Annotated in this window: 50 protein-coding genes and 5 tRNA genes (2 of these 55 cut by a window edge); 46 read left to right on the forward strand and 9 right to left on the reverse strand. The window is 40.8% G+C overall.

The window, feature by feature from the left end:
• Positions 1-401 carry the 5' portion of an LON peptidase substrate-binding domain-containing protein gene (locus tag A923_RS0108375; protein ID WP_017221221.1) on the reverse strand. Its footprint begins 208 nt before the window's first position, so only the first 401 of its 609 coding nucleotides appear in the window; its start codon is at positions 399-401; its stop codon lies off the left edge, out of view.
• Between the two features lie 263 nt (positions 402-664).
• On the opposite strand from A923_RS0108375, the gene A923_RS0108380 reads away from it, so the two are divergent.
• The 7 genes from A923_RS0108380 to A923_RS0108410 all read left to right on the forward strand — a co-directional run bounded on the left by A923_RS0108380 (position 665) and on the right by A923_RS0108410 (position 2,411).
• The gene (locus A923_RS0108380; RefSeq protein ID WP_017221222.1) at positions 665-1,198 is read left to right on the forward strand and encodes a hypothetical protein; all 534 of its coding nucleotides are present in this window, start codon (positions 665-667) and stop codon (positions 1,196-1,198) included.
• A gap of 218 nt (positions 1,199-1,416) precedes the next feature.
• Positions 1,417-1,493 (forward strand) — tRNA-Pro (locus A923_RS0108385).
• Between the two features lies 1 nt (position 1,494).
• A tRNA-Arg gene (locus tag A923_RS0108390) sits at positions 1,495-1,571 on the forward strand.
• A 64-nt stretch (positions 1,572-1,635) separates the two neighbouring features.
• Positions 1,636-1,711 (forward strand) — tRNA-His (locus A923_RS0108395).
• Between the two features lie 71 nt (positions 1,712-1,782).
• Positions 1,783-1,867: transfer RNA gene (locus A923_RS0108400), tRNA-Leu, on the forward strand.
• Between the two features lie 4 nt (positions 1,868-1,871).
• Positions 1,872-1,948, forward strand: a tRNA-Pro gene (locus tag A923_RS0108405).
• Positions 1,949-2,075: 127 nt separating this feature from the next.
• Positions 2,076-2,411: a hypothetical protein gene (locus tag A923_RS0108410; RefSeq protein WP_017221223.1), complete on the forward strand. Its 336-nt coding sequence runs from the start codon at positions 2,076-2,078 to the stop codon at positions 2,409-2,411.
• A 159-nt stretch (positions 2,412-2,570) separates the two neighbouring features.
• Here A923_RS0108410 and A923_RS0108415 read toward each other — a convergent pair whose 3' ends face one another.
• Complete coding sequence (locus A923_RS0108415) at positions 2,571-3,932, reverse strand: ABC1 kinase family protein (protein ID WP_051039731.1); 1,362 nt, start codon at positions 3,930-3,932, stop codon at positions 2,571-2,573.
• A gap of 117 nt (positions 3,933-4,049) precedes the next feature.
• Positions 4,050-4,526: a hypothetical protein gene (locus A923_RS0108420; RefSeq protein ID WP_017221225.1), complete on the reverse strand. Its 477-nt coding sequence runs from the start codon at positions 4,524-4,526 to the stop codon at positions 4,050-4,052.
• Between the two features lie 182 nt (positions 4,527-4,708).
• Here A923_RS0108420 and A923_RS22120 point away from each other — a divergent pair, with 182 nt between their 5' ends.
• From A923_RS22120 to A923_RS0108435, 3 genes are all read left to right on the forward strand, one after another.
• Entirely contained in the window at positions 4,709-7,435 is a 2,727-nt protein-coding gene (locus A923_RS22120; RefSeq protein ID WP_026006150.1) for a sensor domain-containing protein, read from the forward strand.
• A 266-nt stretch (positions 7,436-7,701) separates the two neighbouring features.
• Complete coding sequence (gene fdhD, locus A923_RS0108430; RefSeq protein ID WP_017221227.1) at positions 7,702-8,742, forward strand: formate dehydrogenase accessory sulfurtransferase FdhD; 1,041 nt, start codon at positions 7,702-7,704, stop codon at positions 8,740-8,742.
• A 78-nt stretch (positions 8,743-8,820) separates the two neighbouring features.
• The gene (locus tag A923_RS0108435; protein WP_017221228.1) at positions 8,821-11,136 is read left to right on the forward strand and encodes an FdhF/YdeP family oxidoreductase; all 2,316 of its coding nucleotides are present in this window, start codon (positions 8,821-8,823) and stop codon (positions 11,134-11,136) included.
• Positions 11,137-11,270: 134 nt separating this feature from the next.
• On the opposite strand, the gene A923_RS0108440 is transcribed toward A923_RS0108435, so the two are convergent.
• The 3 genes from A923_RS0108440 to hutX all read right to left on the reverse strand — a co-directional run bounded on the left by A923_RS0108440 (position 11,271) and on the right by hutX (position 14,720).
• A complete protein-coding gene (locus A923_RS0108440) occupies positions 11,271-13,481 on the reverse strand; it encodes a TonB-dependent hemoglobin/transferrin/lactoferrin family receptor (RefSeq protein ID WP_017221229.1) in 2,211 nt (736 codons plus the stop codon).
• A 76-nt stretch (positions 13,482-13,557) separates the two neighbouring features.
• Positions 13,558-14,082: a heme utilization protein HutZ gene (gene hutZ / locus A923_RS0108445; protein WP_017221230.1), complete on the reverse strand. Its 525-nt coding sequence runs from the start codon at positions 14,080-14,082 to the stop codon at positions 13,558-13,560.
• A complete protein-coding gene (gene hutX / locus A923_RS0108450) occupies positions 14,079-14,720 on the reverse strand; it encodes a heme utilization cystosolic carrier protein HutX (RefSeq protein ID WP_237716191.1) in 642 nt (213 codons plus the stop codon). The genes hutZ and hutX overlap by 4 nt, the downstream gene beginning before the upstream one ends.
• Positions 14,721-14,749: 29 nt before the next feature.
• Between hutX and A923_RS22125 the strand changes: the two genes are divergently transcribed.
• The 26 genes from A923_RS22125 (at position 14,750) to A923_RS0108580 (ending at position 45,761) form a co-directional block, all read left to right on the forward strand.
• Positions 14,750-15,532, forward strand: a complete 783-nt coding sequence (locus A923_RS22125; protein WP_157532793.1) for an energy transducer TonB — start codon at positions 14,750-14,752, stop codon at positions 15,530-15,532.
• A 3-nt stretch (positions 15,533-15,535) separates the two neighbouring features.
• On the forward strand, positions 15,536-16,255 hold the full coding sequence (locus A923_RS0108460) for a MotA/TolQ/ExbB proton channel family protein (protein ID WP_017221233.1): 720 nt from the start codon (positions 15,536-15,538) through the stop codon (positions 16,253-16,255).
• Positions 16,252-16,671 carry an ExbD/TolR family protein gene (locus tag A923_RS0108465; protein ID WP_017221234.1) on the forward strand — a complete coding sequence of 140 codons (420 nt, stop codon included), beginning with the start codon at positions 16,252-16,254 and terminating at the stop codon, positions 16,669-16,671. Before A923_RS0108460 ends, A923_RS0108465 begins: the two co-directional genes overlap by 4 nt.
• A 1-nt stretch (position 16,672) precedes the next feature.
• Positions 16,673-17,602 carry a heme/hemin ABC transporter substrate-binding protein gene (locus tag A923_RS22130; RefSeq protein WP_033197577.1) on the forward strand — a complete coding sequence of 310 codons (930 nt, stop codon included), beginning with the start codon at positions 16,673-16,675 and terminating at the stop codon, positions 17,600-17,602.
• Positions 17,603-17,609: 7 nt separating this feature from the next.
• Positions 17,610-18,665, forward strand: a complete 1,056-nt coding sequence (locus tag A923_RS0108475) for a FecCD family ABC transporter permease (protein ID WP_017221236.1) — start codon at positions 17,610-17,612, stop codon at positions 18,663-18,665.
• On the forward strand, positions 18,665-19,459 hold the full coding sequence (locus A923_RS0108480) for a heme ABC transporter ATP-binding protein (RefSeq protein WP_017221237.1): 795 nt from the start codon (positions 18,665-18,667) through the stop codon (positions 19,457-19,459). The genes A923_RS0108475 and A923_RS0108480 overlap by 1 nt, the downstream gene beginning before the upstream one ends.
• 651 nt (positions 19,460-20,110) lie before the next feature.
• Positions 20,111-21,133, forward strand: coding sequence for a DUF481 domain-containing protein (locus A923_RS0108485; RefSeq protein ID WP_420192179.1), 1,023 nt, complete (start codon positions 20,111-20,113; stop codon positions 21,131-21,133).
• Positions 21,134-21,245: 112 nt separating this feature from the next.
• Positions 21,246-21,596, forward strand: a complete 351-nt coding sequence (locus tag A923_RS0108490) for a hypothetical protein (RefSeq protein ID WP_017221239.1) — start codon at positions 21,246-21,248, stop codon at positions 21,594-21,596.
• 183 nt (positions 21,597-21,779) lie between these two features.
• Complete coding sequence (locus A923_RS0108495; RefSeq protein WP_017221240.1) at positions 21,780-23,345, forward strand: PepSY-associated TM helix domain-containing protein; 1,566 nt, start codon at positions 21,780-21,782, stop codon at positions 23,343-23,345.
• Between the two features lie 108 nt (positions 23,346-23,453).
• Entirely contained in the window at positions 23,454-25,712 is a 2,259-nt protein-coding gene (locus tag A923_RS0108500; RefSeq protein WP_017221241.1) for a HEAT repeat domain-containing protein, read from the forward strand.
• A gap of 250 nt (positions 25,713-25,962) precedes the next feature.
• Positions 25,963-26,697 (forward strand): sporulation protein, encoded by a 735-nt coding sequence (locus A923_RS0108505; protein ID WP_017221242.1) that lies wholly within the window; start codon positions 25,963-25,965, stop codon positions 26,695-26,697.
• A 527-nt stretch (positions 26,698-27,224) separates the two neighbouring features.
• Positions 27,225-27,830 carry a transcriptional regulator BetI gene (gene betI, locus A923_RS0108510; RefSeq protein WP_017221243.1) on the forward strand — a complete coding sequence of 202 codons (606 nt, stop codon included), beginning with the start codon at positions 27,225-27,227 and terminating at the stop codon, positions 27,828-27,830.
• Complete coding sequence (gene betB / locus A923_RS0108515; protein WP_017221244.1) at positions 27,821-29,284, forward strand: betaine-aldehyde dehydrogenase; 1,464 nt, start codon at positions 27,821-27,823, stop codon at positions 29,282-29,284. The genes betI and betB overlap by 10 nt, the downstream gene beginning before the upstream one ends.
• Before the next feature lie 63 nt (positions 29,285-29,347).
• The gene (gene betA, locus A923_RS0108520; RefSeq protein ID WP_017221245.1) at positions 29,348-31,039 is read left to right on the forward strand and encodes a choline dehydrogenase; all 1,692 of its coding nucleotides are present in this window, start codon (positions 29,348-29,350) and stop codon (positions 31,037-31,039) included.
• A gap of 234 nt (positions 31,040-31,273) precedes the next feature.
• Complete coding sequence (locus A923_RS0108525) at positions 31,274-32,491, forward strand: choline transporter (protein ID WP_017221246.1); 1,218 nt, start codon at positions 31,274-31,276, stop codon at positions 32,489-32,491.
• A gap of 170 nt (positions 32,492-32,661) precedes the next feature.
• Positions 32,662-33,138, forward strand: coding sequence for a MarR family winged helix-turn-helix transcriptional regulator (locus A923_RS0108530; protein ID WP_017221247.1), 477 nt, complete (start codon positions 32,662-32,664; stop codon positions 33,136-33,138).
• 175 nt (positions 33,139-33,313) lie between these two features.
• Positions 33,314-34,318, forward strand: a complete 1,005-nt coding sequence (locus A923_RS0108535) for an ABC transporter substrate-binding protein (protein WP_017221248.1) — start codon at positions 33,314-33,316, stop codon at positions 34,316-34,318.
• A gap of 117 nt (positions 34,319-34,435) precedes the next feature.
• Positions 34,436-35,326 (forward strand): ABC transporter permease, encoded by an 891-nt coding sequence (locus A923_RS0108540; RefSeq protein WP_017221249.1) that lies wholly within the window; start codon positions 34,436-34,438, stop codon positions 35,324-35,326.
• Between the two features lies 1 nt (position 35,327).
• Entirely contained in the window at positions 35,328-36,614 is a 1,287-nt protein-coding gene (locus A923_RS0108545) for a quaternary amine ABC transporter ATP-binding protein (protein ID WP_017221250.1), read from the forward strand.
• Positions 36,615-36,903: 289 nt separating this feature from the next.
• Positions 36,904-39,090 carry a transcriptional regulator NosR gene (nosR, locus tag A923_RS0108550; protein WP_017221251.1) on the forward strand — a complete coding sequence of 729 codons (2,187 nt, stop codon included), beginning with the start codon at positions 36,904-36,906 and terminating at the stop codon, positions 39,088-39,090.
• Between the two features lie 114 nt (positions 39,091-39,204).
• On the forward strand, positions 39,205-41,109 hold the full coding sequence (gene nosZ, locus A923_RS0108555; protein WP_017221252.1) for a TAT-dependent nitrous-oxide reductase: 1,905 nt from the start codon (positions 39,205-39,207) through the stop codon (positions 41,107-41,109).
• A gap of 116 nt (positions 41,110-41,225) precedes the next feature.
• A complete protein-coding gene (locus A923_RS0108560; protein ID WP_017221253.1) occupies positions 41,226-42,638 on the forward strand; it encodes a nitrous oxide reductase family maturation protein NosD in 1,413 nt (470 codons plus the stop codon).
• Positions 42,635-43,627, forward strand: coding sequence for an ABC transporter ATP-binding protein (locus A923_RS0108565; RefSeq protein WP_017221254.1), 993 nt, complete (start codon positions 42,635-42,637; stop codon positions 43,625-43,627). The genes A923_RS0108560 and A923_RS0108565 overlap by 4 nt, the downstream gene beginning before the upstream one ends.
• Positions 43,624-44,442 (forward strand): ABC transporter permease, encoded by an 819-nt coding sequence (locus A923_RS0108570; RefSeq protein WP_017221255.1) that lies wholly within the window; start codon positions 43,624-43,626, stop codon positions 44,440-44,442. Before A923_RS0108565 ends, A923_RS0108570 begins: the two co-directional genes overlap by 4 nt.
• A gap of 54 nt (positions 44,443-44,496) precedes the next feature.
• On the forward strand, positions 44,497-44,991 hold the full coding sequence (locus tag A923_RS0108575; RefSeq protein ID WP_017221256.1) for a nitrous oxide reductase accessory protein NosL: 495 nt from the start codon (positions 44,497-44,499) through the stop codon (positions 44,989-44,991).
• 128 nt (positions 44,992-45,119) lie between these two features.
• Positions 45,120-45,761 carry a hypothetical protein gene (locus A923_RS0108580; RefSeq protein WP_026006156.1) on the forward strand — a complete coding sequence of 214 codons (642 nt, stop codon included), beginning with the start codon at positions 45,120-45,122 and terminating at the stop codon, positions 45,759-45,761.
• Positions 45,762-45,931: 170 nt separating this feature from the next.
• Here A923_RS0108580 and A923_RS0108585 read toward each other — a convergent pair whose 3' ends face one another.
• Positions 45,932-46,198, reverse strand: coding sequence for a hypothetical protein (locus tag A923_RS0108585; RefSeq protein ID WP_006030621.1), 267 nt, complete (start codon positions 46,196-46,198; stop codon positions 45,932-45,934).
• 320 nt (positions 46,199-46,518) lie between these two features.
• On the opposite strand from A923_RS0108585, the gene A923_RS0108590 reads away from it, so the two are divergent.
• Both A923_RS0108590 and A923_RS0108595 read left to right on the forward strand, forming a co-directional pair.
• Complete coding sequence (locus A923_RS0108590; protein WP_017221258.1) at positions 46,519-47,538, forward strand: AraC family transcriptional regulator; 1,020 nt, start codon at positions 46,519-46,521, stop codon at positions 47,536-47,538.
• A 157-nt stretch (positions 47,539-47,695) separates the two neighbouring features.
• Entirely contained in the window at positions 47,696-49,747 is a 2,052-nt protein-coding gene (locus A923_RS0108595) for an alkyl/aryl-sulfatase (protein WP_017221259.1), read from the forward strand.
• 467 nt (positions 49,748-50,214) lie between these two features.
• On the opposite strand, the gene A923_RS0108600 is transcribed toward A923_RS0108595, so the two are convergent.
• Together A923_RS0108600 and A923_RS0108605 are read right to left on the reverse strand one after the other, a co-directional pair.
• Positions 50,215-50,571, reverse strand: coding sequence for a VOC family protein (locus A923_RS0108600; protein ID WP_017221260.1), 357 nt, complete (start codon positions 50,569-50,571; stop codon positions 50,215-50,217).
• Between the two features lie 66 nt (positions 50,572-50,637).
• On the reverse strand, positions 50,638-51,384 hold the full coding sequence (locus A923_RS0108605; RefSeq protein ID WP_017221261.1) for an NAD(P)-dependent oxidoreductase: 747 nt from the start codon (positions 51,382-51,384) through the stop codon (positions 50,638-50,640).
• A 95-nt stretch (positions 51,385-51,479) separates the two neighbouring features.
• On the opposite strand from A923_RS0108605, the gene A923_RS0108610 reads away from it, so the two are divergent.
• The 8 genes from A923_RS0108610 to A923_RS0108645 all read left to right on the forward strand — a co-directional run.
• A complete protein-coding gene (locus A923_RS0108610) occupies positions 51,480-52,379 on the forward strand; it encodes a LysR family transcriptional regulator (RefSeq protein WP_017221262.1) in 900 nt (299 codons plus the stop codon).
• Positions 52,380-53,031: 652 nt separating this feature from the next.
• Complete coding sequence (locus A923_RS0108615; RefSeq protein ID WP_017221263.1) at positions 53,032-54,102, forward strand: class I SAM-dependent methyltransferase; 1,071 nt, start codon at positions 53,032-53,034, stop codon at positions 54,100-54,102.
• 249 nt (positions 54,103-54,351) lie between these two features.
• A complete protein-coding gene (locus A923_RS0108620) occupies positions 54,352-55,203 on the forward strand; it encodes a beta-ketoacyl synthase chain length factor (protein ID WP_017221264.1) in 852 nt (283 codons plus the stop codon).
• On the forward strand, positions 55,196-56,011 hold the full coding sequence (locus tag A923_RS0108625) for a lysophospholipid acyltransferase family protein (RefSeq protein WP_017221265.1): 816 nt from the start codon (positions 55,196-55,198) through the stop codon (positions 56,009-56,011). Before A923_RS0108620 ends, A923_RS0108625 begins: the two co-directional genes overlap by 8 nt.
• Positions 56,004-56,267: a phosphopantetheine-binding protein gene (locus A923_RS0108630; protein WP_017221266.1), complete on the forward strand. Its 264-nt coding sequence runs from the start codon at positions 56,004-56,006 to the stop codon at positions 56,265-56,267. Before A923_RS0108625 ends, A923_RS0108630 begins: the two co-directional genes overlap by 8 nt.
• A gap of 13 nt (positions 56,268-56,280) precedes the next feature.
• Positions 56,281-56,532: an acyl carrier protein gene (locus tag A923_RS0108635; RefSeq protein WP_017221267.1), complete on the forward strand. Its 252-nt coding sequence runs from the start codon at positions 56,281-56,283 to the stop codon at positions 56,530-56,532.
• A 72-nt stretch (positions 56,533-56,604) separates the two neighbouring features.
• Positions 56,605-57,201 carry a COG4648 family protein gene (locus tag A923_RS0108640; protein WP_017221268.1) on the forward strand — a complete coding sequence of 199 codons (597 nt, stop codon included), beginning with the start codon at positions 56,605-56,607 and terminating at the stop codon, positions 57,199-57,201.
• Positions 57,201-57,671: the 5' portion of an AMP-binding protein gene (locus A923_RS0108645; protein WP_017221269.1), read on the forward strand. The gene runs 984 nt beyond the window's last position; the window shows 471 of its 1,455 coding nt (coding positions 1-471); its start codon is at positions 57,201-57,203; the stop codon falls past the right edge of the window. Before A923_RS0108640 ends, A923_RS0108645 begins: the two co-directional genes overlap by 1 nt.

Consider the following 57,671-nt stretch of genomic DNA (forward strand, 5'->3'; position numbering starts at 1 on the left):
AATACTGAGGTTAACTTTCTATTTTGGCTATTATTTTGGTCAATGTTACTGACTTCATTACTGTCAGGCCAATGCTGCAGCTCGTGATAACGTCCTTTGAGCAAACCATCGACATCAGATTCGACGGCCGTTATTTCAATTAATCGCTTGGCCTTGATATCGATGCTCAGCAAGCCGTCGTCAGATGTATTAAAATCAATGATTTCGACCCAAGCTGCGATGCTGTGATCCGCGGTTGCTAAAGTGCTATCCGTTTTTGATTGGTTATAGGGTAATAAAGCAAAGCCGCCATTTCGATAAGACTCTGTTACTAGACGCATGTATTTGGGTTCAAATATACTCAAGCGTGTTACCCCGCCGGGGAGTAATACGATAGGTAAGGGAAAGATTGCTAACATCATAAGTAGTGCCTCGAATTAATCTGACACTCTACAATACGTGCGGATGCCTGGAATCGATCATTTATATTGGGTGCACTTGTTTTATAAGGAATGCATAAGGAGTGCATAAGGAGTGCATAAGGAGTGAATAGTGAGAGAGTAATTAACGATTAATAAGTGAATAAATAACATTCACAGTGATCGAAGTGATAAATACCGGCGTATTGACCAGGCATACAATGACTTAGAACCTCATTCTCAACTCTAACTATAAGCAGGTGAACATGGATAAATTAAAATGGATCTTTATCGCATTAACGGTATTACTGGTTGGCTGTTCGTCGAGTTACAGCAATCAATCGTTAGTGGGGCAGGTATTGCCGACTTTTTCTGGGCAGACGCTGGAAAAACAAGATGTGTCGATGCCCGATTTATTTGGCAATAAACCGACGTTATTGCTGGTGGGTTATAAACAAGATACCCAGTTTGATATTGACCGTTGGTTAATCGGATTAGACATGACGAGTACACTTGTCGACATTTACGAATTACCTGCTATCCAAGGTATGTTTCCAAAAATGTTCAGTTCTATGATTAATAACGGTATGCGACGCGGAATACCGAAGGAATTATGGGGTGGGGTGATCACTTTATATAACGACGGCGAAAAAATGCAGGCGTACACGGGTAATGAAAATCCGAATAACGCGCGTATCATCTTGTTAAATAGCAATAATGAGATTGTTTACTTTTATGATCGCGGTTTTTCTGTGGGCGCTTTGAATAACCTACGAACCGCATTGGCTGGGCTAGAGTGATATTGACTAAACAGTTCACCAGTGAGTTAAAAGAGCTCAATATTTGAGTGAAAACAGCGAACAAGCGTTATTTTGCAGTTAAATTCTACATATTGCGGTGTTTATTACATTTGTCGTATAACTAATGAGCAGAATGAATAGAGGCATTAAAAAAGTTTGACGAGTTCAGTCCAACTCTGTAATATCCACCTCGTTGACAAGGCATTGCCTCCAACGTTCGGTGATTAGCGCAGCTTGGTAGCGCACCTGGTTTGGGACCAGGGGGTCAGAGGTTCGAATCCTCTATCACCGACCACGACTCCTTAGCTCAGTTGGATAGAGCAACGGCCTTCTAAGCCGTAGGCCATAGGTTCGAATCCTATAGGGGTCACCATATTATCTATGTAAAAGTAGAGAGTTGATTCGTTTACCAAAACGGGTTGATGTAAAAGTTTGTGGCGGTTGTAGCTCAGTTGGTAGAGCCCCGGATTGTGATTCCGGTTGTCGAGGGTTCAATCCCCTTCAGTCGCCCCATATTTGATAACACGCTAAGGTGATGTTATCGACCCTTGTCAGTATTACCTGCTGATAAGTTGATAGTTAGTGCGGGAGTGGCGGAATTGGTAGACGCGCTAGATTTAGGTTCTAGTATCTTAGGGTGTGAGAGTTCAAGTCTCTCCTTCCGCACCATGTTCGGTGATTAGCGCAGCTTGGTAGCGCACCTGGTTTGGGACCAGGGGGTCAGAGGTTCGAATCCTCTATCACCGACCACTTATTTATTCCAAGTAATTGGAATTCGAAAAAGCCTGCTCATTGAGCAGGCTTTTTTCGTTACAACGTTTTTCAAATTATTGCTGCTTATTGGTTTAAGTAAGCATTTAAAAACAAGGGCCTACATATGACTGATAATACACAATTTTTAGAAAAGCTAAACAACGACATCGACGTTAAATTACAATTTGTTGATTACGCTGAGTTAAAAGTAAATAAGCATTTAGCGAAAGCAGACCAACCAAAAACACAACACTTTGCAATTAGTTCTGCATTGTTAGCGTTAGAAGAAGAGCAAAACACAGCGACTTACTCGGCGTTATTGAAGTTGTTAGTTGTACAGCTTGAAACTTACCTTACGCTACCTGTTAAAACTGTTGCTGATGATTTCCGTGCTGAAATGACAGACAATATCGCGCAAATAAACGCGCTTGTAGCGGACGTTGAAGCTGCTGCACTTTAGACCGTTACAACATCGTCTGTTACAAGATAGACAGTTTTAACTTGAATGTGGTGTTATGTTTGAGTTAATGGTGTTAGTGCCAGTTAAAAGTATATAGAAAGATGAAAGCCTGCTTAGATAGCAGGCTTTTTTGGTTTTAGAAGATCTGTACTACTAACTTCAACTATGCGTTTCAATCATATGTTCTTGCTCACTGCTTATATCCATTTTATCCACATAAGGTTCGAATAATGCAGACACATTGACTTTGGCATTTAGTCTCGCTGCCAATAAATATAATCCAGCCAACTTACGATGGATAAAGATCGCATCGACAGGTGGTGTATGCCATTGGTCTTGTCTGTTATTTATCGCCATGCCAGCTTGTTTAATGCGATAAGCTAAATCGGTACTGGCAAAATCATACTCTTCCTGGCACTGCAAAGGCTCGGTTGCGATTATAAACGTGCTTAAAACCTGTTGCAGGTAGTCGTTATCGATATCTTGACCAAAAAATCCTATGTGCTCTGCCGCTTGTTGCATCGCAGGGCGGTCGCCTCGGCTAGCGGCATGAATTAAAGCGAGGTAGCCTTGGCTAATTGCAGGTGGGATATCTCGGGTGGCACCAAAATCAAGTAACACTATTTTTTGTTGTTCGGCTTGGTATAAGTAGTTGGCGAAATTAGGGTCGGTTTGCATTAGTTTAAAGTCGAATAACTCGGCAAAAAACAATCGAATAAGTTGGGTTGCTATGTTGTCCCTTTGTTGCTGAGATTGATTAACAGCTTGCTCTATGGTTCTACCATCGACATAAGTCATTAAGAGAATATTGTCAGTACATTGGTCTAATAACACTTCTGGAATGATAAAATGCGGGTCTTGCCCAAGTAATAAACCATAACGACGATTGAAGGCCGCTTCTTGCTGGTAATCCGCTTCTACTTTAAGTTGTTTTTTAGCTTCATCAAGTAAAGAATCTAGCGAAATTTGTTCTGGCAATAACCCCGATAATTTTAAAAGGATGGCAACATTATCGACATCTGCATCGATTGATTGACGCACGCCTGGGTATTGCACTTTTACAGCTAACTTTTCGCCATGGTCGCCATAGGCTAAATGTACTTGGCCTATTGAAGCTGAAGCGAAAGGTTTTAATTCAAACTGGCTAAATTGATCAAGCCAGTCTTGCCCCCAATTATCTGTTAATACTCTTCGAAGTTGTTTATACGGCATTGGGTGGGCATCAGAGCGTAGCTTACTGAGTAAAGTGCTAAGTTCTTTTGGTAGTAAATCACCCGCATCCATCGATAACAACTGTCCGACTTTCATCGCGGCGCCCCGTAACTGGGCGAGTTTATCGGCTAGATTTTCAATATTTCGAGGTGTTAATAGTAACTTAGACAATGTCGGTGTTTTCCCTTGAGAAAACTGCTTAACCCCCTCCAAGGCGACGTTGCCTACCACTTGCACAACTAAACCGCCCAATTTAGACATTCGTGAAAGCTTAGAGGTCGGCACTCTTTTTCCTATATATTTTGGCATTGTTAACTCGCTACCTAAGATGGATACACACGTATAATTCATACGTAATAAATGCCTATAAAGATCACTGCAATAGCGTGAGCATTTAAACTTAAGTATCAAATATGATTGGCTTTTCTAAAATGAAAAACCAATCATAAATTCGCCAGTCGCGTCTTCGTTAGAAAATATCGCTCTGTCTGATGTGTATTTTTCTTGGCGAAGACCGGCACTAAAGAACATAGGCGAGTTAATATAAGCGATGCCAACACGATAACCATACGCATCTATATCACTGTTATCTTCGACAAAGTAACGGCTGTATAGCAAACCCACATAGGGTTTAAATTGTGCTGATGCGGGAATGTAATAGGTGGACTCTACAGTTGCTTTTGAAACTGTAGGCTTACCTGAAAACCAGTATTCATAAGCAGCACCAACAGCAAGGTTATCTAAGGCAAAATAGTTAATTGAAGCGCCCGCAATGGTGTAGTTCTCGGAACCAATTGAAGCACCGCCTAGTTTTATTCCCACAGACTTACTGCCCGCTGTTAACGAGGCTGAATGGGTAAGGTTACTGAGTAAAAGAAAAGTAGTGAAAAGTATAATTTTCATGATTATCCCTTCAAAAATAGCGTTTGTGTAAATTTCATACTAATTAATAGGATAGATCATTGCGCGCATATTGTGCCAGATCATAGATTAGTATGTTAACGGCTGTAACTTATTGCGTTCATTTGCATTGTTATAATTAACAATTCAATATGATAGTTTATGATTCACAGTGGTATTATCTTTTGTTCCTGCCAGTAAAAAATAGCTTTCGGATCTACGTTGCTATTGCGATTTATGTCATATGGGTATTCATTTTTTCGGAATTAAATTACTTTAAAGAAAAGAAACATCTGTATTCCTTTTTGGATCAAGATCTTAAAAATGCAGCATTACTTATCCCCGCTATCTTACCCAAAGGCTTTCACCATCAGGAAATGAGCAAAACCGATCTGTCTAAACAACAAGATCTTGCTATTACCTTAACTTTATCTGAATATACTCAGCGCACTGATATTGTGTATCTTTATACATTGATATTGCGAGATAATGCCATTTTCTATACCAGCTCAAGTGCTTCTGACGCTGAGCTGAATACTAATACGTTTGCGTTTAACTATTTTGAGCATTACGACGACGCAGCAACTGATATTGCGGCCATCTTTAAGAATAACCAAAGCCAAATTCATCAAAGTAGCGATAAGTGGGGCGATTTTCGTAGTATCCTTATTCCAATGAAGGCAGATGATGGTAGCGTATATATTGTTGGTGCCGATCTTTCAATTGACTATATTGATTCGTTATTAAATGAAAACTTATACCTCACTTTAATTATCTCTGCGTTATTTTTATTGTTTGCCACCCCGTTATTTATTGTGCTTAGTTCTGAACCTCGCCGGCAGATGAAAATTTTGGCCCAAAAAGTAGCAAAACAAACATCTGAGTTGGTTGAAAGTGAAGCGAAGCTCACATCCATTTTTGACCATTCTCCCGTTGGTATATTCCACTATGATAATAATGGTGTGATCAAAAAAACCAATCGACGTTTTGAGGAAATTCTCCGAGCAGATCGGGATACGCTTATTGGCTTTAACATGCTGGAAAAGCTTCAAAACATTGAAATGCTCAACATGGTGAAGCAGTCGCTACAAGGTAAAGTGAGTAGATATGAAGGCCCTTATACATCGGTATCTGGCCAACGCTTTATGCATATACATGCCAATTTCGTCCCGCTTTATTCCAGTGCTGGAGAGTTAGACGGTGGTATCGGTGTTTATAATGACATAACTGAAATACAGCAAAATACAGCAAATTTCAAAAAACTATCTACGGTTGTTGAATACAGCCCTGAGAGTATCTTTATAACGGATACTAGCGGTCTCATTGAGTATGTAAATCCAAAGTTTACAGTCACCACTGGTTATACTGGAACCGAAGTTATTGGTAAAAAAGCCAATGTTTTTCGTTCAAAAGATACCCCTGACCGTGTTTATAAAGATCTATGGGCAACGATATTAGCAGGTGATGAATGGCGTGGTGAATTAAAAAACTGTAAGAAAAGTGGTGAATTATTCTGGGCTCAAGTCTGTATTGTCCCGGTCAAAAATGAGGGCGTTATAACCCATTTTATTGGTATACAAGTCGATGTAACCAAAGCCCGAATGTCGTCACAAAAAATATCCTATCAAGCGACGCACGACATGTTGACAGGGTTAATTAATCGTTATGAGTTTGAGGAGCTACTTGGGAAGAATATCTCGTCAGCCCAACAAGATAATACTACTCATGCATTATGCTTCTTAGACTTAGATCAGTTTAAAATTATCAATGATACTTGCGGTCATATGGCTGGAGATGAACTGTTACGCCAATTAGGTATGTTGTTAAGTAGACATATTGAACCACAAGATATATTAGCTCGGTTAGGCGGTGATGAATTTGCCATTTTAATGACGCAATGTAATCTTGTGCAAGCCGAGACAAAGGCGCAGGGTATATTGGCATTAATTGCGAACTTTCAGTTTATGTGGGAAAAAAACATATTCAGTATCGGTGCGAGTATCGGCTTGGCTGAAATAAACCGTCAAACTAAAAATATTACCGAAATATTAATCGGTGTTGATTCTGCTTGTTATGCCGCTAAAGATTTAGGGCGTAACCGTATTCATATTTATCATTCTGAGGATGCATTGTTAGTTAAACGTGATGGTGAATTCCGTTGGGTTAATGAATTAAAATACGCATTATATGAGAATAGATTTGAACTCTATGCACAACCGATTGTATCGCTTTCAGACTCGTCTAAAAAGCCTATCTATGAAGTGTTGCTGCGTCTGCGTACTCGAAAGGGTGTCATTGTGCCGCCTGGTGCATTTTTACCCGCGGCAGAACGTTATAATTTATCCGACGCTATAGACAGGTGGGTCGTCGATCACACCTTTGCTTGGATGGAACTACATTTACAGCATTTAGACCATGTTGATCATCTCGCCATCAACCTGTCCGGTACATCATTGGGGAATCAGACGCTACTTCGTCATATCATGCAGCAGATCACATTACATAATTTACCACCAAGCATGATCAAGTTTGAAATAACAGAAACAGCCGCGATCAGTAATTTGCGAGACGCGACTTCATTTATCAAAACATTACGTGATTTTGGTTGTCAGTTTGCACTGGATGATTTTGGCAGTGGTTTGTCTTCATTTGCCTACTTGAAGAATTTACCTGTGTGTACATTGAAGATCGACGGCATGTTTGTTAAAGATATTTTGGACGATCCGATAGATGAAGCTATGGTTAAATCAATCAATGATATTGGTCATGTCATGGGCATGAAAACGATTGCCGAGTTTGTTGAAAGTGATGCTATCAGGCAGCGATTACAAGAAATGGGCGTCGATTATGCGCAAGGTTATGGGATTGGCAAACCCGCGCCGATTAACGAGATACTAAAATCGAGAGGTTAACCGCCATCACAGAATAGCAGCATGCCTAAATTTGATATTCCTCGTGCGTGCTGCACTTATTGCTTGAATCCAGCAACCCTTTGTTTACCTTACGCTGCGCGAGCTGATAGCTTTTACTTATCAAATGAAAGAAATTTCCAGTTATGTTTATTGTTATACAAAAGGTAGTGTGAAGATCTTATTTTGCGTATGTTAAAGATCACCGTAAAAAAGCCTTGTGGCGCCTAGTGGTTTTTAACATCAATCGATTAGAGTGAAGCATCACTATGGCTGAACAAAAAAAACATCCCGAAAACCACGCCTCAGTTGTTAAATACGCCGCCTTTAATGTGGATAGCCAGCTCGGTACGCCTAACAATCATCAATTCAGTACATCTGTAAACACACACTCCTCATATCAGGCTGGTGTTGCGACATGTTCTCTTCAACATATTAATGGCGTAAACGTCAGCCTTGCAATCGATGCTGTGATCATAGAAGAACCTTTAGAGATACGCCTTATTTATAGTGACAGTGTGGGCAAAGAGCAAGAACGCGTTTACTTAGTGACGATGCGTACACCGGGTGAGGATCTTAATCTGGTTACCGGTTTATTATTGGCCGAAGGCATTATTAACAGTGCTAGCGATATTATTGGCATTAATGAGCAAGTTGATTTAGATGACACTCTCGAAAATGAAATAGGCCAAAACGACATTTACCACAATGACATTCGCCAAAACGAAATTGATGTACAGCTATCGCCTGATGTTGTTGTCGATTGGGCGTTAATCAATCGTGATACTACCTCTTTTTCCAGTTGTGGCGTGTGTGGTAAGTCATCAATCAAGTCTTTAGAACTACGTAATATGCCCGACTTAGATCCGACGGCTGCTTGGTTGTCAGGTCATGTTATTCCTCATTTTAGTGAGCAACTTCGTCAATACCAATCGATGTTTAATCAAACCGGTGGGGTGCATGGCTGCGCCTTATTCGATGCACAAGGTGAGTTGCTACTAAGCTGTGAAGATGTTGGTCGTCACAATGCCTTAGACAAATTGATGGGAAAACTAGCAAGAAGTGCAACGCTTGATCCGCAAGGTAAAGTGGTATTTCTAAGCGGTCGAATTAGTTTTGAGTTGGTGCAAAAAGTACTGGTTTCAGGTATTTCAGTACTGATCGCTGTGGGCGCACCTTCTAATCTGGCGATTAACATGGCTAAACGCTTCAACTTAACGCTGATTGGCTTTTGCCGTGACGGTGGGTTCAACATCTACCATGGTGCTTTTCGCTTAAATCTAAAGACCGATATAGCACCGCTGCTATAGACCTTTTTATAAAGACCTTCTTATACTGGCTATTTGATATAGGCCTTCTTATATAGACTATTCGATATAGAGATCAACATGACAATTAAAAAATACGAAGGCTCAGCGGGTGGCTGGGGTGCCTTATTAAGCACGACTAAACATCTGGTGAAAAGTGAAAATGTGTCGCGCAACATTCGCAACTTACTGAAAACAAATCAAGACAAAGGCTTTGATTGCCCAGGCTGTGCATGGGGCGAATCGAAAGAGCAAACGCGGTTTAAATTTTGTGAAAATGGCGCTAAAGCCGTGAACTGGGAAGCAACCAGTCGACGTGTAACGCCCGCCTTTTTCGCACAACATCCCGTCAGTTGGTTAACACAACAAAGTGATTACTTCTTAGAGTCGCAAGGGCGGTTGAGTCATCCCGTTAAGTACAACAGTGCAACAGATTGCTATGAAGCGGTGAGTTGGCAGCAGGCGTACACCTTAATCGCCGAACATCTGAATGCCCTTGAACACCCTAATCAAGCCGAGTTTTATACATCCGGTCGAGCAAGCAATGAAGCGGCCTTTTTATATCAACTTTTTGTGCGTAAGTTTGGCACGAATAACTTTCCAGATTGTTCCAATATGTGTCACGAAGCCAGTGGAGTAGGTTTAAAGCAAGCCATTGGTATCGGTAAAGGGACTGTGACGCTAGAAGACTTTGAACATGCCGATGCTATTTTTGTGTTTGGTCAAAACCCAGGTACAAACCATCCGCGCATGCTCGATACACTTCGACAGGCATCGCGTCGGGGCGCGGCTGTGGTGACTTTTAACACCCTAAAAGAACGCGGTCTAGAGCGTTTTACTAATCCACAATCAGTGACCGAAATGCTCACCGATGGTTCGACCCAAATTAGTCAGTGTTATTTCACGCCGAAACTCGGTGGCGACATGGCCGTTGTACGCGGTATGGTCAAAGCACTTTATGTACTTGATAAAGCCGAGTTAGACGCCGGACTACCCTCTATATTCGACCATGCATTTATTGCTGAACATACTCAAGGACTTGATGAATACCTCACCGCCGTTAAAGCGACGCCATGGGATGAAATAACCGAGCAGGCAGGATTATTACAATCGGAAATAGAACAAGCTGCTACTATTTATCGTCAATCTAAACGCGTTATTATTACCTGGGCGATGGGTATTACGCAGCATAAACATTCAGTAAAAACCATTCAAGAAATCGCTAACTTACAACTCTTGTTTGGCCAATTGGGACAACCAGGCGCGGGATTGTGTCCAGTGCGTGGGCACAGTAATGTGCAAGGCGATCGCACCATGGGTATTGATGAAAAACCAACGGCGGCATTTATCAGTAGCCTCTCTAGCGCATTTGATTTTCAAGCGCCCACAGCACCCGGACATAATACCGTTGCGGCGATCAAAGCGATGCTGGCTGGGGAGAGTAAAGTATTTATTGGTTTAGGCGGTAATTTTGCGGCAGCAACGCCAGACACAGCATTAACACAGCAAGCACTCTCAAATTGTAATTTGACGGTTAATATAGCCACCAAACTCAACCGTACGCATTTGGTATATGGTAAAGACGCACTGATATTACCTTGCCTAGGGCGCACCGATGTTGATATGCAAGCATCGGGGCCACAAAGTATCACTGTTGAAGACTCGTTTAGTATGGTGCATGCCTCTGCGGGTGTCGTGGAAGGTGATACCGGTGAAATGCGTTCTGAGCCGGCGATTATTGCCGGTATTGCAGCTGCAACGTTAGGCAAGCAGCCAATTGATTGGGATTGGGTTATTGAAGATTATGCGCGGATCCGCGATTTAATTGAAAAAAGTATTCCTGGCTTCAGTGACTTTAATCGTAAAATAGCACAGCCGGGCGGTTTCTATTTGGGTAACAGTGTGGCTGAAAGAGTATGGCGAACTGTCTCTAAAAAAGCCCAATTTATGCGTCATGATCTGCCTGTTCATTTACTGCCAGCAAACTTACGAGAGCTTAGTCAGGATCCGGTATTGGTATTACAAACCATGCGCTCACACGACCAATACAATACCACTATTTATGGTTTTGATGATCGCTACCGTGGTATTTCTGGCGAACGTAAAGTGCTTTTTATTAACGAAAATGACATCAGCGCATTAGGCATGGAGAATAACCAATTAGTCGATATTGAATCGCTTTGGCCCGATGGCATTGAACGTAAAGTGTTTGGTTTTAAGCTGGTGGCTTATGACATTCCAGAGGGTAATATTGCCGCTTATTTTCCTGAAACGAATCCCTTGGTCTCTATCGATGGCAAAGGAGACCTGAGTGATACACCCATTTCGAAAGCTATTCCCGTTGTGTTATCCAAGACTATATTGAAGAAAAATCACATTGAATTGGTTAACGTTTAGTTCATTTACTCTTTGGGATTTTCATATGTTAAACGAGGCGAGATTAAGTTAGATTTATCGAGATAAATAATTGTAATAAAAAGCCTGCTGGAATAGCAGGCTTTTTCATTTAGGCTTCTAAAATTATGAATAAATTAGAAAATGTATTCTGCGTTTATCCCCCAATTACGTCCAGGTTCAGTGCGGCGTTCTAAGCCTTGGTCACTGGCTTTTTTATCTTTAAGGTTACTGTATAACCAGTACTTTTCATCAGTAACGTTAAATATACCCGCGCGTAACGTCAGGTCTGTCGTCGGACGAACGTATACGGTAATGTCGGTGACGATAGCGCTAGGTGCATCGACGTTGTTGCTATCTTTCCAGTCTGAGCCTGATTTTTCAGCCATCCATTGTGTTGATAATTCGCCGCCAAATGTGTTGTCTTGAGCATCGTAACCCAAAGCTACATTGGTTGTTAACGGGGCAATAGAGTCAATACTTTTACCCGTTGCTTTATCTTCACCTTGTGAATACGCGACATTAAATGAACCATAAAAACCCGGTGTGCTTGTCAATAATGAATCAAAGCTCAGTTGCGATTTTAACTCGGCACCATAAATACGTGCTTGAGCAATATTCTCATTGGTGTAGACAATGCCATTTGCATCTGGTGCCAGTTCAGTCTGCTCAATAAAGTTTTTGTAATCATTGTAGTAGGCAGCTAACTCGATACGACCGTGATCATTGGCAAAGCGAGAACCAATTTCATAACCCAAGCTTTCTTCAGGTTTTAAATCAGGGTTTGATATAATGCTATAACCATGACCTGTATTCAGACGGCTGTAATACAACTGATCAAGTGACGGCGATTTAAAGCCCTGACTGATATTAGCGAATGTACTTAGCTGATCGGTGAAATGGTAAACACCGCCAAGTCGACCTGTTAAAGCATCATTGGTATTTTTCTCAAATGAAGTCGTTGCTGAAGCGTCTGGATCCGTTGTATAAGAGTCGTAACGCAGCCCCATATTGATGACTAATTTTTCGTCAAAGTAGAAACCTTGATCCTGTATAAATAGACCCCAAGTATCAGACGATGCAGATGGTACTTCTGGATTAGCAGGGGTAACACTTGCATTTTTGAACAGGTAATCAGTGTAATCTAACTTAAAGCTGTTATTGAGATAAGATAAGCCGTAAATGACTTCATGATAGCTATTAGCTAATTCAAAGGCTTTATCAAATTGAGCATTAAACTGGGTTGATTGCTCATCACCGTTACGTTGTCTGTTGCGGTAACCTTTAGCCGTTGTATGATCAAAGTTGTCATGCTCTGACGCACTTTGCTGATAAGAAAGATTCCAGTCAAGCGTGTCGAAGGCAGCATTGTTTGCCGTCCACTTATGTTCAATACTGATGCGCTGTCTTTCATCAGCATCACTGGCCGTGTTTTGGGTATAAGTGTAACCAGGCGCTAAGTTTTTCCCTTCTTTTGACAGAATATCGCCATCGCTTGTACTGTTATAATTTTCTAAAGTAAGGCCTATTTTATGGGCATCGTTTACTTGATAAAATACTTTACCTAAAAAGTTATCAGATTTAATATCAAAAGGATCAGCTTGACCTCGGTCTGGGCCTTGAATGTCAGCACCACTGCTGTGAGTTTGGGTCTCATGGCCTGTTTTATAGGTATACATGAATAACGATTCCCATTTACCAGAACGACCAGCCATGGTTGCAGTCGATTTAAAGCTGTCATCGACACTTGCATAACCCGTTTTAACACTGCTAAACGATGTCTCTTCAGCGTCATCTAACAGATCGCTAGGGTTTTTGGTACGCATAATAACCGCGCCACCTAAGGCATCACTACCATATAAACTAGAAGAGGGGCCTTTGTTTACTTCAACTGTTTGTAAGGTATCTATTTCAATGGTGTTTTGACCTTTACGCATGACATCATCGTCACCCATACCGGTATTATAAATTGAGGTTTGTTGAATACCATCGATAATGACTTTGACATGATTTCCATCCTGCCCACGAATATTAAAACTACTGAGACCAAATCTACCTTGACCTTCCATCGAAACGCCGGGCTCTGTGTTTAAAACGTCTTTCAAGTCAGTCGCCATTTGCGCATCAATTTTTTGTGCGTTACTGGTGCTAACCGACGATGACACATCCTTTAATTTTTGCTCTGAACGTGTCGCCGACACAACAACTTCATCAAAGGTAAAGGTAGTATCATCTGCAGCGTAAGTCATAATAGGGGCGTAGCAAATAGCCGCGATAATATAGGCTAATGGTTTTAACGTTGTTATATGAGGTCGTGTGTTACTCACTTTTAAATTCGCCTGATTCATGATTCTAGACTCTTCCATGTTTAACTTTAATTTAATGGCTTTTATTATTAAGTTTGCAGATCTGATCTGACTTACCTTACTGATCTTGATTAGCTTTCACATGACCTTCATTTAAATGCACAATATCAATCATATCGTCGCCAGAAATATCAAATGCTTTACCAAAACCTTTCACAAAACGGCCTTTTTCAGGTGTTAATTGATAAAGGTTAAAGTCTTTAAGACCAGCTAAATTATCAATGATGTCACCAAAACGTTGGCTTAAATCTAAGATTGCTTGCTGACCAATAGTCGAGTTTTTTGCTATTAATTTTGCTGTAGTATCAAACGTTAAGCGGCGGCGAGTATACAACTGCTTAGAATTACTTTCATCTTCGATAAGCATGATTGATACATTTTGTGAGTGTTTTAAATTCTGTCCGTGTTGAGCAACATCACTAACCAAAATATAAAAACCGGCTTTATTGTAAGTGAACGGTGCATAACTCACATGTGGCATGCCTGAAGATAGCGTTGCCATTTGCAGGGTTTTACATTGCTGCTTAAATTCTTGAATTTCAGGGCTGATGCGATTTTCGATGCGTTGTTGTTTAGTGATCATTGTTGTAACTCCGTTTGGATACTTAATTTTTGCTTTAAAGTGGTAAATGCTGATACTTGCTCTGGAAATAGTTGTCTGGTTTTGTCTCGGCCTAAGTAAACTTTGAAAACGCACTGGCCTTGTTGGGTATAGAAGCCAATGTAATGACTTTCCATGCCTCTAAATGGTTTGCTGACAAAGGCTATATTGGCGACCTGATCAATTTTCAAATGTCCGTGTAGACCTTCTTTTCCCATTATATTGTAATAACCATGTCCGACTTTGCCATTTGGAAAGGGGTTTTTGAATTCGAATATTGACCCACAAGAATGCACTATTGTTGTGACCTTTCCCCAGCTTGGTAACACACTCAATACTTGTTCACAATATTGACCTGCGACCTGCATTACTTGTGTTTTAGGCAGTGCAAATGTGACTTCACCTTCAGTTAAATCGAGCTGCTGAGCCATGGATGAAACCGGAATTCCGTCATCTTCTGCCATTAATGCTGTGATAGAAGCGATTACCTGCTGTTGTGTAGTGTGCTGATACATAGTGATTAAGTTATCAATTATAAAATGATGTGGACATAATACGGAATGAAAAGGTAAATGCAAATGATAATGGATCTTATTTGCATTTGGGTGTTTTTGTGGCATCATAGCCGCAATTAACAACGCGCTTTATCTTGTTTAAATCATTAAGGATCAAAATGAATCTCAAAAGATATGTCGTATTTACTTCGCTTTCTCTTTTAATTCATGGCGTTGCATTTTCATCCATGCCAAATCAAGAACAAATGATCACCATATCATTGGATGATAAATCGCAACAAACCAATAATAGCGTGCAATTTATTGCAGTGAGTAAACCTAAGGTAGCTGAAAAGGCTAAGCCCAAAAAAAAGCCCAAAATTAAAGCAAAAACTGAAGTTGAAATTGAAAAATTAGTAAAGGTGAAACCTAAGCCTAAACCTAAACCCAAACCCAAAGTAAAGCCAAAAGTTGATAAATTAGTCGCAGTTAAAGTAAAGCCAAAGCAACTGCCAGAAACCAAACCAGTCATTCAAGACAAGCAATCAGCCGTGGTAGAAAAAGAGGCGAAGGTCGTACCTGAATTAACCGCTGAAATAACACCGACAGTGAGCAATAGAAGCGAGATTATTAGCAGTCAATCGAGTAAAGCAATGCCCAAGTTAATCGCTAAACCTAAATTTAAAGTCAAACCAACGGCCATTAAATATCCAAGATTAGCCAAACGAAAGAACTTAGAAGGAGAAGCGTTAATCGAAGTGTGGCTGGATAAAAATGGCAAGCAAATTAAGCAACGGCTGCTGGATTCTACTGGTTATAGTTTGCTTGATGACGCCGCGCTAAAAACAATTGCGGCTTGGCAGTTTGCTGAACAAAAAACAGCAGGACAGGCATACGCGTACCGTTTGCAAATACCCATTAGATTTAAATTGGATTAGATAATGAATTTTTTTAATAACTTATACGCGCAATTAGGTCTGATGACTTGGCCATTAACGCTCATGTCATGTGTGGTATTGCTGATTATTTTAGAGCGTCTTCTTTACTTATCAATGAATTCACGTTCAAACAGTCAGCGATTAATTAAGGCTTTATATCAGCAACAGAATATCGACGGTAACTATTTTGAAAGCACCGCTCGGCAATTACTGAAAAGTAATAATACCTTTGAAAAAGGGGCTGGAATACTGCTTATGCACCACGATCATGCTAAGAATTTAAGAGAAGAAACAGTATCGCTGTGGTTGCATAAACAACGTCGTAATTACGGTTCGGGTTTAAAGATATTATCAATCATTGGCATGATAGCACCGCTTATTGGCTTGCTTGGTACTGTACTTGGTTTAATAAAAATGTTTAAAGACTTAGCATTAACACAGGGCACTATTGAACCCGCTTTACTCGCTGATGGTCTCGGTTTAGCAATGGCGACCACTGCCGCGGGTTTATTAATTGCATTGCCTGCAATCCTCGGCTCGCAGTTACTGCATTTATGGGCGGACAATATCATGGCCAAAGTAGAGCATGCATTGAACCATTGTAATCTGTTTTTAGAAGGCGTTTATGTTGATCAGCATAGGGTTGAACAATATAAGGTCGACCATATTAAAGGTGATTTGCATAAAATTAAAACAACCAGCAATGGCGGTAATAAACGATGATCAGTGCTGGCGACAATAGCAACTTCACTGACTATAAACCGGATCTAACGCCACTGTTAGATATCATCTTTATTGTCATGGTTTTCTTGTTGCTCACTGCAAATATCAGCATTAAAAGCTTAGCGGTGGACGTGCCCGTTACTGACGAAACGGCGGTGTTAAATCAGACGGATACCAAGGTGATTGCTATCAGTATTTTGGCACAAGCCGACGAGTGGGGCATTGATGACAACAAGATCTCAGATTGGGATTCGTTTAAACAACAATTGTTAATCCGCCATAAGGACGCGCCAGAACACACCATTTTGATTACCGCTGATAAATCGGCGCCAATAGACAAGATGATGAAAATATTAGCATTTTTAAAAAATAACGATGTAACTAAAATTAACGTAATGATGGAAGAAGATAGCTAATATGAAAAAATCAATAATAGGTATAAGCGTGGTGATGAGTTTAAGCATGCTGTTAAGTTTTACCGCCGCTGCGGAGTCAAGAATGATCAGTGCTGGTTCGAGTGTTACCGAGCTATTTTTTGCACTTAACGCACAAGACAATTTAGTCGCGGTGGATGTCACCAGCAAGCATTTTAATAAACAGGGAAAATTTGCTCAACTTGGCTATCATCGACAGTTATCTGCTGAAGGTCTGATGGCTCTTGCTCCCACATATTTGATTGGTTCTGATGAGATGGGGCCAAATTCGACATTAGATTTATTAACAGCCAGTAATGTAAAGGTCATCACTGTACCGAGTGGTAATACTTTGGCAGATTTAGATAAACGGATAGATGTGATTGCAGAGCTGACTCATAGCCAAGTACAAGCGAAGCAAGTTAAACGGCAAGCTAAACAAGCCATTCTAGCATTGAAAAAAAGTACCCCACTAACAGACAAACCCAGTGTATTGTTCTTAATGATCAGTAAAGACAGAGCGGTAACAGCGGCAGGTAAAAATACCTCGATAGATGAAATTATTACACTGTCAGGTGCGGTTAATCCAGCAAATAGCGTCATCGAATCTTACAAACCTTTGTCTTATGAAGCGATCATTCAACTGCAGCCTGATTATATCTTAGTGAGCGATCGTGATTTCTTACCTTATGGCAGTGCCGATAAACTGTCACAAGACTTCCCATTATTAAAAGCCACGCCTGCCGGTGCGAAAGGACAAATCGTTGCAGTGCAAGGCAGCGCATTAATTGGTGGCTTTGGTCTTGAAAGCATCGCTCTGGCTAAAACGCTACAGCTTCATTACTCTCAACTTCAATCTCAACTTCAATCTCAACTTCAATCTCAGCCTCAATCTCAGCCTCAATCACAATCACAAACCCACGTTCAAGACTGAGGAAAGCATGTTAACGTCTACTTTTTTTCAAGCAAACAACACCAAGATCTTAATATTTAGCGGCATTGTACTTTTGTATATTGCGATAGTGGCTTCAATTGCCCTTGGGCCAATGGATATTACCTTGGCACAAAGCATGAGCGCCTTATTACCATCACAATATCGCATTGATTTACCTGCGCATATCGAGTTAGTTATCCAACAAATACGCTTACCACGGACATTGTTGGCATTGAGTGTGGGGGCCATTCTGGCAATTTGTGGCACCGTAATGCAGGGGTTATTTCGTAATTCGTTAGCAGATCCGGGCATTATCGGTGTGTCTGCGGGTGCATCTCTGGGCGCGGCAATTGCAATCGTCATGTTTGGTTCGCTTGCTGAATTATATCCGACATTGTTATTATTAGGCGCAGTGCCGCTGTTCTCATTTATGGGCGGGGCAATCACGACTATTATCGTTTATCACCTAGGTACAAGCAGCAATGGCACCTCTGTGACCATGATGTTACTTGCCGGTGTAGCGATTAGTGCACTGGCTGGCGCGGGACTTGGATTGATGAATTATTATGCCGATGACCAAGCGCTAAGAGACCTGTCATTATGGACTATGGGTTCACTGGCTGGTGCAAATTGGTTGGGTATCGCACTGTCATTTGTCACCCTTATTGTGTTGTTCATTGTGTTTTATAAAGACGCCAATAAGATGGATGCCTTATTGCTCGGTGAGTCAGAAGCAAAACACCTTGGTATTCGGGTTCAACGTTTAAAAAAGAAGTTAATTTTACTCACTGCAGTGGGGGTCGGGGTGACTGTTTCACTGTCTGGTATGATCGGTTTTATTGGCTTAATTGTGCCGCACTTAGGCCGCATGTTAATAGGGCCAAGGCATAAGCTGTTATTACCTGTGTCTATGGTGATTGGTGCGTTGCTGCTGTTGGTGTCGGACATGATTGCAAGAACCGTTGTTGCACCACTCGACATGCCCGTCGGTATTGTTACTGCGTTAATTGGCGCACCATTTTTTATGTATTTATTGGTTAAACAAAAAGGGACGCTAGCGTGATGAAAAACGTAATATCGATGCACAATGTCACCTTAAGGTTTGGCAATAAAACAGTATTAGACAAGGTCAACTTAAGCTTTAATGCAGGGCAACTCACCGCAATACTCGGTCCTAATGGCACAGGGAAAAGCTCTTGCTTGAAGGTTATTACGCAAGAATTACCATTGAAAAAATCAAAGGATTATGAATTAAGTTACGATAATTTAACTTTATTTGGCGAGTCTGCGAGTCATTGGCAACCCAATGAATTGGCAAAATCGCTTGGTGTATTACCGCAATCAAGTAACTTAACGTTTAACTTTAGCGTGCAAGAAGTGATTGAGTTAGGTGCTATTCCGCTCGCGGTCTCAACTTTACAACGTGATGAAATAGTCAACGCTATGATGAAAAAAGTCGGTGTTAGTCACTTAGCTGACGTCCGATATCCGTTATTATCAGGCGGTGAAAAGCAGCGTGTGCACTTGGCAAGGGTATTAACGCAGTTATCTGTAGGTGGTGACAAAAAGATTTTATTACTTGATGAGCCAACGGCCGCATTGGATATAGAGTACCAACATAAAGTCTTAATTTTAGCAAAGCAGTTAGCGCAATCGGGCGCGGCAGTCATCATTGTCATTCATGATTTAAATTTAGCATCACAATACGCGGATAGATTAGTTATCTTGAATAAAGGCCATATCGTTGCTGATGGGTCGCCTGCTGAGGTTATTACCAAGCAGAATATCAGCAAGGTATACCAACATAATATAACCATTATGGCGCATCCTGAAAAAGGTTACCCACTGGTGTTGTAGCCGCTTAATGCTTCCAATCAATCAAGTGAATAATATTATGCCGGAGGTTATAAATTACCTCCGGCATTAGTCTCCGCTATCGTATTTTCTATTCCGATGATTGCCCTATCCCCTTGAATATTTTATTGAACTATAAATCCTCAATTTAACAATCTATATCGTGCTCTGGAGTTTTCAATATGAGCATTTTTAATCATGGCCTTACTTCATCATGTTGTGAGCCAGTACTGGCGACCCCTTCACTGTTTTCATCGTATGAATAGACTATAATTGAGTGTTAACACAACGCGATGGTATTACATGTTTGGTGGTGAATCTAACATCTATACATAGCTTGTATTGAGTGATTAAGGTATACAATTAAAGTGTTCTATATCAGCCGGTTGGTTGTTAATTAGCATTAATAAGCCTCATTCATTAAATTCTGGGTGTGCAGAGTGGTATTTTACTGCTCAGCTTGATCTGGATATGCTAAGTTTCGATATGTAAATGGACTTTATTATAAGTCAAAATCTGTATCTGTGTTCTCATTGCTATTATTTGGTGTTTCAAATTATTATGAATTATGCTTATCCCATTGCTTCTTTTATTACAGCTCTGAGTATGACGAGCCCGAGCTTTGCTCAACTTTCCACTCTGTCATCCAATGATGTGCCTTTGCCTATTACTATCAAAGCGACAGATGATTGGGTTCAACTGATTTCAGGCGAAACGCTCAAAGGCGAACTAATCGGTACGATTGAGAAAAGTCAAAACTCTTTCGATCAAACGATTGAGTTTGATAGTGATGACCTTGGTGATCAGGAAATTGATTTAGAAGATATCAAAACCTTGAAAACCGCACGTTCATTCAAGGTATTACTGAACTCTGGTGAAGTGCATACAGGCTCTCTTTTAATCACAGGAGATACCTTAATCATCAGTAATAAAATTCAAACTCGGGTGCCGGTCAACCAAGTCGTTTCTATTTATCGAGGCGTCGATACCGAGCGAGAGAATTGGGACGTTGATTTTTTTATCGGTGCGAATTTTAGTAAAGGTAATACTGATGAATTGTCCATCGCGACGAGTATTGATGCTGAACGTAAAACAGTCAAATCAAGAGTGCTATTACGATACGCCAGTAATATAGCGGAAAGCGCTGGTGAAAATACCGCTAAAAACCACATCGTCGATGGGTCGTATGACATAAACTTAAGCCCTCGTCTCTTTCTCAGACCTATAAAAATGACGCTTGATAGCGATAAATTTCAAAATATTGCCTATCGTATTAATGGCTCTATGCAGGTTGGTTATTTTCTATTCACGCAATCAAATTTTGAATGGGACGTGTCGCTCGGACCAGGTATTCAATATACGCACTTTGACACAGTGCAAGAGGGCGACTCTGATGATGAAATGAGCCCTACCGTATTATTTAGTTCTAAAATAGACTATGAATTATTTGAAAACGTAGACCTTAGCCATACTTACGATTTTAACTGGTCCACACACTCAGCTGGTGGGATGAGACACACTAATAACTTAGGCTTAGATATTGAAATGATAGAAGACTTGGATTTTAGTATTAAACTTGTATGGGATCATCTTTCTAATCCAAAAGCTAATTCAAGTGATATAACCCCACAGAAAGACGACTGTAAACTGAATTTCGGGCTATCGTTTGCTTTTTAATTACGTCTCACTTAGCTGTCACAGTCCAACGCCCAAACGTTAACCACATGTTACATTCTTTGCGATATGTTATAGATTTATGTACACTCCATACAAATCTATAGAGTATCGTATGAAACACAGTTCTTATTTTAAAAAATCAATGTTGCTTGCTAGCCTACTCAGTTGGGTTTTAGTGACGCTAATGCCTGTGCTTAACGCCAATAATAGCGTGGGTGTATGGGCAACGTTGTGTACCGTCAATGGACTGGAACTGGTTCAGATCGAAGAAGGTAAACCTCAAACTCACGAGGGTAAACCCTGCCCATTCAGCCATTTTTCTTCTTTTCATGACTTCGCATTATTAACCGCGCCAACATTGGTCGGCGTTAGCTTTTCAATCCAAGAACATTATTCGTTTTTAGCGCATAGCCTGCGCTATCAATGGCAAGTACCTCGCGCACCACCCGCAGTCCTTTCTTAACTTAAATCATCGCTGTACTCGTACTGTTTATTGCAATCATAACGGTGTTCGAACAGCGGATTCACGTGATCAATATACGGTTAAGCTTTTGCTTTAGCCGGGAATTGATGACGAAAAAATTTAGTTAATATGGATGACCATCGTTAATACGATAGGGATTTTGTAGAAAGGAATATACAAAAAATGTCGAAAACTCATATGCCGATAAATAACACGCCGGTAAATAATACGTCGGTAAATAGTACGCCGGTAAATAGTACAGCCAGAAATGATGCCGCACCTCATAATGAAGGACTCGTACGTTCGAAACACCGTTACTTTTTAACGTGGCGCTGGCACTTTTATGCTGGGCTATTTGTCGTGCCATTTATGTTGATGTTGAGCTTAACGGGTCTGGTCATGCTATTCGATGATGAGATTGAATTCAGCCGTTATCAGTCAGTGTTGGAAGTCGTTCCACAAGCCTCGACGGTGGCGGTCTCTGTGCAAATGGATAATGTATTACTCGCTTATCCAGATGCAAAAATAACCCAGTTTGTGCCTGCGCCAAGCCCAGATTTAGCGAATCGATTTTCCATTACCTTGGGATCCGGTAAAACGATATTCGTGACTGTTAATCCTTATAGTGGTGACATTATTGGCACCATAGATCGCAGTGATAGCTGGTATCAACTCGCTAATGATATTCACGGTACTTTATTGTTAGGCGATTGGGGAGACTACTTGATTGAAATAGCGGCGAGTTTAGGCGTGATCTTATTAGTGACAGGTGTTTATTTATGGATACCACGAGATAAGGCCAGTAAAGCCGGATTTCTTAAAATTAGAACGACAAATGGCCCCCGTACTCTGATACGCGACCTGCATGCCAATATTGGCGGGTTATTGTCGTTTGTCTTATTGTTCTTCTTTATTTCTGGTTTAGCGTGGGCAAGTGTTTGGGGTGGCCAATTTGTGCAAGCGTGGAGCAGTTTCCCTGCGGAGAAGTGGGATGATGTACCACTGTCAACCCAAAACCATGCAGCAATGAACCACGGCAGTGAAGAAGAACTGCCATGGAATTTAGAACAAACGTTAATGCCGGAATCACATGATCATGCGGCGATGTTAGCGGCCATGTCAGTTGCTATGCCTGATGCAGAAAGTATGCCGGATGATAGGGTTACCGATGATAGGGCTACGGATGACTCGAACATAAACAGTCCTGTTAAATGGGGTGTTGATGAGGTCTTAGTGCAAGCCAAATCCCTTGGGTTTAGCCAATTTAAACTTAACTTTCCGCGCACTGACACTGGCGTTTATACCTTAGCGGCAAATACCATGAGTGGTGATATTACCGATCCTAGACTGGATAGAACCACCCATATTGACCAGTATTCGGGCAAGGTTTTAGCCGACGTCACATGGCATGAATATAACCCCATGGCTAAGTTCATGGCGGCAGGCATTGCGCTGCATCAAGGCGATGTGAGTGTATTGAATAAAATAGTTAATGTCATGTTCTGTTTAGCGTTTATCTTTATCGCTATCTCTGGTGCCGTGATGTGGTGGATACGCCGCCCTGCAGGTAAGAAAGTACTTGGCGCGCCACCACGATTTGAGCATGAAGGTGTCTGGAAAGTGGGTTTGATGACTATCTTAGCCTTATCCGTGATGTTACCGCTGGCTGGTGGCACTATCGCCTTGGTATTACTGATTGACTGGCTGGTCATTAAGCGTGTGAGTAAAATTAAAATGGCATTTAATTAATGCCTAATATCTGATTGTTATTAAATGATAATTCTTTCTATCCCACAATAACCTATTATATATAAGAATATTATGTTGCATTGAATCAAAATTACAAAAAGGACATTCATGAGTAAATTATCTTACTTTCTTCGTTTATTTACTGCATTTTTGTTATGTGCATTTTCATTCATTGGCTTTACGGCTGAATATGTCGGTTCTAAAACCTGTGTTAATTGCCATGAAGATGCTTATCAAGATTGGCAAGGTTCACAGCACCAATTAGCGATGCAACATGCTAGTAAAGAATCCATTTTAGGTGACTTCAACAATGCTGAGTTTATATCTAATGGTAAGGTGAATCGTTTTTATACGAAAGGCGATCAATACTGGGTTAATATAGAAGGTCCTGATGGTAAGTTCCATGATTACCAAATAAAGTATACGTTTGGTGTTGAACCGTTACAGCAGTATATGGTTGAATTTGATGATGGACGTGTGCAATTAATTCCATTTACTTGGGACGCACGTCTTAAGTCAGAAGGCGGTCAACGTTGGTATGATTTGTATCCTGATAAAACGACCACCGATGAATTCTATTGGACAAATACAGGCCAAAACTGGAATTTCATGTGTGCTGATTGCCACTCTACTAATCTAAATAAGAATTATAACCCTGAAACTAATGAATATAAAACCACTTGGTCTGAAATCAGTGTCGGTTGTGAGGCCTGCCATGGACCAGGCAGTGAACATTTAAACCTAACCAAAGATAATAAGAATACTGATACATTAAGCACTTCGAATTTTGGCTTTAACCGAGATTTATCTAAAGCGGTTAAAGAATGGGTTTATGAAGAGGGAAAACCTGCACTACAGCCACGCTCAATTGAAAAAACAGACCAAGTGCAAGTATGCGCACAGTGTCATAGCCGCAGAACTCAAATATCAGAAAGCAATGATCATGTTGCAGGTGAATTTCAAGACCGTTATTTATTGAGTATGATCACACCTCAGCTTTATCACAATGATGGGCAAATATATGATGAAGATTATGTATATGGATCTTTCTTGCAAAGTAAGATGGCGGAAAAAGGGGTCACCTGTAGCAATTGCCATAACCCTCACAGTGCTGAATTAGCTGTACCTGAAGAGGCAGTTTGTGCGCAATGTCATTCGCCCGCTGATTATTCTCCAGAAAAACATACGTTTCATGAAGCTAATAGCGAAGCATCGCAATGTACAACCTGCCATATGCCTACCACTACTTATATGCAGGTGGATCCTCGCAGAGATCATAGTTGGCAAATCCCTAGACCCAATTTAAGCGAACTAACTCAAACACCTAACGTTTGTACTAGTTGTCATGAGGGGGAAAGTAATAAATGGGCTAATAACTCATTGAAAAAATGGTTTCCTAATTCAAAACACAATAATCAACAGCATTTTAGCGTTGCATTTTACGCTAGCAGTATTAATCATGCTAGCGCTGGAGATGCCTTAATAAACGTAGCTCAAGATAGTACTCAAAGTGATATTATCCGAGCCTCTTCTTTGCAGAGGTTGGCTGCTTATCCGAGTGATAAAGCAAAGCAGGCGTTAAAAGAAAGTATTAAAAATGATAATGATATGGTGCGTATTGGAGCTATTAAAGGCAGTGCTGGTTATGCTTTCAAGGAACGCTGGATTTTACTACAACCTTTGTTAACTGATCCTGTTTATGCCGTGAGGACTGAAGCCGCTGGTGCACTAGTTAGGTATTGGTCAGCATTAACAGTCCAACAACGTGCAGAAATTAAAAAGCCTCTTGCTGAATATATTGATATTCAAATGTTTAATCGAGATCGGGGATTTGGGTACACGAATTTGGCTAACGTTTACCGTTCACAAGGCAAGAATGAACTGGCGATTGAAGCTTATCAGCAAGCAATGAAGGTAGAGCCTATCTTCATTAATAGTTATATTAACCTTGCTGATTTATATCGTTCCCAAAAGCAGGAGATAATTGGTTTTGATACTTTAATGAAGGGTATTATCGCTAAGCCGGATTCGGGGCCGCTTAACTATACAGCGGGGCTTTCTCTATTAAGACAAAAACAATCACAAAAAGCGGCTAATTTCTTTAAAAAAGCAACCGAACTTACAGCTGATAACCCACAATATTGGCTAGTTTATGGTTTGTCACTGGAAAATATTAACTTAACGACTGCAGATTATGCCCTTAATCAAGCGTTTAAGTTAAGTGGTAATCCTGAACATTTATATGCACGTTGTGACATGTTATTGAAACATCAATCTGCAGGAGTAAAAGCAAAAGCTTGTCTTGAGGATTTAACGCCTTATGCACCTGCAAACATGATGCAACAATTAAAAGCGAGATTACAATGATAATTAGTCAGTTACAATAAGTTAAAAGGGCGAAAGTGAAATCACTCTCGCCAATATTCGTCCACCGATTCTCTGCATCGGATCATTTAAAAAACCTGATGATGAAGTAACCTCACCATCAGGTTTTTTTGGGTTTTTCACTTCAAGATCAGCTTATTAAACGCTATTATGGATATAAAAGAGGTCGTATTCTGAGCTAGCATTCAAATTATGAAGACTCACATGTATTTAATTAAATAACGAGGATAGTATGTTCAAAAATATATCAGCAGCACTGGGTTTTGGTGGAGCAAAAGTAGATACCATTCTTGATTATAATGAAGTGCTTCAAGGTGGTCTGGTATCAGGACATGTAAAAGTGGTGGGTGGTAGCGTAGATCAAAGCATCGCTGCCATTACAATTTGCTTAATGACGAAAGTGAAACAAGAAATTGATGAAAATATTGAATTTGTAGATCATGTATTAGCGCAGTACCATATATCAGACGCGTTTGATGCCAAGGCGGATGCTGAGTATCGTTTTGATTTTGAGTTTAATCTACATCCAGAAGCGCCGATCACGACTCTGGCTGTGAGTAACAACCAATGCGTTGTGTGGTTAGATACTGAACTTGATATTGACTATGCGATTGATGCAAGCGATAAAGACGTTATTCATGTGCTACCTTTACCTGCTATTGCCACTATTATTAACAAATTAATCGAAGATAAAGACTTAAAACTCGTTAAAACAGATATGGAGTCGGGCACTATTTCGATGTCTGGATTTACTAATGAATCTGGCGCATACCAAGAAATAGAGTTTCGTAAAAGCAGTATTTTTAGTCGTGGTGAACTTGAGCTTACCTTTGCATTAAAAGGCGATACTGTTTATGGCTTAGCCGAGATAGACCGAGTACTAAGAGGCGATACGTATAAAAGCTTTGATATCTCTATGCATGCATCCGAGACTGAAATCGACGATTTAGTGGATTATTTGGTTTAAGCTTGTTTGACGTTAGTTCTGTGTAAATTGTCATGCACGGAACTGCGTTTTTTATTTCACTCTTTACTTAACTAGTTCTTTCATTCCTGTTTCCATTCTTCATTATCATGCATTTTTCTTCGCTCTATTCTGCAATATATCCCCAACCTTAAACATCAAACCATATAACGCATTTTCCTTGTCATCAATGAAATTAACTCTGCAACATCGTTGTTATTTTTTTGTTGTAATTCAGTCTATTTGTTAGTTTTATAATGATTATGGTTGAAACTATTAATTTATTTACGCTTAATTTACCTCGAGTTAACTCAAATTTAACTATAGTTAATTACCCTTTGTAAACAGCGTCTTATGCTATTTTGTAGTGCGGCTATATGCATGATTAATTTTATAATTATGACCTATATTATGAATGCTGGGGTTGATAGTTACAGCTCTAACTATTATAGTTGTAGTTAATTGAACGTTCAATTAACTATTATTTAGAACGGTTATTCACAAAAATTAAACATGGAATGTTACTTTTTATGCCCAGACCAGCAATGAAAACCGTGAGGCAACAACAACTGATTGACGCGACGTTGATCTCTGTTGAACGCCACGGTTTACACCACACCACGATCAATACTATTAGTGGACTTGCTGGATTGTCATCTGGCCTTATTAGCCATTATTTTGGTGGTAAACAAGGTCTGATTGAAGCAACGCTCAAATATCTACTTGAGGAACTGAAACAAGCATTATTAAGCCGCATCTTAGGTAAAAACTTATCTCCAGCGGAACGCTTGTCGATGATCGTCGAATCTAATTTCACTGAATTCCAACGCTCAACTGCAGCGACTAAAACTTGGTTAAGTTTTTGGTCTCAAGCCGCTCACGATCCGGGACTCGCGAGATTACAACACATTAACTGCCAGCGTTTGTACAGCAACCTCGCATTCTCTTTTAAACAACTAATGCCCAACGTTGAAGCGATCAAGTGTGCCAAACAAACCGCGGCAATGATTGATGGCTTCTGGTTGCGAAGTGCCTTGAGCAGTTGTCCTGAACAAGAATTCGAACAAGCCCAAATTTTATGTAAAGCCTTTATCGAGGCGGTGATTACACCGCACGGAGAAAATGAATGTCGTTAATTACTTATCAGAATTATGTCCACGGACAGTCTATCGCCAATGAAACGGGCGAAACTTTTGAAGTTATCAACCCTGCCACCGGAGCGGTGAGTTATTTAGTTGAAGTTGCAGATGCAAGTGTTCAGCAAGCGGCAATTGACAGCGCAAAAGCAGGTTTTTCAACTTGGTCTAAAATGACGCCGATGGAACGTAGCCGTATTTTATTAAAAGCCGTGGCTTTGTTACGAGAACGAAATGATGAGTTAGCTGCTATCGAAGTACAAGATACAGGCAAACCTTGGCAAGAAGCTTCTGTGGTTGATGTTGTAACGGGTGCTGATTCAATTGAATTCTTTGCTGGTCTTGCACCAAGTATTGAAGGCAATCAACAACAGGTCGGTGATGATTTTTACTATACCCGTCGTGAGCCATTAGGCATTTGCGCTGGTATTGGCGCTTGGAATTACCCGCTACAAATTGCGTGCTGGAAAGCAGCACCGGCATTGGCTTGCGGTAATGTGATGATCTTTAAACCATCAGAAGAAACTCCACGTGGTGCGATTAAATTAGCAGAAGTATTTACCGATGCTGGCGTACCTCATGGCGTATTTAACGTTGTGCAAGGTGATGGCCGTGTAGGTGCTTGGTTAACGACGCATGAAGAGATTGCGAAAGTATCTTTCACTGGTGAAGTGGGAACGGGCAAGAAAGTAATGGCAGCTGCAGCTGGTTCATTGAAACAAGTGACGATGGAATTAGGCGGTAAATCACCGTTAATCATCTTTGATGACGCCGACGTTGATAACGCGGTATCAGCGGCAATGCTAGCGAACTTCTATACCCAAGGTGAAGTATGCACCAACGGTACACGTGTATTTGTGCAAGATGCCATTTATCCACGTTTTATCGAAAAATTACGTCAACGCACAGAGAACAACATCATCTGTGGCGATCCGATGGATCCAGAGACTAACTTTGGTGCCTTAATTTCGAAAGATCATCAACAAAAAGTACTTAACTTTATCGAAATCGGTAAAGCAGAAGGCGCTGAACTACTGACGGGTGGCCATGCTTTAAAACCTGATAATGCGCCGAATGGTTACTTTGTTGCACCGACTATTTTTACTCAGTGCACAGATGAAATGACATTAAGCAAAGAAGAGATCTTTGGTCCAGTGATGTCAGTACTTACATTCTCAGATGAAGATGAAGTTGTACGTCGTGCTAATGATACGCGTTTAGGCTTAGCAGCGGGTGTATTCACGCAAGACATTACCCGTGCTCACCGTGTTATTCATCAAATGGAAGCCGGAATCTGTTGGATCAATGCGTATGGCGCATCACCTGCAGAAATGCCTGTTGGCGGTTATAAAATGTCGGGAATTGGTCGTGAGAACGGTAGCGAAACCTTAAAAGCGTATACCCAGATTAAAGCTGTGTATGTTGGTATGCAACCACTTGAAAGTCCATTTTAGAGTCGTCTTTATTAAGGCTAGATTTTAAGAGATTGTTTTAAGTTTTAATTTTAAGGAAAGGTTATGACTACATCACAAGGATTGTACGATTACATTATTGTTGGCGCGGGTAGTGCGGGTTGTGTATTAGCCAACCGATTATCTGCCGATCCAGCAAACAAAGTATTGCTACTGGAAACCGGTGGCAGTGATAAGAGCATCTTTATTCAAATGCCGACTGCGTTATCGATTCCGATGAACAGTAAAAAATATGCGTGGCAGTTTGAAACCCAAGCTGAACCGACGTTAGATAATCGCCGTATGCATTGTCCTCGTGGCAAGGTATTAGGCGGTTCGTCTTCTATTAATGGCATGGTTTACGTGCGCGGTCATGCTCGTGATTTTGATGAATGGCAGCAAGGTGGGGCGAAAAATTGGGATTATAGCAATTGCTTACCTTATTTTAAAAAAGCCGAAAGCTGGGCGTTTGGCGGTGATGAATACCGCGGTGGCAATGGACCACTGGCCGTTAATAACGGTAACAACATGAAAAACCCGTTATATAAAGCGTTTGTTGCTGCGGGTGTTGATGCCGGTTACATGGCAACGAATGATTACAACGGTAAGCAGCAAGAAGGCTTTGGCCCGATGCACATGACCATTAAAAAAGGTGTGCGTTGGTCGACTGCAAATGCGTATTTAAGACCGGCTATGCAGCGTAGTAATTTAACTGTGATCACCCATGCTTTGGTACACAAGGTATTGTTTGAAGGCAAACAGGCCATCGGCATAGAGTTTGAACGTAAGGGCAAGTTAACGACCTTACATTGCAACAAAGAAGTGATTCTTTCTGCGGGTTCTATTGGTTCACCACATATCTTGCAATTATCCGGCATCGGTAAAGCAAGTACCTTAGCAGAAGCGGGTATTGAGCAATTACATGAACTGCCTGGCGTTGGCGAGAACTTACAAGATCATCTTGAGTTTTACTTCCAATTCAAATGCCTTAAACCGATTTCATTGAATGGCAAATTAGATCCATTAAATAAATTGTTTATTGGTGCGCGCTGGTTCTTTAATAAGTCTGGTTTAGGCGCGACGAATCACTTTGAATCTTGTGGTTTTATTCGTTCGAAGCCCGGTCTCGAGTGGCCAGATCTACAATATCACTTTTTACCTGCAGCAATGCGTTATGACGGTAAAGAAGCGTTTGCCGGTCATGGTTTTCAAGTGCATGTTGGCCATAACAAACCGAAAAGCCGTGGTTTTGTCAAAGTGGTATCAAAAGATGCGCACGTGGCACCACACATTCAGTTTAATTATTTATCTGAAGCTGAAGATATTGAAGCGTTTCGAGCGTGTGTACGCTTAACACGTGAGATCATCAATCAACCTGGATTAGACGAATTCCGCGGTGAAGAAATTCAACCCGGTACCGCTATTCAAACCGATGAAGAGATTGACAGCTTTGTGAGAAGTACAGTTGAAAGTGCTTACCATCCTTCTTGCTCGTGCAAGATGGGTGAAGACGCAATGGCTGTGGTTGACTCTGAAACTAAGGTTCACGGTATTGATGGGTTAAGGGTGGTTGATTCCTCTATTTTTCCAACCATTCCAAATGGTAACCTGAACTCGCCGACTATTATGTTAGCTGAGCGCGCAGCAGACATTATCTTGGGCAATACCATGCTCAAAGCTGATGATACCGCGGTAACGGTAGCGCCAGAATGGCAGAGCACACAACGATTACAACAACCCAAACGACAACCTGCTTAACGGCAGCGTCTGTTGTTAATGAAAATAGGTATCAGACCAGCCTAAGCCACTCTGGCTAAATGGTCTTTAACGCCACACTCAATTCATCAGGGTTTAAATATCGTCAATTCGATATTTAAGGTTTGAGGGGGAGTGCTATCTAAAAAGAGCCTAACTTAAACGTTGAGGTGGCTATGTTAGAACACAAGAGGGATAAAACTTGTGTTTTATACAAAATTACATGGAGTTTAAACAATGACGACTTGGCTTACGATAGGTATTTTATTTACCTTTGCTGCAATTGCATTTGTGATTTACCGTTGGGGTAATGTGAAATGCGTTGGTGTCACACCTGTGCGTACATTCACCTTTATCGCTATTCTATTTACCTCTGGTTTAGACGTGGGACTGATCATGTTCCCGCTGACTGAATTTGCTGGTTATGCAAATCTTGCTGCGAGTCCTGAATACAGCTTTAGTAATCCATTGGCGATTGAATTTGGGTTCTGGGCATTCTTAATTTGGGCATTTTACTTTTTAACGTGTTTCTACTTTTGCGTTATTGAACCAAGAGTTAAATTCTTTGAGATCCCACTGATCAAATTCATCAATAACTTTATCATTATCGGTACGTGTGCCTTTACTGCTTACTTGTTGTTGACTAATTTACCTTGGTATTTACCTGAATTAGGCGATGGTGAAACGATAGTGGGTAGCTTCTACCTGATTGTGTTCTTAGTGATTGCTGCGGCGGTTTACTCAAGCACCAGTATTCGTTATGTACGTATCCTCAGTTTAGCCAGTACTTGGTTGTTCTTAGGTCTTATCGTCCTAATGTGGGCGGGTGCGTTCTTATCTGAAGGTTCAAGCGTCAGTGAATTCACCAAGACGTTTGCTTTGATTGGCGATTACTTTGGTAACTTGCATCACTTTGTTTTACCGATGAATGATTACCACGAATTTTACTTATTCTGGTGGTTCTCGTGGAGCATCATGATTGGTCAATTCACATCACGCTTTGTTGGCGGCATGAAGACGTATCAAGTACTGATTGCAATGATGGTATTCCCGTCTATCCCAATCGCAGTATGGTTCTCGGTACTTTACTATTATAGCGTTAATGAAATCGCGACAACGGGTTTCTATAACCTAGCGATGATATTAGTGGGCGTCACCTTTGTGATTAACTCGCTGGATTCATTGGTACGACTTTATACTGATAATTTAAACCTTACCGTAGAACGTTTTGGTAAGGCTAAATACATCATAGGCAACGTGGTCTTAATGAGTTGTTTGACATTATTGTTCAAACTCGATTTCTTACAAATCCAGTGGGTTGGTGCATTAGCAATCGCACTTATTCTGGGCTGTTTCGTGTATATACTCGCGAAAAAATATCCGCAGGTTGCGGCTATTGAGCATTCGCCAAAAGAAAACGAAATCGACTTTAATAAGATTGAGTTGGCTAACTAGTACATAAATAGTGCCTATTTTGGTAACACGTAAAATAACGTGTAGGCGTTATTTTATGTTTTTTATATTTGCAGTGTGAGTCGGGTTAATTTCTGTTATTGTTGCGGAAAATGAACTGTTATCCATTCGGTTATCTGTTATCTATTCGGTTATCAATTTAGGCTATATTTATGGAAAAGTACGAAGAGCTATTAGTGTCATTACGCCGTGTTATTAGGGCTATTGATATACATTCTCGCCAGTTGAATAAACAATCAGGCTTAACCGGCCCTCAGCTTATGGTCATGCAAAATATTGCCTTGCTTGATGCGCCGTTAGCAAAAGACATTGCCAAAGAGATCGCGCTCAGCGCCGCGACAGTGACAACCATTATCGACCGACTTGAAAGTCGAAATTTGGTGGTCAGAACGCGCAGTAAAACCGATAAACGTAAAGTGCACTTATCATTGAGTGATGCAGGAAAGACGCTATTAAGCAGTTCACCTAAACCACTGCAAGAGCATTTTATTACCCGTTATCAGAATCTTGAAGAATGGGAACAGAGCCAACTATTATCATCTGTCGAACGTATTGCATCTATGATGGATGCGGAAAAACTAGATGCTGCACCGGTACTATTAGTTGGCCAAATACAGGCCGAAGAGTAATGTAATTACTTGACTTATTTTACCCTATTTTAACTATTATTTATAAATACTTACCGTGAATATTTTTACGAAACTTGTATGGATGTTTACGGTTTTTGGTACTTATTTAAGCTTTTAGCAGCAATTTACTGTAGTATTGCTGATACTTCATAACAATAATAAGGATATTATTAATATGCGGAAGACTTTCGCTACGACCCTACTTATCGCTTCAACCTCTCTTTCTACCTTCGCTAATGCAAGTGAATGCGGCTCTGTTACCATTGCTGACATGAGCTGGAATTCAGCTACCTTAATCGCCAATATTGACCGCTTTATTTTAGAGCATGGTTTTGACTGTGATGCCGAACTTGTCCCTGGTGATACCATGGCAACGGGTACGGCGATGATTGAAAAAGGTCAGCCTGATGTAGCCCCAGAATTCTGGAGTAATGCCATGAAACCAGCACTTGATAAAGGTGTTGCAGAAGGGCGAATTCGTTATGCTGGCGCGACACTTTCAGATGGTGGTGAAGAAGGCTTTTGGGTTCCTGCCTATATGGTTGAAAAAGATCCGAGTTTAGCAACGATTGCTGGTATTAAAGCCAATGCTAAATTGTTTAAACACCCTGAAGACCCAGAAAAATCAGCCTTTATGATTTGTCCATCGGGTTGGAATTGTCAAATTACTACCACTAATCTTTATGAAGCGTTAAACCTTGCTGATGATGGCTTTGATATGATTGATCCAGGTTCCGGTGCTGGTTTATCGGGTTCTATCGCTAAAGCGTATGAACGCAAAGAAGCTTGGTTTGGTTATTATTGGGCACCAACCGCTGTATTGGGTAAATACAATATGGTGAAAGTTGACTTTGGTACTGGCATCGATGAAAAACACTTTAAAGAGTGTATTACGCAAGAAGATTGTTTAGATCCTAAAGCGACGATGTTCCCACCTTCAGCTGTCGATACTGTTGTCACAGAAACATTTGCGGCAAAAGCACCTGAAGCTCTGGCTTATCTTAACGCCCGTTCATTTAAGAATGCCCAGATGAATGAATTACTTGCTTGGATGGAAGATGAGCAAGCTGACGGTGAATACAGTGTTGAACACTTTATTACTAACTATGAAGATACCTGGTCACAATGGGTTGATTCTGCTACCGCGCAAAAAATCAAGAAAGCAGTCTTAGCACTATAGCCTTTCACTATACCCATGTTACAGCAGTATGCGATTGTACAGTTACAGTTGCATTTGCAGTAGCTGGGTATATATAGCCCGAGCGATTCGGGCTTTTTCATCTTAGGAAATAAAAATATGTCAGACAGTTCATGGCTTTCGGAAATACCGCAGCTAGATCGTCACCAATTACTGGATATCAGAAAAACATTGGATGGCGCATATCGCAGTTTTTCGCGTGAATACGGTGATAATATTGAAGCGTTTTTTGATCCCTTACTTACTTTTCTCATTTGGTTCGAAAAATTATTACTTGGCAGCCCTTGGTGGTTAGTGGTTGCTGTATTAGCGGTATTTGCTTACGCAGCTAGCCGCTCTTGGAAATTAACCGTAGGCGTTGCCGTTGCCTTTTTCCTCATCGGCTTCTTTGGTATGTGGGACAACACCATGCGTACCATGAGTATTATTCTGGTCTCTACCTTACTCGCCATTCTTATTGGTATTCCGATTGGGATCGCGATGTCGCGCTCTGATCGTGTGCAGTCAACAGTAACCCCCGTGCTCGATATTATGCAAACCATGCCAGCCTTTGTATATTTGATCCCTGTGGTGATGTTATTAGGTATTGGTAAAATTCCGGGTGTGATTGCGGTTATTATTTACGCCGTGCCGCCGGTGATCCGCCTCACTAACTTAGGTATACGTCTTGTTGACAAAGAAGTATTAGAGGCCGCTACTGCTTATGGTGCGAGTCCTACGCAACGTTTATTTGGCGTGCAGTTACCCTTGGCCATGCCTAATATTATGGCGGGTATCAATCAGACGATTATGATGGCGCTAGCGATGGTTGTTATCGCGTCAATGATTGGTGTGAAAGGTTTAGGTCAACCGGTATTAAAATCAATTACCAATCAATATTTCACCCTTGGCTTGATGAATGGTTTAGCGATTGTGGCATTAGCGATTATCTTTGATCGGATCTCGCAAAGCTACGCAAAACGTACACTGCAAAACTTAGGAGGGCACTAATATGAATTCGCATAAAAATAGCCGTTCAAATGAAAGTAGCAGTTCGGATGACACTCATTGTCCGAATAAAAGTAAAACACCATTAATTCGCATTAAGAATTTATATAAAATTTTTGGTAAAGACGAAAAAAAGATCCTTGAACAAGTTAAAGCGGGTAAATCAAAAGATGAAATCCTAGCAGAGACTGGCCATACAGTTGGTTTATCGAATATTAATCTGGATGTTTATCCGGGCGAGATATTCGTGATCATGGGCTTGTCTGGTTCAGGTAAATCAACCTTGATCCGCCATTTTAATCGCTTGATAGAACCAACTGCCGGTGAAATCGAAGTGGCGGGCAGCGATGTGATGCAGCTATCGAGTAAAGACCTGCAAGATTTCCGTCGTAACAAAATGTCGATGGTATTCCAACGTTTTGGACTGATGCCACACCGCACCGTATTAGAAAATATTGGTTATGGCTTGCAAGTGCAGGGCGTTAAAAAAGCTGAAATAAAGCAGAAAGCAACGCAGTGGTTAGAAACGGTAGGACTTGACGGTTATGCTAATCAATATCCAGGACAACTGTCTGGTGGTCAACAGCAACGTGTTGGTTTAGCCCGCGCACTGTGTACCGATGCTGATATTCTGTTAATGGATGAAGCATTTTCAGCATTGGATCCGCTGATCCGCAGCGAAATGCAAGATCAGCTGATTGAACTGCAAGAAAAACTGCATAAAACCATTGTCTTTATTACCCATGATCTTGATGAAGCATTACGCTTAGGCGATCGCATTGCTATTTTACGTGATGGGGTATTAGTGCAACAAGGTACGCCGGTTGATATTCTACTTAACCCGGTCGATGACTACGTTGAAGCCTTTGTTAAAGATGTAAACCGCGCCCGTGCATTGACTGTTGAAACGGTCATGCAACCGCAAATTTGCCGTATTTCGGCCGAGACAATCGGTGAAGCGGTATTACAAATGCGTAAATCAAAAGAAGATTTCGGCTACGTGGTTAACAAAGATGGTTATCAAGGGGTTATCACTCAAGATACCTTGGATAACGTCGAAACAAGTGATTACAGTAATGTCCTTGATGCCTCTTTATTAGAGGATGTACCTGCGGTACAAAGTGATGCGTTAATCGAAACCGTTATTCCTGAAATGCTGGATAATATATTGCCATTACCGGTATTAAACGAAGATGGTGAAGTCGAGGGTAACCTATGCCGTTCTACACTGGCCGATGTATTAAGTGATCAGCCTAGTTCGGAAGAAGATAAGAAATCAACGTATGCTTAATACGATGTCATGATGATGTTGTATTGCTCGCATAGTTCGTAAGCTAAGTATAAAAATGCCTATTATCGCAAGTCTGAGGTAATAGGCATTAAGTACTGAAGCTATCAATAAATGAGTAACACTAACAACAATTGATCAACATCAATTAACATGAATGTATTTTATTAAATGATGAAGATGTTAATGGGTAATTGACTAAAGTCATTCGCTAGTGTTAACGGACTATTTACTATACTCCTAATGGACAGCAACTTATTCCTCATGAGTTGCAAATTAGGGGACGATTATTGTGGTTAGTTTTAACTCTTTAGTGAATAAAAAAACTATATTTCAGCAAGGCCTTTTTAAGCAAGGAGCCTTAGCGGTTATCACTATACTGCTGTTGATGGTCACTTTTTTTATTCCGTCAAGTTATGCGTTATTTGTTAGTCCCCCGAAAGATCCTATGCCGTTTATTCAGGCGCAATTCCCCGATGCCACTGCGATTTCGGATAAAACCCCAACCAAAGTCGGTGGTTATCCTATCTGGACAGTGCGCAAAAACGATGAAGTTTTAGGTTATGCTTTTGAAACCAACGATATCGCTAAGATCCCAGCTTATTCTGGTGAACCGGTCAATATGCTGGTGGTTATCGATCCCCAAGGTGCTTACCTTACGGCAAAAGTATTAGAACATCATGAACCGATTATTCTTGCCGGTATTCCAGAGAGCAAGTTATGGGCTTTCACCGATCAATATACCGGTTTATCCGTGCGCGATAGATTAAAGGTCGGTGGTAATAAGAACGAAGGCTACGTTGCCATTGATGGTCTTTCCGGCGCTACCGTTACCGTGATGGTGATGAATGTTGGTATTACCAAAGCGGCAAAAAAAGTTGCGCAAGCGCTGGCTATTATAGAAAAATCGAATGGCATAATTCAGCCTATCTCAACCATTAAAACGGAAGTATTCAGCGACGCTAATTGGACTCAACTTACTGGCGATGGCTCTATTCGTAAGTTATATCTAGATCGTAACGCGGTTGATGACAGTTTTGTAGGGACTGCGGCCGAGCATGTCGATGAAGCCAGTGCTGATGAAAAACAAGACATGTTTGCCGAGATCTATTACACCCTTGTTGATATTCCCACCATAGGTAAAAATTTATTTAGTGCGGCTGACTATAAATGGTTAACTGATCCCCTCAAACCAGGTGAACATTTGGTCGGGGTATTTGGTAACGGTTACTCATTTAAAGGTTCGGGTTATGTACGCGGCGGTATTTTTGACCGAATTCAAGTCCATCAGCAAGACAATGCTATTTCATTTCGAGACTTACAACATGAGCGGGTGACCGATATATTCATTGCTGGCGCGCCAACGTTCAAAGAAATGTCAGTATTTAAAATCGAAGCGCATCACGAGTTTGATCCCGGCGCTGAATGGGCGTTCGAGTTGTTAGTTCGTCGTCAAACCGGCCCCGTCGATAGCTTATTTAACAGCTTTAAAGGCCAGTATGCCATGCTGGACAAATATGTTGATACCCCGCCTGCAATTATGCCTGAACCCGAATTAACCCTGACTCAGCAAGTCTGGCAGGACAAAAATGTTGAGGTAGTGATCCTGATTACTTTGTTGATCTTACTATTACTTATCTTATTCTTCCAAGATGTATTGGTTAGACACCCTAAATTTATGCATAACTTACGTCATGGTTTTCTGGTTATCACCGTCGTATTAATCGGTTGGTCATGGGGCGGGCAGCTATCCATTGTTAATGTGTTTACCTTTTTACAAGCGCTGATGCATGACTTTTCATGGGATCTATTTTTGCTTGACCCGGTTATCTTTATTTTATGGTGCGCAGCGGCTGTCACTATGCTGTTGTGGGGACGGGCGGTTTATTGTGGCTGGTTATGCCCGTTTGGTGCCTTGCAAGAACTGGTTAATGTGTTTGGCCGGTTTATTAAATTACCGCAACTGGAATTACCTTATGCCGTGCATGAACGTTTGTGGGCAATCAAATATCTTATCTTATTGGCTTTGTTTGGCATGTCGCTGGATTCATTAGCGATGGCGGAGCAGTTTGCGGAAATCGAACCGTTTAAAACCACCTTCTTATTAAAATTTGATCGGGAATGGCCATACATTGCCTGGGCAAGTCTGATGATCTTAACTAGTCTTGTTAATCGCAAAACATTTTGTCGCTATTTATGCCCGTTAGGCGCGGCCTTATCTGTGCCGAGTAAACTGAGTTTATTCCAGTGGTTAAAACGCCGTTCTGAATGCGGTCAACCCTGTAAAACATGTGCCAAAGAATGTGAGATCCAAGCGATACAGCCAAACGGCGTGATCAACATGCGTGAGTGCCATTACTGTCTGGATTGTCAGGTGACGTATTTCAATGAAGAGAAATGCCCACCATTGAAAAAATTGGCCAGAAAGAAAAGAAAAATCAGTGATGAGCAAATCATTGCCATTACCAATACGGATTAAAGCGCCGCGAATACCGAATAATGAAGACCTAATTCCGAAAAAGAGTAATGAGCACCGAATAAAGACCAACTAGTCGCATCACAATAAAACAATTTTAATATCACGGAGAGTCTTATGATTGATAATAAAAATAACGACAACATTGAAGTGTCTGAAGAAACAACCCTAGAGAATGCAGATCGCCGCAGTTTATTTAGCAAAACAGCGATATTAGGTGCGGGCGCTGTATTAGCCCCGATGTCTGCGGCAATGTTCTCGTCAGTGGCACAAGCCAAGCGTGTTGAATATGCCAACAGCCCAGTTGTACATCCTGGCGAACTGGATGAGTATTATGGCTTCTGGAGTGGTGGTCATTCTGGCGAAGTCCGTATCATGGGCGTACCTTCAATGCGTGAATTAATGCGTATTCCTGTGTTTAATATTGATAGTGCGACAGGCTGGGGTTTAACAGACGAAAGTAAGCGTATTAAAGGCGACAGTGCGCATATCTTGGCGGGTGATTCCCATCATCCCCACATGAGTATGACTGACGGCCGATATAACGGTAAATACGTATTCATTAATGATAAAGCTAATTCACGTGTTGCCCGTATCCGCTGTGATGTGATGAAAACGGACAAGATGATTACTGTGCCTAACGTGCAAGCTATTCATGGCTTACGAGTACAAAAAGTGCCGCACACCAAATACGTGATCTGTAATGGTGAATTCGAAATTCCAATGAACAACGATGGTAAAGCATCAATGGAAGACGTCAGCACCTACCGTTCACTGTTCAATGTCATTAATGCTGAAACCATGGAAATGGCTTTCCAAGTCATGGTCGACGGTAATCTCGATAATACCGATGCCGATTATGACGGTAAATATTTCGCCTCAACTTGTTACAACTCAGAAATGGGCATGAGCCTAGGAGAAATGATTTCTGCTGAGCGAGACCATGTAGTGGTATTCAGTCTTGCACGTTGTGAAGCGGCGCTAAAAGCCGGTAAGTTCGAAACTTACAATGGCAACGACGTACCTGTACTTGATGGTCGTAAAGGCTCTGATCTTACGCGTTATATCCCAGTGCCAAAATCACCACACGGGTTGAATACCTCGCCAAGTGGTAAATACTTTGTCGCTAATGGTAAGTTATCGCCAACGGTGTCTATTATTGCGATTGATAAACTCGATGCCTTGTTCGATGACAAAATCAAACCACGTGATGCCATCGTGGCAGAGCCAGAACTGGGTTTAGGTCCACTGCATACGGCCTTTGATAACCGTGGTTTCGCTTATACAACGTTATTCCTTGATAGCCAAATTGCCAAATGGGATGTCGAAGAAGCGATCCGTGCGCACAACGGCGAAAAAGTGAATTACATTAAGCAGAAACTCGATGTGCATTATCAACCAGGCCACAACCATACATCACAAGGTGAGACCCGTGATGCTGATGGCAAATGGTTAGTGTCTTTATGTAAATTCTCGAAAGACCGTTTCTTACCTGTGGGTCCTTTACGTCCTGAAAATGATCAGTTAATTGATATTTCTGGTGATGAAATGAAATTGGTACATGATGGTCCGGCATTCGCAGAACCACATGACTGTATTATGGTGCACCGTAGTAAAGTGAAACCACAGAAACTGTGGACTCGTGATGATCCGATGTTCGCCGACACACTGGCAATGGCGAAAGCCGATGGTGTTAACACGATGACGGATAACAAGGTTATTCGTGATGGTAACAAGGTGCGTGTTTACATGACCTCTGTTGCGCCTGTGTATGGCATGAATGAGTTCAGAGTCAAGTTAGGTGATCAGGTTACGGTTGTGGTGACTAACTTGGATATGGTTGAAGACGTTACCCATGGCTTCTGCATGACCAATCACGGTGTGCAGATGGAGATTGGTCCACAAGCGACTGCTTCAATCACCTTTATCGCCGACAAACCCGGCGTGCAATGGTATTACTGTAACTGGTTCTGTCATGCGCTACACATGGAAATGCGTGGTCGTATGCTCGTCGAAGCATAACGTTAATAAAGGCGATGAGGCTAGACCTGTAATAGGTTAAGTCTTATTAAATAACAGGGAGTCGCACAGTGAAGACTCCCTGTTATTATCTTTTTATGACTGAAAAGAGAATGTTAATGGCTAAACATGCATTTGCTGTATTCACATGGTTTATATTATTGCTCAGTGTGCCATTGGCTGTTTTGGCGAAAAACATTCATGTTACACCTGATGACGATCTCCAAGCCTCGTTAAATCGTGTTGATGATGGCGATGTTGTCATTATTGCCGCGGGCGAATACATCGGCAATTTTATCGTTAATAAACGCATCACTGTAACTGGTGAAGTAGAGAGTGTTACAGGGAAAATAGAGCGTGTTAGTGGTGAAACTGGCGCGGTGATAAATGCCAACGGTATCGGTCATGGCATTGAGTTACGCAATTCAAATATCACCATTCAAAACCTGACCATTAACAACTGGGGCAGTGACTTAACAGAGCAAAATTCAGGTATTTATACCGACAAAAAATCTACTAATATCACGGTGCAAGGTAATACGCTAACAGGCGATGGTTTCGGCATATGGGTCCAGCGTAGCCAAAATGTACTCATTAAGAATAATCAAGTAACAGGCAATGCCGCATTACGCACCTCAGATCGCGGTAATGGTATTCAGCTTTCGATGGTGACAAAAGCCCTAGTAGAAGGGAATACCGTTAGCGAAACCCGTGATGGGCTGTATGTTATTTCCAGCCAAGATAATGAACTCAGAAATAATACCCTGCATGATCTGCGCTTTGGGGTGCATTACATGTATTCACATAATAACAAGGTAGTGAATAACTTCTCATATAACGCCCGAGTGGGTTATGCCTTAATGAGCTCGCGTAAATTAATCGTGTCGGGTAACCGCAGTTTGAATACCGAAGATTATGGCTTTTTACTCAACTTTATTACTTTTTCAGAGATCTCAAATAATCACATAAAAGACGTTTGGACTAAGCCTGAAAACAAGGTGTTAGGACGTGATGGTAAAGGGTTATTCATCTACAACTCAGGTTACAACACCATAAAATACAATACCGTTGATACTGCCGAGATTGGTATTCATTTAACCGCGGGTTCTGAGAATGTAAAAGTACATGGTAACAACTTTATTAATAACCCCATTCAAGTGAAATATGTGTCCAATAAACGTCAAGAATGGAGTGTTGATGGCATCGGTAATTATTGGAGCAACTACCTAGGCTGGGATCTCGATGGTGACGGTAAAGGTGATACTGCATTTGAGCCCAATGATGGTATTGATAAGATGGTGTGGGAATATCCAGAAGCGAAAGTGTTACTTGATAGCCCTGCGGTATTGTTATTACGTTGGGTGCAAAATCAATTTCCGATATTAAAACCCGGTGGCGTAAAAGACAGTAACCCATTAATGACCCCGAGCCGTACGTTAACAAGTGATTCTGCAACAAACGGGTCTTTAAGTAACCGTGCTATTACCAATAGCGTTCTCACAAAAAATAACGAGGCAACAGACTCATTATGACCGCTTCAATCGTATCAATGACCAATGTAAGCAAGCATTTTCAGCAATTAAAAGCATTGAACAACATTTCCCTAGAGCTTGCCGAAGGTGAAGTACTGGGTTTGTTTGGCCACAACGGTGCCGGCAAAACCACCATGATGAAAGTTATCTTAGGGATTGAAAAAGCCAGCAGTGGTGATGTCACGATCTTTGGTCGTGATCCGCAATCTAAACAAGCATGGCAAGACCGCCGTCATATTGGTTACTTACCTGAGAATGTGAGTTTTTATGATCACCTGACTGGTGTGGAAGTATTACGTTATTTTGCCAAGTTAAAGTCAGTGCCACGTACTCAAGTAGCTGAATTATTAGAATTAGTGGGCTTGACCCATGCAATGAAACGTCAGGTTAAAACGTACTCGAAAGGCATGCGCCAACGATTAGGGCTCGCACAAGCTTTTCTTGGGGAGCCGAAATTGTTGTTACTTGATGAACCTACAGTCGGGTTAGATCCCACTGCGACGCAAGAATTTTATCACTCTGTCGACAGTTTAAAGCAGCGCGGAGCCAGCATTATTTTATGCTCTCACGTATTACCTGGCGTTGAGCAACATATCGAACGGGCGATGATCTTATCGGGCGGACAATCTATCGCAATTGGCAGCTTGGCACAATTACGTGAGCAAGCTTGTTTGCCTGTGATTATTCAGACTCAGGGGATTGATGCGCAATTAAGTGCAGATCCGCTATTAGCTGGTTTCATCCAAGGCAATGGCAGTTTACATGTGCAGGAACATGAAAAAATCAGTGTATTAAAACAAGTCATGGCATATGACGGACTGACTGATATTAGTGTGGAACCCGCCAGTTTAGAGGTGCTGTATCAGTATTACTTATCTCATGCCGCGGCAATCAAAGGCATGTCTCATCCTAGCGGCATTCAAGGTTTATCTAATCCTGCTAATGCTAATGCCACTACGACAGTAATCAATGAGGGAGTTGCATCATGAATGCTATTTTAGCGGTTGCCAGTAAAGAGTTTCAAGATGGCTTAAGAAACCGTTGGTTTGTGTCTATTACGGCGGTGTTTTCAATTTTATCGTTAGGCTTGAGCTATTACGGCGCGGCTGCATCTGGTGGGGAAGGGGGCGCTTCGCTGTCTTCAACAATTGCCAGTTTGTCGAGTCTTGCGGTCTTTTTGATCCCGCTCATTGCCTTGTTATTGAGTTACGACAGTTTTGTCGGTGAACAGGAAGCAGGGACCTTGCTGCTGTTACTGACGTATCCGCTGAGTAAGGGCCAGTTGTTACTGGGTAAGTTTGTTGGTCAAGGCGCGATTATCACCTTAGCGACCGTACTGGGGTTTGGTAGTGCCGCAGTGATGATTGGCTTTCAATCTGGGTTTGAGGGGGTATTTGCTGCCTTTGGGTTATTCATTGTTACCGCCACCTTGCTAGGGTTGGTATTTATCAGTGTGGCTTACGTGATCAGCATTGCTGTGAATGAAAAATCAAAAGCCGCAGGCATTGCCTTATTGGTGTGGTTTTTCTTTGTATTGGTTTTTGATCTGGCGTTGTTGGCTGCATTAGTGGGCGTTGACGATGGTTTGACCCAGCAGGGATTAGTCAATGTGATGATGTTTAATCCTGCCGACGTGTTTCGCTTGATTAACCTTGCTGCGCTGGATAGCGGTGATGTCAATGGCGTGATTGCAGTGGCGATTAATTCGAGTCAATCTATCTCGGTGTTAATGACGATCATGCTGGCGTGGATACTGGTGCCCTTGACGGTGGCGAGAGTCGTGTTTGCTAATAAAAAGCTTTAACTATCATCAAGCCTATTTATAACGAAATAGCATTAAATTAATGAAGGAATATTTATGTTTAACTCAAAATTAAAAATCTTGTCTTTAGGTCTATTTCTCGCATTTGCTGTCGGCTGCAGTGAACCAACAGAGCAGCAGGTAATGGTGCAACAAGCAGTGAAGATTGAACAAGCTGATAGCTGTCATTTGTGTGGTATGACAATCAGCAATTTCCCTGGGCCGAAAGGCGAAAGCTATACTGCCAACCAAGACAACATAAATAAATTTTGCTCTACGCGGGATCTATTTGGTTTTATTCTGCAACCCGAAAATAAACGCCAAGTGCGCGAAGTATTTGTGCATGACATGAGTAAGGCACCTTGGGGTCAACCGAACGACGAGCACTTCATTGATGCTAAACAGGCCTGGTTTGTCATCGGTTCTACTAAAACGGGTGCAATGGGGCAAACGTTAGGTAGTTTTAGCTTAAAATCGGATGCGGAAGTTTTTGTGCAGGAATTCGGTGGTCAACTGTATCAATTTGATGACATTACACTTGCTGATCTTTAATTCAACCCTAGCAGAACGTAGCTAATTAGTTGCGTTTACTCCTGCGTATACCAAGCTTAAACGTAATTAATACTATAAAAAACCAATAGTGCTCTTTATAGTAATAGATTATAACGTTAGGGGTTTGTATGCGAGCAACTGAAAATATAATAATCCAAATGAGGCGTAGTGTTCAGCTGCTATCTTCAACCTATATTATGCTAGGCGGTTTGTTATTTTCTATTACGATGATAAGCGGTTATTACAATATACCGATCTCGTCGTTTACACGTGATCCAACCGTTGTGCTGGGTGGTCCTTCGTATGTTGGTTTTATATCTAACATAGGAATGTTATTTTGGGCTTTTACAGCGGCGATCTGTCTCTTTTCTTCTGTTATTCATAAGCAGGGTAATAATAAAACCACCTCTCAATTCTTACTCTATTCAGGTTTACTGACCTTGTGGTTGTTATTGGATGATATGTTCATGCTACATGACTCCTTATTGCCGAATCATTTAATGATACCTGAGAAATTGGTTTATCTCGGTTACGTCGTCATGGTTTTAGTCTACTTGGTTAAATTCAGAACTGAAATTTTAAGTCATGAGTACGCAACTTTATTTATCGCTTTTAGCTTCTTTGCACTGTCAGTATTAGCTGATTTATTGTTAGAACAACAAGGGTATGAGTTTTTGCTCGAGGATGGTTTTAAGTTATTCGGGATTGTGACCTGGTTTATATTCTTTTTTAGAACATGCCGGGCTTATCTGCAACAGGAAGGCGTGTAAAACCGAGTCGGTAATAACGGCTTAATAATAGGGCTGTATAACGAGGTAGTAATAAGAAACACACAGACAGTTCCGTTGTCTTGTGTGTTTTCGGTGTGCATTGCTGCAGACGTATCACTCAATTAATGATTAGACGATCATTAAGTAAGTATTAGGCAATCAATAGTAATCTAAACAACTACGTATTGTTTTGCTTGTCTTGCTTCAACGATATATCTTCTTTTTAGCTTTTTAGCCATGTCTGGTGTTAGATCTGAATGTAACATTTCTAACGTGCTTTGACCTTTACTTTTCAGGTAAGCAACAACTAATGGACGAGTTGGGTCAGCGTGATTTTTAGCCCACTCATAGCTTTTAACTGCGTTTGCTGGCGGCGTTTTTTTCGCTGCGATATAAACACTGCCATCAGGGAAAGATACACGGTATATATTGATCATTTTATTCTCACTTTAATCTTAGTCTTCAAAATACTAAATTCTATCGGCCTAGTATGACAGCTTTCCGGGTGTTAAACATAATTACTTGGATCAAGTCGCGAGCCAATTGCACTTATTGCTTGGATCCAGCACCACTTATTTAATGTAATTGGTATTAAATACTGATGAATTAAACGTTGATGGATTAAGCAACTAACCTGCTAGTGTCCACAGAACGCTGAAAATATCGGTAACCTCCTTTAAATTTAGTAAATTAGTTGTTAATTTAAATTTAATCGCATTAATCATTATCGATTAATTATTTTCAAAGGTTATCGAACATGCATCAAGCAATCAAATACACAACTGTCGCGGCATGGAGCTTATCCATTGCTAACGCGTTACATGCCATGGACTTTGATCCTAATGAAGTGTTTAAAAATGCCGGTATTTCATTAGCAGATATAAAAGATGACCCTTACTCGTTGCTCGATATAAAACAAATGACCGCGCTGTGGAAAGAAGTGGCGCTGATCACCCAAATGCCCCATTTTGGTCTGATTGTCGGTCAATATTCAAATATAAAAAAGAATCATGTTTATAACCACCTGATCAAAAAATCAGACTCAGTACTGCAAGTACTTGAAGGGCTGCCGAGTTATTACGGTAAGTTAAGTAACTCGGTTTGCTTGACGCTGAATAATACCCCGCATTTGCTTGGCGTGACCATCTCGCCACTGGAGGGGGTGGAAATTAGCGAGATGGCTATTGATGCGTTTTTCTCTTCTTTTGTCAGTATTATTAATGATTTTGTTGATTCAGATTCGTTTATACACCATGTTGATCTGGTGCGTAATAAGCCTAAAAGTACACGCCCTTGGTCAGACAGTTTTAACTGTGAGATGAAGTTTGCTCAGGAAGTTAATTGTCTGTGGTTGAATAAATCGGTGTTAACGCAGTTTTCAGTAAAAAATCTCATGCTAGAAAAGAAAATGGCCATTAATTCTGAACTCGATAAAATGTCATTAACTGAAAAGATTGAGCGCTTGATACACAGCTCAATTGCTAATAGCGAACCCACTCTGGACGAGATCGCGGTGATGTTGAATATGAGCGTACGCTCAATTAGCCGCAGTTTGAAAGAAGAAGGCCTGACGTTTAGAGATATTTTAAAACACAAACGTCAAGAACTGGCGGTGCATTATTTGACTAAAACAGAAGAGTCAATCTTAATCATTTCAGAAAACTTAGGTTATAAGAATATGGGGAACTTTACCCGCGCATTTCAAACATGGTTTGCACAATCCCCATCACAGTATCGTGAAGATTGTCGTAACAAGTGCCGTAAACAAACATCGTAACATTAGTGTCGTAAACAAGTGTCGTAAAAAGGTCTTAAAAAACAGTTCATTGGTAGCGCCCTTAGATGCAATTACTAAGTGGGCGCAAAATGATAAATGGCTTGTTAATAAGTTGTGATACCTTGTCATTATCGTAACTACTAATGGCTATATGGACATGTTTAATAAAAAGAACTTAAGCAAGCAGATTCAAAATACAATAACAACTAATTGTAAATTAAAGAAATACTTTCCATTAGCTGTTATTGCTTCTGGTAGTTTATTCTTAGCTGCTTGCGGCCAAAGCGATGATGAAAAATACGCGAGTACTAATCCAGATAAATATGGATTTACACCTGCCTCTGAATATACGACTGAATTGAATCAGTCCGTTTTTGAAGCACTTCCTTTCGAAAATAAGCAAGATTTTACCGATGCTAATCGTGGTTTTATTGCCACACTTCCAGAGTTTGTTGTTAAATATAGCGACGGCACAACGATTATGGACCTGTCTGATTATGACTTTATTAATGGTCAAGCGCCAACCAGTGTTAACCCCAGTTTATGGCGCCAAGCTAAGCTAAATAATATTAATGGTTTGTTCAAAGTAACGGAAGGTATTTATCAGATCCGTGGTTTTGATTTAGCCAACATGACGATCATTGAAGGTAAAAAAGGCTGGATCATTGTTGATCCGCTAACAACGTCTGAAACGGCGAAAAAAGCCCTCGACTTTGTGAATAAGCAACTTGGCTACCGTCCTGTATCGACTATCGTATTTACCCATAGCCACATGGATCATTTTGGTGGTGTGAATGGATTACTTGAAGCGGCAGGTAATGATGTTGCTGATATTGAAGTTGTCGCGCCGGGTGGCTTTATGGAAGAAGCTACCAACGAAAATATTATCGCGGGTCCTGCGATGAGTAAACGTGCAAGTTATATGTACGGTAATTTATTACCACGTTCTGAGCGCGGACATGTCGATGCTGGTTTAGGTAAAGCAGTCCCGTTTGGTACCTTTAGTATTTTAGAACCAACATTAACAGTAAGTAGTAATGAAACTAAGATTATTGATGGTGTTGAATTCGAATTCCAAATTGTATCGGGCACGGAAGCACCATCGGAATTTACTTTCTACTTACCTGCAATGAAAGCGTATTGCGGTGCCGAAATGGTATCGAAGACGATGCACAACTTGTATACCCTACGTGGTGCACATGTGCGTGATGCTGTGCTGTGGAGTAAGTCGATTGATGAGGCTATCGAAGAGCAAAAAGACGCAGACATTTATTTTGGTAGTCATCATTGGCCGGTATGGGGACAAGACAATATTAATGAGTTCTTGGTCACCCAACGTGATACCTATCAGTACATTCACGATCAGTCAGTCCGTATGATGAATGCAGGTTTAACACCGAAAGAAATTGCTGAAGAAATCGAAATGCCACCAAAGCTGGCCAATACTTTTTCGAGTCGCGGTTATTACGGTACTGTGAAACATAATGCGAAAGCAATTTATCAGGCTTATCTTGGTTGGTACGATGCGAATCCGGTTAATTTAGACCCGTTACCTGAATATGAATCAGCATCTAAGTATGTGAAGTTAATGGGCGGTGCAGAAGCGGTGATCGTTAATGCACAGGCGGCTTATGATAACGGCGAGTACCGTTGGAGTGCAGAGCTATTAAACCACGTTGTATTTGCTGATGCCGATAACAAAGATGCCAAAGAGCTGCTTGCGAGCAGTTATGATCAACTAGGCTATCAAGCTGAATCAGCGCCTTGGCGTGATGTTTATCTTTCTGGTGCTTATGAATTACGCCATGGCGCTGCTGACAAGGTGATCGATTTAGCGTCAATGAAAGTGATTATGCTAGAAACGCCAATTGATAAGTTCTTTGAAAGTATGGGGGCGCGCGTTATTGGTCCTGATGCATTTGGTGAAAATTTTACGTTAAACATCAACTTTACCGACTTGAATAAAAACTATGTGTTAACACTTAATAATGCGGTATTACGTCATGAACTTGCGCCTAAAGATACGACGGCAGATGCGACATTAAATATTAGCCATGCGTTATTTATTGATTTGGTTATTGGTGTAGCAGGCGTATCTGAAGTATTACTATCAGATGACTTGAGTATTGAAGGCAGTAAACTTGGTTTAGTTAACTTCTTCTCATTGCTTGACCAACCTGAAGGTGTATTTAATATCGTCACGCCTTAGCCGGTATTGATGGCTAAATATTGGGGTAAGCAAAAGCACGCTATTTAGCGTGCTTTTTTGTTTTGATTATAGTGATACTAAGAGGATTACTTAAAAATTCGATCCGTCAATTTCCCTTGGTAATTATAAAAACGACAAAGTCGCTTGGTAGTTATGATACGACAAAGTCCCTTGGTGTTCACATGCATAATAAAATATATGGCAAACCAATATAAACATATTTCGAGTGAGTTAAAGCTCTAAGCCAAAAGGGGGCAGAATCGAGTTAGAGTGATTGTAAAGCCGATTGTGAATTGTAAAGCCGATGGTGAGGGGGCAATTTGAATTGATCTGCTGAGGCACTTGGGTACAAAACGTTACAATTTCTGCAACGTGCTCTTTCCCTAGTTTCTTAGACACTTTCTAACTAAGTCATGTCAAATATTTTACGCAAAAGATAAGAATGACTTTTGTACGATCAAATATCTCTATTCAAATAAACATATCTTGTTTTTATCTAAATCTCTCACATAAGCAGAAAAACGACCTGAACGGATCCCTGGTTTACCTTCATCAATTCCGCCAATGATTAACGCTTTATTATATAAACGTACTACTTCAGACGAAGAACCAATATTAAAGCCAACCATTGCACCGTTCCCTACAGTCGCTTCTTTACCATCAAAGGGTTCTGCTAATGCAAACATAAAATCATTTCCACCCCATAACGTCATTCGACCTTCGGCATGTAATTTTTTCATTTCACCGCCCTCAAATAACTCATCATAGAATTTAACTGCTAATTGCATGTTATTTGTGCCTAAAACGAAATAGTTCATTTTCATTATATGTGTCCGTATGTTCGTAGCTTTTGTGAATAGTTTTAATTAAATAAACGTTTGTGTAACTTATTACCTTGAAACGTTGTAAATCACTGGCATTTTAGCTTTCCATTTATTCCATGTCTCAACGTTACTTACTAACTGTGACATGAAATGAGCAACGTTGATCCTGCTGGTTTTACCTGCATCAAAAATGGCACTGCGAATAGGCGATGTAAAGACATCATATTCGGTGACTGATGTTTCATCAGTTAAACTATCTGGACGAACTACTACCCATTCAATCTGGTTGTGGTTGCCCAAAATACGTGTTTGTAAAAATTCAGCTGCCGCTTCATTGTCTGCATGTGGAGGTAAGAATACTCTTATCATCGTAACAACCAGTGCTTGAGAAGTTGATACTTTTTCATCATCATGCTTATTTTGATTACCCGTCGTGTTCATTAGAATAAATTTAACAGGTGTCTCCTTTAAAGATGGTGCTGTTTTTTCAATAGCTTGGCATAAGCGTTGAACTGCATTGGTTACCAAGCGTCTAGGGTGACCAAACATACCCTTCAAACTTAAATTGTGGCCAAGGCATGAAACCACTGCTCGACAGCCTTGTACCTGATTTTCTAATTCCGCATTAGTCATATTCAACAAGTTAGCTTCAGTAATTATTAAGCGATTATCTTGCCTTATTTCATCAGGTAATACGCTATAAAAGGTATCAGCTGATCGCACAATTATTTTTACTTTTTCATCAGCGTTAAGTAATTGCTTAATTAGCAAACGGCCCGTTGCACCACTCGCTCCAACAATAAGTGTCGTCATTCTGTTATCTCCAAGCATTAATTATTTTGATTACTTTACCAATACGTAAATGGAATATAAACTGTGATAATTACATTGTAGGTATACATATTTGTATGAGCTGGGAATCAGTTAATTTCGATTGGAATCACATTCGTGCATTTTTAGTGACAGCTGAGGAAGGAACCCTTTCAGCCGCAGCTAAAGCACTAGGTTTAACCCAGCCCACGTTAAGTCGGCAAGTTTCCGCACTTGAGGCAGAATTAAAGATCACTGTATTTGAGCGAGTAGGGCAACGGCTAGTGTTAACTAATAATGGGTTAGCGTTATTAGAACATGCTCGTTCAATGGGCAATGCAGCATTAGAATTTTCATTAGTAGCGACAGGGCAATCTCAACAAATAGATGGTTCAGTTGTCGTTTCTGCCGGCGAATTAACAGCTGCTTATATGTTACCTAAAATAATTGCTAAATTACGGCAAGAAGAACCTGGTATTGATATTGAAGTGGTAGTGACGAATGAACCTAGCGACTTAAAACGTCGTGAAGCCGATATTGCAATTCGTAGTTTTCATCCCAAGCAAAATGATTTGATTGCTAAGAAAATAGGTGAGGAGGTTATTTGGCTTTACGGTACACATGAGTATTTGAATAGGTTGCCAAATATTACAGACTTTTCTGAATTAGAAAACATACAAATTATAGGTTTTGACCGTAGTAATTCAGTGACTGAATTACTCAATAAACGGGGGTGGGACTTATCGAAGCAGAATTTTTCGCTTGTTACTTCATCCCAAATATTACAATTAGGGTTTTGCAAGGAAGGCCAAGGTGTCATTTTTTTCCCTCAAACAATGGGAGATCATGAACCGAAGTTAGTTCGTGCATTCGAGCACATGGGACCAATTATGACGTTACCTGTTTGGCTAGTATGCCATAAAGAACTTCGAACTAGCCTCAGGGTTCGTAGAGTGTTTGATTTTATTGCAACTGAATTGGGTAATGAATTTATATAAGGTTATTAACTTGATAGATCGATAAGGTTGGATCCCAATTGAGCTCGCAATAGGTTCGTGTGAGCAGTTGATATATGATAAATCACTCCAATTCCTCACATGAACAAACGTATGCACAAACCATATGTTCATATTATGAGTGAGTCACTGCTCTAACACAATTTGGGGCAGATTCGTGTCAGCTAAAGTAATTTCTACTCGCATATGGATGTTTAAACATCTCGATTTTAGTTAACTTTGTTACCCATTATATAATATGTAAATACCAAGTGAATAGCTTCTGCCTTTAGATACTAATTGTTCAATCTCTTCAACTATATTTTGTTGTACAGTATTGGAGGTAAGTTTTCGATATCTATTTCTATATCCATAATATTTCAGCGTTAGGTGCACTCTATGCGTTAGATATTGTCGCGACGACAGAAGGCCATTATAAATTAGACATTGCAGGTCGTTTGACTTGGCGGGGGCACTGGCGCTACGCCATCAGTCAGTAACTATGGTCAAAAAGTATTTACCACAGACGATCACGGTAATATCATTGCGCTTTTTTTTGATGAAAAAATGATCTTAACAAAGAAAGTACTAATGATTTAGATTAGAATCCTATCCTTATATTAGTGTGCCGAACCCGTTCATTCATGGAGTAATAATGGCTTTTTATGATAAACCCGCTGAGATGTCAGCGTTTAATGCAAAATTTGAAGCACAAAAAATTGCTTTCGCACCCGTAGCATTTCAGGTTGCGCGTTGCCTACTAAAATTTGGTATTTTAAAAGCCGTAGACGAAGCTGATAAAGAAGGCGTTAGCTTAGCAACCTTGACTCAGCAGCTAGATACCAGTGAATACGGTATTAGTGTATTGCTTGATATGGGCTTGAGTATGGGGCTGGTATGGCAACAAGAAGACAACTTCATTTTAGATAAAGTTGGTTACTTTTTGCTAAATGATGACATGGCATTAAAGAATCTCGATTTTACCCATCATGTTTGTTATCAAGGTCTGTTTGATTTAGATAAAGCTATTGAGACGGGCAAACCTGAAGGGCTAAAAGTATTCGGTGACTGGCAAACCATTTATCCGGGTCTAAGCCAACTACCGGAAGAAGCAAAACGCAGTTGGTTTGAATTTGATCATTATTATTCCGATCATGCTTTTCCTGAAGTACTGGCATTATTGTTTGAACATAACCCAAAACACATTTTAGATGTGGGCGGTAATACCGGTAAATGGTCATTAGCCTGTACCAAGCATGATGCTGACATTAATGTGACTATTATGGATTTACCGGGGCAACTTAATGTTGCGTTAGCAAATGCTAAAGCGGCCGGTGTAGAGGATCGCGTACACGGCCATGAAACCGATTTACTCGATGAAAGCCGTACTTTCTTTGACGGTGCTGATACCGTCTGGATGAGCCAATTCTTAGATTGTTTTAGCAAAAGTGAAATTTTAAGTATTCTAAAACGTGCTGCAGATGTCATGACTGCTGATAGCCGTTTGTATATTTTAGAAACCTACTGGGATCGACAACCTTATGAAGCGGGCGCTTATTGTGTCAATGCCACGTCTATCTACTTTACGGCTATGGCCAATGGTAATAGTCGAATGTATCACTCAAAAGACATGATGCGTTTGATCCAAGAAGCGGGCTTGTATGTCGATCAAGATACTGATGATCTCGGCCTCGGGCATACTCTGTTAGCCTGTAAAAAGAAATAGCGATAATAAAAGACGATTATAAAAACGATTATAAAAATAAAGCAACGGGATATTTTGTAAGCGAAAGTAAGCGCTGTTAATTGCTGAGTTTACAATCAAATAGCCATTATTATACGATATAGTAGCATAAAGCCTGCTTTGTAACCCATTGATATGTAATGTTATTACTATTTAGTTATTGATTTGTTATCAATGATTAATTAAAATGGCGGCATATTAATTGTCGCCATTTTTTTTTAGGAGAAACCATTGCTGTTACATCTAGAAAGTATTAACGCTTGGTCAACTTTAGACGCTAACAAAGCGAATCCTACTGACGACAATAAAACGAATACACCTGCTTGGCCAAAACTCGAATTTGTACCGGCAATGCAGCGCCGTCGCTTAAGTCCTTTCGCCAAGATTGCCTTGTATACAGCTGAAAATGCGCTCTCTGCACCTTCTATGCTTTCTACATCGATTGAAACAGTAAAGTCTGAAATTCCTGAGCAAGCGGCACAAATTGATATTGTGTTTTCTAGTCGCCATGGTGATTTGCATAAAACCGCAGAACTATTAACCGAGTTAAGCGCAGACCAAGACATTTCTCCAACGGCATTTAGTACCTCTGTACATAATGCGGTACCGGGCTTATACAGTATTATCAAGCAAAACAAGCAAGCTATTAACGCGATTTCTGCTGGAAAAGACAGCTTTTTCTATGCACTAGTTGATGCGTATGCACGGTTAAAGTCAGGGCGTTCTAATAAACTGCTTATTATCCATGTCGATCGAGTATTACCTGAATTGTACTCACAGTTTGCAGACGAACAGCAAGTTGACCATGCGGTTGCTATGGTGGTTACATCGGCTATCACCTCTGCGACAATCGCCAGTATAGAGATGAACTTTAACGCCTGTACTGATATTGAAAAAGGCAATGCTGAAGAAGATAATGCTAAAGAAGATAATACTGAATTGAAATTACCCGCTGCTGTGTGTTTTATGCATTGGTTTGATGCGACAGCAGATGCAGCAGATGTCGCGTTGCCAGCATTACAGTATAGCTCTGACCGTCATGTTTGGACTTGTGAGTTAATCACTGGAATGACGGATGTTTAAGGCAGCTAACTACTTATTTAAAACCCTTAATTATCTATTTAAGACATTGAATTATCTTTGGCGGTTATTTGCTACTGCGCTGTGCTTTAGCCTATTTGGCGCGGGTGGCGTGATACTGACGGTATTGGTATTTCCGCTACAAAAATTGTGTATTCGTGATGAGCAAGCGCAAAAACGTGTAGCGCGTAAAACCGTACATTATAGCTTTCGATTCTTTATTGCCACCATGGCATTCACTCGGATATTCGAATTTGAGCTACGAGATCGCGCTGAACTGGCGCAGTTACAAGGGCAACTCATTCTTGCCAATCATCCGTCTTTGATTGATGTGGTGGTTTTGCTGTCTATGTTACCGAATGCTGATTGTGTGGTGAAAGCCCATTTATTCCGCAATCCGTTTATTCGTGGTGTTATCAAAAATACCGGTTATATCAGTAATGACGACCCCGATGCCTTGCTTGCTGCGTGTAAACTATCGTTAGCGCAAGGTAATAACCTGATTGTGTTTCCAGAAGGTACACGCACTATTCCCGGTAAAGCGGTGTCATTTCAACGTGGCGCGGCCAATATCGCGCTACGCTGTCATGCACCAATCACCGCTGTTATTATCAAGGTGACGCCAAGTACATTAACGAAAGCAGAATCCTGGTATCAAATCCCCAGTACCAAAGCCAAATTTATGCTGCAATTGACGCGTGACGTTCCCGCAATTGCTATTGCCGACGACATATCGATGAGTAAACAAGTGCGCCATTATTGCCGTGAACTTGAATGTTATTTTAAACAGGAACTACAATCCCATGACTGAATTAAAAACTGAGCTTAAGCAGCTGATTATTGCTGAGTTAGACCTTGAAGATATTACCGTCGCAGATATTAATGACGCGGATGCATTATTCGTTGAAGGTTTAGGTTTAGACAGTATCGATGCTCTTGAATTAGGCTTGATCCTGAAAAAACATTACAACATCAAAATCGATGCAAATTCAGAAGAAATCAAACAACATTTTTCATCGATTAATGCATTAAGTGCATTCATTACTCAGACTCGTACAACGGCTTAATTAAGGATTTTCCATGCAATCTAGAGAACACATCTACCAAACATTAGCCGACATCTTAGTTGAAGAGTTTGAAATCGAAGCCGACGATATTAATATGAGTGCCAATCTTTATACAGATTTAGACTTAGACAGTATCGATGCGATTGATTTAGTGATTAAACTACGTGACATTACTAACGAAAAAATTGAACCTGAAGTGTTCAAATTAGTGCGTACAGTAGAAGACGTAGTGAACGAAATTGAAAAACTAACGACAGCAAAATAATCACCACCTGCTTAGTTCATCAAGATATTACATGTTGAAGACGCTATGTATTAAAATAATGTTGAAAATACAATGCTAAAGAAAGTAGTGACGGTGCTGTTGGGATTATGCTTATTACTGTATCCCTTTGCGGTTTATTTAGGGCTCAATTATGTGAGTCCTTTTTGGCTTGCGCTGGGTTTATTAACCTTGTTGCTATCGCGTTTAGTGATGTTACGCGGGGTATTAAATAAAATGCCTTGGCTGTTGCCTGCAACCGCGTTAGGGGGCTTAGCAATTGTCACCTCGTTATTTACGGATTCAGTGATTGGTTTTAAGTTATATCCGTTGATGGTCAACTTTGCCATGCTCGCGGTATTTGCTTATTCTTACCTGAAACCACCTACTGTGATTGAAACTTTCGCGCGTCTACAAGATCCGAATTTACCCGATCATGCATTGAGTTACATCCGTAAAGTGACCTTGGTGTGGTGTGGTTTTTTCATCATTAACGCCAGTATTTCATTGTATACCGCGCTGTATAGCAGCTTCAAAGTGTGGACGCTGTACAACGGTTTTATTGCTTATATTTTGATTGGTAGTTTAGCTGGTATTGAGTTTATCGTGCGCTTGTTTGTACAGCGTCGAGCTGCGCAACTTGAAAAGCCTGCAGAAAGGAAGTGTAAGTAATGACTAAACCAGCGTTAAACCAGCGAGACATTTGTTTTTATATCAATGAACGCGCTGTGAGTTTTAAGCAGTTTAGTGCTGATATTAATCATGCTCGTTTCGGTATCGTGCAAAGTGATGCTGACAGTGTATTGCTGTTTCATCAATCAAGTTATGACTTTGCGGTGGGCTTTTTTGCCTTAGCACTCGAAGGTCGCCACATCGTGATGCCACCGAATGCACAGCAGCAAACGCTCATGCATATCGCGGGGCAATGTCAGGCTACCTTAGGTGATATCAAGGTCGATGGTCTGGATGCGATTGATACGAATGGTGCGGCCTCTAATAGTAATAGTAATAGTAGTAATACCAGCAACAATGATTCAGACGTACCGGTTGATGCATTATCAAGTAGAGCTGATCTGTTTACGCCATTAGATTGTCAAATTACCTTTTTCACCTCGGGCTCGACAGGGCAACATAAACCGATT

The organism is Moritella dasanensis ArB 0140 (assembly GCF_000276805.1).
In the GTDB taxonomy this organism is placed as follows: domain Bacteria; phylum Pseudomonadota; class Gammaproteobacteria; order Enterobacterales; family Moritellaceae; genus Moritella; species Moritella dasanensis.

Bases quoted from the DNA above. Each gene is read 5' to 3' on its own strand.
- A923_RS0108380 (WP_017221222.1), top strand. From the start codon at position 665: ATGGATAAATTAAAATGGATCTTTATCGCATTAACGGTATTACTGGTT.
- A923_RS0108410 (WP_017221223.1), top strand. From the start codon at position 2,076: ATGACTGATAATACACAATTTTTAGAAAAGCTAAACAACGACATCGAC.
- A923_RS0108415 (WP_051039731.1), bottom strand. From the start codon at position 3,932: ATGCCAAAATATATAGGAAAAAGAGTGCCGACCTCTAAGCTTTCACGA.
- A923_RS0108420 (WP_017221225.1), bottom strand. From the start codon at position 4,526: ATGAAAATTATACTTTTCACTACTTTTCTTTTACTCAGTAACCTTACC.
- fdhD (WP_017221227.1), top strand. From the start codon at position 7,702: ATGGCTGAACAAAAAAAACATCCCGAAAACCACGCCTCAGTTGTTAAA.
- A923_RS0108435 (WP_017221228.1), top strand. From the start codon at position 8,821: ATGACAATTAAAAAATACGAAGGCTCAGCGGGTGGCTGGGGTGCCTTA.
- A923_RS0108440 (WP_017221229.1), bottom strand. From the start codon at position 13,481: ATGAATCAGGCGAATTTAAAAGTGAGTAACACACGACCTCATATAACA.
- hutZ (WP_017221230.1), bottom strand. From the start codon at position 14,082: ATGATCACTAAACAACAACGCATCGAAAATCGCATCAGCCCTGAAATT.
- hutX (WP_237716191.1), bottom strand. From the start codon at position 14,720: ATGCCACAAAAACACCCAAATGCAAATAAGATCCATTATCATTTGCAT.
- A923_RS0108460 (WP_017221233.1), top strand. From the start codon at position 15,536: ATGAATTTTTTTAATAACTTATACGCGCAATTAGGTCTGATGACTTGG.
- A923_RS0108465 (WP_017221234.1), top strand. From the start codon at position 16,252: ATGATCAGTGCTGGCGACAATAGCAACTTCACTGACTATAAACCGGAT.
- A923_RS22130 (WP_033197577.1), top strand. From the start codon at position 16,673: ATGAAAAAATCAATAATAGGTATAAGCGTGGTGATGAGTTTAAGCATG.
- A923_RS0108475 (WP_017221236.1), top strand. From the start codon at position 17,610: ATGTTAACGTCTACTTTTTTTCAAGCAAACAACACCAAGATCTTAATA.
- A923_RS0108480 (WP_017221237.1), top strand. From the start codon at position 18,665: ATGAAAAACGTAATATCGATGCACAATGTCACCTTAAGGTTTGGCAAT.
- A923_RS0108490 (WP_017221239.1), top strand. From the start codon at position 21,246: ATGAAACACAGTTCTTATTTTAAAAAATCAATGTTGCTTGCTAGCCTA.
- A923_RS0108495 (WP_017221240.1), top strand. From the start codon at position 21,780: ATGTCGAAAACTCATATGCCGATAAATAACACGCCGGTAAATAATACG.
- A923_RS0108500 (WP_017221241.1), top strand. From the start codon at position 23,454: ATGAGTAAATTATCTTACTTTCTTCGTTTATTTACTGCATTTTTGTTA.
- A923_RS0108505 (WP_017221242.1), top strand. From the start codon at position 25,963: ATGTTCAAAAATATATCAGCAGCACTGGGTTTTGGTGGAGCAAAAGTA.
- betI (WP_017221243.1), top strand. From the start codon at position 27,225: ATGCCCAGACCAGCAATGAAAACCGTGAGGCAACAACAACTGATTGAC.
- betB (WP_017221244.1), top strand. From the start codon at position 27,821: ATGTCGTTAATTACTTATCAGAATTATGTCCACGGACAGTCTATCGCC.
- betA (WP_017221245.1), top strand. From the start codon at position 29,348: ATGACTACATCACAAGGATTGTACGATTACATTATTGTTGGCGCGGGT.
- A923_RS0108525 (WP_017221246.1), top strand. From the start codon at position 31,274: ATGACGACTTGGCTTACGATAGGTATTTTATTTACCTTTGCTGCAATT.
- A923_RS0108530 (WP_017221247.1), top strand. From the start codon at position 32,662: ATGGAAAAGTACGAAGAGCTATTAGTGTCATTACGCCGTGTTATTAGG.
- A923_RS0108535 (WP_017221248.1), top strand. From the start codon at position 33,314: ATGCGGAAGACTTTCGCTACGACCCTACTTATCGCTTCAACCTCTCTT.
- A923_RS0108540 (WP_017221249.1), top strand. From the start codon at position 34,436: ATGTCAGACAGTTCATGGCTTTCGGAAATACCGCAGCTAGATCGTCAC.
- A923_RS0108545 (WP_017221250.1), top strand. From the start codon at position 35,328: ATGAATTCGCATAAAAATAGCCGTTCAAATGAAAGTAGCAGTTCGGAT.
- nosZ (WP_017221252.1), top strand. From the start codon at position 39,205: ATGATTGATAATAAAAATAACGACAACATTGAAGTGTCTGAAGAAACA.
- A923_RS0108560 (WP_017221253.1), top strand. From the start codon at position 41,226: ATGGCTAAACATGCATTTGCTGTATTCACATGGTTTATATTATTGCTC.
- A923_RS0108565 (WP_017221254.1), top strand. From the start codon at position 42,635: ATGACCGCTTCAATCGTATCAATGACCAATGTAAGCAAGCATTTTCAG.
- A923_RS0108570 (WP_017221255.1), top strand. From the start codon at position 43,624: ATGAATGCTATTTTAGCGGTTGCCAGTAAAGAGTTTCAAGATGGCTTA.
- A923_RS0108575 (WP_017221256.1), top strand. From the start codon at position 44,497: ATGTTTAACTCAAAATTAAAAATCTTGTCTTTAGGTCTATTTCTCGCA.
- A923_RS0108580 (WP_026006156.1), top strand. From the start codon at position 45,120: ATGCGAGCAACTGAAAATATAATAATCCAAATGAGGCGTAGTGTTCAG.
- A923_RS0108585 (WP_006030621.1), bottom strand. From the start codon at position 46,198: ATGATCAATATATACCGTGTATCTTTCCCTGATGGCAGTGTTTATATC.
- A923_RS0108590 (WP_017221258.1), top strand. From the start codon at position 46,519: ATGCATCAAGCAATCAAATACACAACTGTCGCGGCATGGAGCTTATCC.
- A923_RS0108595 (WP_017221259.1), top strand. From the start codon at position 47,696: ATGTTTAATAAAAAGAACTTAAGCAAGCAGATTCAAAATACAATAACA.
- A923_RS0108600 (WP_017221260.1), bottom strand. From the start codon at position 50,571: ATGAAAATGAACTATTTCGTTTTAGGCACAAATAACATGCAATTAGCA.
- A923_RS0108605 (WP_017221261.1), bottom strand. From the start codon at position 51,384: ATGACGACACTTATTGTTGGAGCGAGTGGTGCAACGGGCCGTTTGCTA.
- A923_RS0108610 (WP_017221262.1), top strand. From the start codon at position 51,480: ATGAGCTGGGAATCAGTTAATTTCGATTGGAATCACATTCGTGCATTT.
- A923_RS0108615 (WP_017221263.1), top strand. From the start codon at position 53,032: ATGGCTTTTTATGATAAACCCGCTGAGATGTCAGCGTTTAATGCAAAA.
- A923_RS0108625 (WP_017221265.1), top strand. From the start codon at position 55,196: ATGTTTAAGGCAGCTAACTACTTATTTAAAACCCTTAATTATCTATTT.
- A923_RS0108630 (WP_017221266.1), top strand. From the start codon at position 56,004: ATGACTGAATTAAAAACTGAGCTTAAGCAGCTGATTATTGCTGAGTTA.
- A923_RS0108635 (WP_017221267.1), top strand. From the start codon at position 56,281: ATGCAATCTAGAGAACACATCTACCAAACATTAGCCGACATCTTAGTT.
- A923_RS0108640 (WP_017221268.1), top strand. From the start codon at position 56,605: ATGCTAAAGAAAGTAGTGACGGTGCTGTTGGGATTATGCTTATTACTG.